Origin of the sequence: Laspinema sp. D2d, assembly GCF_025370755.1 — a bacterium.
GTDB lineage: Bacteria > Cyanobacteriota > Cyanobacteriia > Cyanobacteriales > Laspinemataceae > Laspinema.
Map to the genome: position 1 here is coordinate 1 of NZ_JAMXFC010000025.1, position 55,629 is coordinate 55,629.

A 55,629-nucleotide genomic window follows, 5' to 3' on the forward strand; every position below is an offset into this window, starting at 1 on the left:
CTGTTGTTTTCTAGTCATAAGGAGAGGATTGAATTGCCATCTTTTTTACTTTTTTTAAAATGAGCGAACCGTAAGTTGTTAAAGCCAGAATATACCCATTTTGGGTATGGAATTATGACCGAACCTTTCAGCAGAAGAGTGTTTGCCGTCCAGACTTTTTCATCCTCGAAACCGTAAGCGAGTTATCAAGTTTTCCCCTAGAATTTGCAGAAACTCGAAGTCTTGGTTGTAGCAGGAGCGGTTGTCACCAACGAGGGATGAGCGCGGTTGTTGCGGTGGGTGCGTTGTTAATGCTGCTTGACTGATGCGATCGCATTGCATGAGGAGCCGATCGCATCGGTCAAGCAGGTTTTCCGGCGTTCTGAGAAATCGTAGAAATCCACGGGAAACTATGCTGAATCAATCAAGCAGAGGAATCCAACCCAATCACGCGGCTTGTGTTCCCCTCCAAAACTGGGTCTTGCTCGTGTCCTGCTGCTTTCATCCCGCGCTGATATCCAGGGCGATCGCTAATCTGAGTCAGCCACGCCTTGATGTTGGGCCGGTTGTCGAAACCCAAGTCATAAAATGCCTTCATCGTGCCGAACGGGAAGTGCATCATAATGTCGGCGGCTGTAAAATCAGCACCAGCGAAGTAGTCCCCTTGGGATAGGCGAGTTTCGACCATTTCCAGATGGCGATCGAGCCGCTGCCGTAGAGCCGGGAGCAGTGGAGAATTGCTATCAGGGCCTAGGGCCATACCCGTAATCCAGCTTACAATACTCCAACTCACCAAGCTGGCATTGGCGTAGTGGAACCAGTACAAATAATCTGGATACTGAGGTGATGTGGCGGGAACTGCCAATCTTCCTTCCCCGTAGCGTCCCAAGATATATTCAACGATCGCTCCCGATTCACCCAGCACCACCTCGCCATCGACCAGCACCGGCGCAGTTCCCACGGGATGAACGTCCCGCAGTTCTGGGGGAGCAAACTGGGTCACTGGGTCACGTTGATATAAAACCAGTTCGTAAGGCAATTCCAGTTCTTCTAACAGCCAGATTATCCGCTCGGACTGGGAAACGTTGAGATGGTGGACGGTTAGCATTGTTTTGTTACAGCTTTTGATTCTGAAAATACCACGCCTAGGGACTTGAGTAAAACTTTGATGCAGTGGTAATCCAGGAAATTCTGTGGCTTGGGGTGAGCCACTGGTTTGCACGTTTCGAGGTTTATGCGATTGCTTCGGACAAACTGTCAGTCTCGACACTTATCCGACGGAGACCTGTACCGAATTTCAGGCTGCCAACCGATGATTGTTAGTCCTGGAGGTTATTGGGGCAAAATGATATCGGACTGCTCATGCGTCGTCTCGCGGGATAACTGTCGGTTCTGACACTTATCGCCGGAAAGCGCTCAGGGGAACCTATGAAGAATCTGTCTGGGACCATTTAGGCGAAACGACTAGCACCCCGTTTGAGCTAGGGAAACATAAGCAGATTGCTGTCAAGGCGAGTGATGATTTGGGTAATGAATTGTTGGTTATTAAGAGCCTTGTAATTTATAACCAGAATATGAATTATGGAAAACCAAAAATATTTATAATTGATATTTTTGGTTTTATAAATTCACCTTTTAACAAAACTAAAATTCTTAGATAGTTCAATTTTCCACTATTATTTCATGTATTTATCGGGAAAAACTTATGGTTTATCGGCATATACATATAGAAGACTTAGAAAATATCAAGGATGCTTTATCGGTAGCCGTCGTATTTGAATCATTGGGTTATGATGCTTGTTGCGAGGCTCTTGAGGTGAGTGACCTAGACTTATCGCCTACCAACATCGAAGCGATAAAAACAGCGTATCTAATTGCAAATCAGGAAAAGGGAACACTACAAGTATTTTTATTGGAACTACAACCGAAAAGTTGGAGTTCTAATGCAGGAGTAATCCTCCGACTAACAGCGATTGCCAAGAATTTATGCCAGCGTGATACTGATATTTTAATTGTTGCTACAATAAATTATCAACAATTAGTGTTGGTCAGTCCTTTTAGAACATTTGACCAACAATTAAATCTTAAATTGAGCATTGCTAAGATGTTCATCAATGTCAAAAAACCCAGCTTTTATGACTTGAATCAATTAGAGAAGATAGCTGCTCATAGCCTCAAACCTAGCCAACTTTATCAGGTGCAACACCAAACCTTGAAACAGGTGAGGGAAGAGAAACGGCAACCCATCAGTACAGATTTAGTGCAATGCTACTTCAGAGAAATTGGCTGGATTCCATTACTTAAACGCGAGGATGAGATATCTTTAGCTCAACAGGTGCAACGATGGATTCAGTTAGAACAAAATAAGAAATCCTTATATTCCAAACTTTACCGAGAACCTACAGACTTAGAGTGGGCAAATATTACGGGGTTGTCATTATCTCAATTGCAGGATTTTATTTCAAAGGGACGAGATGCCCAAAAATCTCTAGTTTGTAGTAACCTCAGATTGGTGGTATCCATTGCCAAAATTTACCAACATCGTGGCCTAGAGTTATTAGATTTAATTCAGCATGGAAACGAGGGATTGATTAAAGCTACTGAAAAATTTGACCCGACAATGGGCTATAAATTCTCCACCTGTGCAACCCATTGGATTCGGCAGCATATTACTCGTGGCTTGTGTAATGAATCCAGAATAATTCGACTCCCTGTCCATATCTATGAGAGTCTGAGTAAAATCAAAAAAGCAACCTGTCACCTTACCCTTAACCTTGAACATACTCCCAGTTTAGAAGAGATTGCGGTTGAGCTAGAGATGAGTGGAGAAAAAGTCGAATTTTTACGCGGAATCAACCAATTAAGCCGACCAAGCTCTTTGGATTCTCTACTAACCGATGACTTAACTCTAGCTGATTTACTCCCTAGCAACGACAACTCCGCTCAACGCTTAGAACAGCAGTGGTTACGCGAAGAAATTGATAAAGCCTTGTGTACTTTAACACCACGAGAGCAGGAAGTGTTAACCTTTCGCTTTGGCTTAGATGGTCAGGGAGAACGGACCCTAGAAAAAATTGGTGATTACTATGGACTGACACGAGAAAGAATCCGTCAAGTTCAGGATAAGGCACTAAGGAAATTTAAAGCGGCATACAGCCCGCGACAACACCTTAAAGATACAGAGACGCAACAAACTACTTCAGAAATAAATAAAGTTATTCTACCGCTATCCCAATTGTTTAAAGATGCCACTCGATTAAAAGCTGACACAGGTAGTAGTGATTCACTGAACTCCCCCGCTTTGCAATTTTTTTGCAATCCTTCCGTATCTGTACTCATTCAGTTCCAAGAATTGAACGCTCATCGTCGGCTCTATGCCAATGACGACTCATCCTTAAAACAACACCTATTTACCTTAATCACAAATAAATACTATGCCAAACCTACATACATTATCAAAAACATTATCTACCTCGTTTGGGGAATTGAGGCCACTCAAACTGACCTCTACTCTATTGCCCAGAACCAACTAAAACAATGGGAACTTCTTCCAACCTCTTTAACTTAATTATTCTTTATAGTTAAATCCTATGATATTACCCGACTACATTGACAATAGCCAACACACCCTCGAAGCCGTCCTCACCGACTTAATTAAGAACGATCGCCAGCTTGTCCTCGACCTTGCCACCGGCTTTTTCCGTATTGAAGCATGGTTGCGGTTAGAAGCTCCTATGAATCAGCTAACCCGGCTGCGGCTGCTCATAGGTCGTGACCCAGCTATCCGACCTGCTGAGAGCGATCGCATTGATTTGGTGAAGCATCTGCGGCGGGTGATTCAGGAGCAGTTAGAGCAGGCGTCATTCCAAATCGAGTACAAACATCAGATTGACCGTGCGATCGCCTACTTCCAGCAAGACCATATCGAGATGAGGTTGTTCGGGGCTGTGGGTGATAAGTCCCAGTTTCTCCATGCTAAGGCTTACATATTCGACAAATACAGTATTGTCGGTTCGAGCAACTTCACGCCATCGGGACTGGAGGGCAACTCTGAACTAAATGTGGTCAACAAAATTGAGGCGATCGCTCGTGATTTGCGAGAGAACTGGTTCGAGCGGTTTTGGAATGACCCCAGCGTTGACCTAGACTACAAGAGCAAATTTATTGACGCCCTCAACGCTTCCAAGTTTGGCAGCAAGGCTTACACGCCCTATCAGGTTTTCCTCAAAGCGCTGTACGAACTGTTTAAGGAAGAGTCGGTTGTTGGGGAAGGCGATCGCTCGTCGGTGGAATTAGCTAATTTCCAGCAAGAAGGATTCGCTAGGGCAGTACGGCTGATTAACAAGCACGGTGGTTGCATGGTTGCCGATGCGGTGGGCTTAGGAAAAACCTACATCGGGCTGCGGGTGCTGGAACACTATTTAATTGAAGAACGTAAACCGGGGAAAGTCCCTCGTGCTCTGGTGCTATGTCCGGCTCAGTTGCGTGATTTGGTCTGGAATAAGAAGCTAGACGACTTTGGGATTAAAGCAGATGTCCTCTCTCACGAAGAAATTAGCCGTAAGGAATTTGATATCCGTCGCTATAGCAGTCACGATATGATAGTGATTGACGAATGTCATAATTTCCGCAACTCTGCCACTAACCGTTATCAGAATCTACAAAAATTGATTAATAGTGGTAATCGCCATAAAAAATTAGTCTTGCTGACGGCAACCCCAATTAATAATAGTGTTTTTGACCTCTACCATCAAGTTTTTTTACTTGCTCGGGGCCAGACCACTTATTATCGGACCGATGGCATTAGCAACCTTCAAACTTATTTTAAAGCATTATCCAAAGGTCAAATAGAAATTACTAATCTCCTATTTGAAACGATGGTTCGGCGATCGAGGCAGGATGTGATTCGGCGGCAGCAGGCAGGGGAAGAGATTCGGATTGCGGGGAAACTCATCCGTTTCCCAACAAGAAAGTTAGAGAATTTTACTTATAATTTTGAAGCCAGCTTTTCTGGGTTGTATCTTAAAATTGCCAACTGCATTGATGAGTTAAATTTAGCCCCGTACAACATCAAGGCATTCAAAAAACGCAAAGCGAGGGAAGATGAAAACGAGGTAAAGCGGAATAAGGCACTGGTGGCATTACAAAAGGCGCTTTACCTTAAGCGGCTAGAAAGTGCGCTGGTTGCTTTTAAGAATAGCGTTGAAAGGCAGGCTAAATTTCAAGATAAATTTTATCAAATTCTTACTGAAGAAGGTAAGTTGCTCGATAGCAAGAACTTCCGCAAACTACTTCTAGCTCTTGAAGATGAAGAGGAATCCCACTCCGTCACAGAAATTATCAACAGTCTGGAAGCAGTGGATTCCAAGCAATATAGTTTAAAGACTTTGGAAGAACAAATTCAAGCCGATTTGACGATGTTACACGATATCCTCAAAATGCTTGACACCATTGAAACCAGTGTTGAAACGGGAACAGACTATGACCGCAAACTGGTTGCCTTCAAGGAATTGCTAGGGGAGAACCTGAAAGGGCAGAAAATCCTTGTTTTTAGCTACTTTAAGGACACGGCGGAATATCTGCACAAAACGCTAACTAATGATTCAAGGTGGTTGCAGCAGATGGTAGTTAGCGGGCGATCGCCAGTTATCGAACTCATCACCGGCAGTACGTCGGGTAAGCAGCGCAAGGAAATGGTAAGCCGATTTGCACCCAAGGCAAACCATGAAACTCCAGAGGATTTACAACTGCTACTGAACAACCCGATTGATATCCTGATTTGCACAGACGTACTCTCGGAAGGCCAAAACTTACAAGATGCTGGGGTGCTGGTGAATTATGACTTACACTGGAACCCGGTACGGATGATTCAACGGGCTGGACGTATCGACCGACTCGGCACAGATTATGAGCAACTCTACATTTACAACTGTTTCCCCGAAGAAGGACTAGAAGAACTGCTGGGTTTGGTGAAACGTTTACAGAAACGGATTGCTGATATTGACCGAGAAGTTGGACTCGATGCTAGTGTCCTCGGTGAAACCATCTCCGATAAATCCCTTGAGGAACTATTCCGGCTCAAGCGCGCGACCACCGAAGCCGAAAAACAAGCCATTTTGGAAGAATTGGAACAAGCCTCCGATTTAATTTCCTTAGATGAGATGCGATTGCCTTTGCTTGAATACATTCAGCGCAAAACCGCTGAGGAAGTTGAGGATATTCCCCTAGGCATTCACAGCACTCGCTATTTTAGGATCCCTCAGTCTGAATTTGCCGAAGGTGGCCTTTTTCTAGCTTTTAAGACTGAAGATAACCATTACTGGCATTTCTATCCACGCATTAATAATGCAATTTCTACTGATTTTAATACGGCTATCACAGATAAGCGCAAAATATTTAATTGGATAAAATGCCAAGAATCCGAATTTCCACCGCCTGAGCAACTGCCACCAACACCGTTCAATCCAACAATTTTTCCGGTAGTGGAAAGTGCGCTCAATAATCTAATGCTCATGTTTGAGAAACAGCAATCAGGTTCTAAAGTTAAACCAGTGCTGACAAAAGTTCTTAACAATGTTTTGCAAGCCTTTAGGCAACCAGACTTATTCCAGGATTCGGTCAATTCGGAAATGATTGAACGAATTATTTCTGTCATCAGTACAGAGAAACTCAGCGTGTTTGAGCGAGAAATTAGACGAATGTGGGATAAATTCAAGGACTCAAAAAGTTTGTCTGAACTGGCCGCCGACCTAGATGAGTTTTTTGCTGACAATGAGTTGTATCCAGAAATGGAGGAGGACCCACAACTAAAAACTTTCAAAATGGTCAAACGAGAAGATATTCAACTCGTTTGCTATGAATGGTTTTATCCAACCCAATCAAGCTCCTAACCGCTACTATGACCTACTGGCTATTCCAAGGCAATCCCAAATATTATCGACTCCGTGCTGGCATCCAAGACTTTGACCGGATGCCTTGGCTAGTCACGCGCTACCACAAAGAAATCGCCGTGGGTGATGGGGTCCTGATTTGGATATCGGGGACAGATGCCGGAATCTATGCGATCGCCGAGGTCATCGAACCCGCTACGATTTTGACTGAAGTGCCTGATATCGGCTACTGGCTGGACAAGAGCAAAATCTACACTCACCCCCACGCTCGAATCCGGTTTACCACGAAGCTGCTGGATAAGCCGTTGTTGCGATCGCATCTGAAGAACGACGAAATTCTCAAAGACCTGGGAGTGATTCGCCAGCCGAACGCGACCAACTTTAAAGTCACTCCCATTCAGTGGCAGCGGGTTCATGAATTGAAGGAGTAAACGAGATGAAAACTTTGAAATCTGCTAAGACTAAGATGCGATCGCCTCCTTCCACCCCGACCCAAATAGGCCCCACCAGTACGCACCGGCTTCCAGGGGTTCCGGTTTCCCAAACTCTCAGCACTGAGAGTTTAGCCAACCGCTATCGGACCGGCGGGCACTCGCGAAGGGGTTTGGAACTAGCGGATAACTGTCAGAGGTGACAGTTATCTGGGTGGGACCGATGGTGGATGCGATCGCCCGCTCAGAAAAACCGCCAACCCGTTGCGGACCGACCGACTGAGGCAGTTGAATTAAGTCGCCATCTTGGGGGCGATCGAGATTTTTCCCTTAAACCAGTGAGAATAAGGTTATGACGCAATCAGACCCAACACCAGAAGAAGAAGCGAAAATTTCTTTGATTAAACGGATTAAAGCAGGTGAAAAAAATCTGAGTGGGGCTAATCTGAGTGGGGCTGACCTGAGCGAGGCCGAACTATATGATGCTGACCTGAGCGGTGCTAATTTGAGTGGAGCTAATTTGAGTGGAGCTGACCTGGGTGAGGCTAATTTGACGGGAGCCAACCTTTGTAAAGCGAATCTAAGAAAGGCTGACATGAGAGAGGCTGACCTGTGTAATGCTGACCTAAATGGAGCTGACCTGAGTGAGGCTTACCTGAGTGGCATTATGTTGTATAAAGCTAACCTCAAAGAGGCTAACTTAAACAACGCCTATTTAAGTGGGTCGGACCTGGGTGGCGCTGACTTGAGAGAGGCTGACCTAGGTGGGGCTTATTTAAGAAGGGTTAGTTTAGATGGGGCTAATCTATATAAGGCTAATCTGAGAGAGGCTGACCTGGGAGAGGTTGAGATGAATGGGGCTAACCTGAGTTTGGCTAATTTGAATCTAGCTATCCTGAGTCTGGCTGAGATGAATGGGGTTTATTTGATTGGAACTAACCTAATTAAGACTGACTTGCTAGGGGCTCAATTAATTAAAGCTGATTTAAGAGGGGCTGACCTGAGAGGGGCTAACTTGAGTGGGGCTGACCTGACTGGGGCTAATCTGACTGAGGCTGACCTAAGTTTGGCTAACCTGAGTAGGACTAAATTTGAAAATGCCACAGTTGTCAAAACCCGATTTGGACAAAATCAAGGCATTGATGAAGCTCTAAAAGCGGACCTCATCAAGAGAGGGGCAAAATTTTGAAGATTCTCCAGGCGATCGCTCCCGCGTCCTAACCCCCGTCTAACCCAGCACCTTCCCACGGTTAGAGCAAATCGCCTCCCCGATAACTGTCAGACCCGGCACTTATTGGAGCAATCGGATATCGGACTGTCGATGCGCCTCCCGATAACTCTCAGAGTTGACAGTTATCCCGCGAACCTGGACTAGATGCGATCGCCAACTGTTAGCCGTGGCAGTTATTGGGGCAATTGGATGGCGGCATCTAGGAGTTGGGGGATGCAAGAAGGCGATCGGGAATTTGTTACTTTCGCGCTTCAGCTTCAATAAACCCTTTGACGGTTTCAATAGGAACATTTATGAAAGGATGGTTGAATATTGCTTTAACAGCTTCTATTCCACCTTCTTTGAAAGCATTGATGAGACGGTCTTTAAAAGTGACATCATATTTTATTTTAGCTTGAATTTTTTCAATGACTTGGCTCTCCTTAGCGTTTTCTTTATTTAGCTCATCAAGTAACTGCCTAACCTCATTTTTAAGCTCCTGAAAATAAGCTGGATTCGACTGAATAAAAGTATTGTAATCTGACTTTGACTCTTTTCCTACCGCACCCGCTTGGCCGTACACATTATAGATATCGCCTTCATTCATGACATTTCTCCTGATTTGGCTGTTGACAAAAATGTTAGTTCCATTAATTTGATAGTCCCTTGTAGTTTGCGTGATGACACGCTGAGAATTTTCCTCCAAATATTGAACAATATTTTCAAATTTTATTTTAATGGATTCATATTTGTTGGCTTCTTGGGAGGTTTTTACAATATCTTCTAATAGGCTAAACAGTTTTCTAAAGTATTGAGTAGAAACTTCTTGAATGGGAATAATTAACTTGTCATCGCCGGAAATCTTGGTTAAAGGAGGTAATAAAACCAAGCAAGGAAACTGGTCGGCATATACATTTAAAGCTCTCCCAATTTCATAGCATTCCGCTTTATTAAATGGTTTGTTTGTAAACCACCTAAATAGAGGAAATTTTTTATATAAGTTAGAATGTAAAATAAATCTCCAATACTGGTTTAACAATTGCAAATCATGGGCAATATTTTCTAAAATGTAAATTTCAGACCATTTTCCAGTTAATATATCTAATTCATTAATATGTTTGTTAATATAATTTACTAATTCTACATCTTCATTCGTATATAAAAGGATACCTTTGATAATTTGTGAAGAAGAATTGTTGAAAAAATGCTGTTTTATCCCTAAGATATCTTCAAATATTAACTTTTTATTTGGCTTCGGACTAATTCCCGGCCATGAGATTGGTATTTGAACCACCACGGGCAGTTGAGTTAATCCAACGGCTTTGGCTGCTTTATACCGGCGTTCTCCAGTGACCAATTCATACTGGTTGTCTCCTAGGGGTCGGACAATAATCGGTTGAAGAATGCCATGTTGTTGAATGCTGGCTGTGAGTTCCGCCATCGCCTCTTCATCAAAATATCTCCGAGATTGAAACCCTGGAGGAGAAATTTGGTCCAGCCTGATGTTCTTAACGGGTGAGTTGTCAGGGTTTTGACTATTTGGGTTATCCATTGGGCTGTTAGAAGTTCAGTGGGTATCGGTAAGCAACGGTTAATACTGCGCGATGCTTCTGGGTGCATCCTGCCAATGGTTGGAAGAGTTGGATGGGTTGGTTGGGCAGCCACTCCCGGAACTCTGTTGAGATGAATTTGGGTTTGCGTTGTAAGTACATAGAGGAAATATCTTACGATTCTACCTCTATTTCTAGGAGTAGGCTGCGGTTTTTATGGGTTTTTGAAGGTTTAATCGCAAAACTTTACAATGCCCTCCCCCTACTCCATGCTTCCCAACTGGAATCAAATGAGTGAGGCCATCACCTCCCCCAATAACTATCGGCTCCGACACTTATCCAGCGAACTCGGACTAGATGCGATAAGCCCGGGGGCATGGCTTCGCTTACCGCCTCTCCCCCGCTCGTTCTCCACCAACTCCCCAGCCCCAGAGGTGACCTCGGTTCCCACCGGCGCGATTCCGGCCAACTTCACCCGCTGCCAATCCGTTGGGAATAGAGACTATCCCGCTCAAGTTACCTCCCCGGATGGATTCGCAGACCCGAGCAGTCCAATAGATTAAGAACATAAGAAAAACAAAAACCCGTTAACACAGACCGCGCAGGTCTTTTTAAAAACTGATATAACAGACAAACCCGCCAGAGCTAGTCTAGCGGGTTTGTTGCGTTGGGGGTCACTCTCTGGCAACTGCCCCCTAAAATCAAATAAGTCTCAGCCCTAACAGTTTCCATGACCGAACCCAATCGCCTCGACCTTTTAGACACGGACTATGCAGCCCTCATCGCCACTGACTACGACCCCAACCTAGAACGGCTGATAAGAGCGGCGGGGGAATCGTCCAGGGATGCAGTGCTGCTGACCCGGTTAGTGGGACTGGCTCAGAAGCCATTGGAAACCGAGCGGGACTGGCAGCAGTTTGAGGCGGTTTGGGGGAAACTGGAATCAGATGAGTGAGCCGATCGCATCTCCCGATAAGTGTCGGGGCTGACAGTTATCCAGCGAAACCCAACTTTCAGGCGATCGGCTCACTCCCGCTTGTTTTCCACCAACTCCCAAGCCCCCCGGGTGACTTCGTTTTCTACCGGCACGATTCCGGACAATTTCACCCGCCGCTAATCCCCATAAGCACCCAAGTAATCATTCTTCGTCAGTATCAAGTTCTTCAATAGCAACTATCAAGGGACCCAGTAAAGATTTGACCAAATGTAAAGCCTCTACATCTTTCATTAATAGAGTCTTTACATATTTTTGATACATTTTCTGATCTGCAAATCCTAATTCTTTACTAATTGTGTGTAAAATTGATGTTTTTTTAACAGGATATTCTAAAACAATTTCTCGGAAATCTTTTTGTGTAATTAACTCGTCTAAGCGTTGAATTTCTTCCTCTATAATAAGGGAGGTAGGAAAGTGAATATCCACCGGAGCTTTAGTATTAATCACCTCTTTTATAGGTTTTTCTTGAGAATATTTTTGTAGTATTTTTCGATAAGCCCTCTCGTTAATAATCTTTTTTTTAGCATCATACTGGGAAGAAAAAGCCTTAATTGCCTCCTCTTTCGCTTTTTTTATTCGCTGGTTTTTATCATCTTCATTTAATGGTGATGGCTCATAATTGTCCCAATGTTTTTTGTAAGCTAATTCAATAACGTCTGGATGATAATAAATAGATTCTACCGATGAAAATGGTAGTACATATATCCGATGTTCGCTTTCAAGTTTTTGTATGTCTTCATCTGAGCGATTATCCTTATCAATAATACCAAAAGCCTCTACCCAGGCAATATCTTGAGAAGACTGGATGCCTTTAACAGCTTTTTCTACTTCTCCACAGCCCGATTTAGGAATAACAGAAACATTGGGAAACAGTAAACTATAAAGGGGTTTGTCTAGGCTTGTCTCCTGCCCTTCAATAAATAAAATCTTTCTACGCGCTCCAAGGATATCTTTTTTGATTTCATCATCGATTTGAGTTCCTGGCAGCATCAAATCTAAATCCCAGGCACTTACCGAAGATTCAGTATAGGTGCAGCCTCGAAGTAAAAGTGTCTTTGACTCAGGATTATCTAAGGGAAGCATCACTTCATGTGTTGATATGACAAATGTACAGTCCCTACGCTTAGAGAATAAATTTGTCAACAATGGTGAAATTATAGAACGATGAAGGTGACGCTCTGGTTCATCGATTAGTAGTAATGTACCTTCCTTAGCTGTAAGCACTTCTGCTGCAATTAATAAAGCATTTCGCTCACCGTCTGAAAGTTCTGCAACACTATATTCTGAATCTCCGCCATTTTTTGCTTTGGCAACTATCTCCCTCTTTGTAGTTAACCGAATTTTAATATTTATATTAGAAAACTGGAAAATTTCATTAATAATTTCAATAAGATTATCTTGTTCATAATGTTCTACTGCTTTTTCAAAATCCCGATTCCCGACTGTTTCAAAAACTACCTGATGTAAAGTGGTTTGATAATCGATAAAATTATTAATTCCCAAATTTGGTAAACGATGTAGATCGAGATTTGTGAATTTATAACGTGCAGATTCAGAAAGATTCATTGATTGGAGAGTTTGTTCTATAAATTTCTTCTCATCAGGTGAAAAACTGCTTGAATTAGAAGTAAACCAATTTGGGCGATGAGCATATATCCATTGTGCATTTGAAGCATTATCTCTATATAAGCGTTGCATCAAACTAGATTTTCCGGTTCCATTAGCACCAAGAACAAACAAAATATCTCCTAAATCAGCGGGGACAATAAGTGGATCGTCGCTCGCTCGGTCAATTTTAAATTCAAAAGATGTCATAGTAGTGTTACCGTTTAAACTGGTCTCATTATAATAATATTTTAAATTGTGGACGAGCGACAGCTAAATTTATTCGACCACTCCCCAGAACCCACCCGGAAGCAGCAGAAACTAGAGATGACCCGGGACCAGTTCATCCAGTGGAAACGGCAAATCGCCAGCCATCAGCAAGCCACCCGGGAGAATCACCCGCAGCAACCGACCCTATTCGATACCGGAGTAAACCAGTTCGACCCCCAGGGGATAGACCCGTTCGGGCTTCGGCAATACGCCACCCGGTTTTACGACCTGGCTGAGATGCGCTTGGGCCAGGAAGGGGACCCCTGCCTCTACTTTTTGATTGATAATTGTTTTCCCCTAATTTTATACATCGGGGAGACAGTCCACTCGAACCAACGCTGGAAAGGGGGTCACCATGTCGAAGAATACTTGGCAAAATACATCCAACTCAACCGCAAACACGGGTTGGAAGTGCTGCCCGCTTTAGCTTTCGAGTGGGGAGCACCGCACGAAACCAGGCTGAGGCAAAAGATGGAATTCGAGCTTATCAAGAAGTGGCGATCGCCTTTTAACAAGGAAAACCGAGTGCAGTGGGGTCACCCGTTCGGAGAGTAAAGAGACATCAAAAAGCCCCGGGTTAGGGGGCTGTGTTACTTAGAAATTACCGAAACAAAATAGGGAGTTCTTGGAAGAACCACTTCCAGGTTTTAAAAGAACCTCCCACACTGAGTCCAGTAGATATAGCGAGTAGGACAGCAGCTATTTGGGGCATCCCTGCTGAATGAATATAGCCTGACAAAAGCCCGTACAAAAGAAATAAACCCGCGAAAGTCAACACAGCCAACAAGTCACGGCTTTTAAAGCTAACAATAAAGGCTCCCAGAAGAGTTGCTATTATTGCAACCACAAATAGTCCCTCAAGTAAAATGTTACTTAGCTCAGTAATCTGGTTCATAAACTCGTAAATTTGGTACATTTCAATACCTACATTTTTTAGACCACCTATTATTTTAGCGTGGGGTTTTCCTGCATGATTGGTAATGAATATTGGCTGCAATCACGTCGATAATTAGGTCCCAGTCTAGCCCCATCAAGATATCAAAAACTCAGTAACTCACTGTCCCAGCCGCTTGCGAGTTCCCTTGATTTGGCCCAATTGCTTCAGGCCCATGAAAGCCATGAAAGCCAAGCCCCCAAAGATTTGTACATCCTTTTGCCCGGTAGACATCCCGATATATCGCATAGCGCCAAACCCAAGGAGGAACGCGAACCAGAGCGCAGTAACATTTATATACTGTGTATGCTCTGCCTTCTCATCATGAATCCCGAGGGAGTGGCGCTTAATCACCTGCTTTGCCATCAGGGGGGACCGTCCGGCTTGGGGTGCAAGGTCAGCGAGTTCGGATTCACTGAGATTTAATCCCCTGGCTTGAGCTTCCGATCGCATCACTTCCCGGATATGTTTTTCGCTGGGGGGTTCGAGTTCAATCTCCACCATGTCTAAAAAAATGTCCCTGCGCGGATTCACCACGGCAAAGCAACAAATCCTCACCCCGTTAGAGATGGCATCTTCCAACCAATACCGAACGCCGGTGGTTAACCGCTTCGCCTCTGGGAAAATCAGCAAAGTGTCCGAGTTCATCCGGTCGAGTAACGCCTCTTTCAATTCATCCATTGTGAGAGACCGTTCCCCGACTGGTTCACCCTCGCGATTAAGTTTGGGTTCGGTGATATCCACATCCAACTGTTCAGCCAGCCGGTGAAAGAAATTTTTCCCGCTGCCTTTGTAAGTTGCGATCGCCACATCCAACTCACCCGTAAACTCATCCACAACGCGAGTAACGAATTCAGACCCGCCGACCCCAGACTCAGCCAACACCAAAACGGACTCCCCGCGACGGAGAGCCTCAGAGACTAATTGAAATTCCTTGTGATTTAACTGCGTTTCTTCTGCGCCTTGATAGCTTCCGCCAGATGAGCCGCCGCCCATTCCCGGTTGATTAACTCCGGGGACTCCTCGAAAAAAAGTTGCTCTTTTAAATCCTCGTCCAAGTCATCAGGATTAGAGATATATCCAGCCGTCAGCCGGTTACTCGCCTCGACCAAAACAGCCGCCGCCCGACTCTGAGCCGCACGGTCAAACCGCCGCATTGAGTCTTGGTTGCGATCGCCTGAAACTGCCTCATTGATTTCCTGCTGAGTTGACTTCCGCTGGATTCCATTTCCCTTGGTCGCGGTCACCAACTCGCCCGCTTCCTCATGGGATTCCTGGGATTGCTGGTTCAACTCTTCCTCATGCTCAATAAAACCATCCTTTTTACCAGTTTTTTGAATCCAGGCATGGAGGTTATCCAACCGTTGAACCTCTGGCAGTTCGAGATAAGCCTCTTTGGTGTCCGGGTCTATATTTGCTTTAATCTGCAAGTATTGAAGCCGCTTGTAGTAGGCATCCTTCTTAATTCTCCAGCGTTCCATCAATTCGGTTGGGGTGAAGCGATTCGGGTCGGTGGTTTGCATAAATTTTTTCCTCAAGCCGTTGCATATTATGGATTTGTGAATTGAGAAAAATTTTAACCACTCCCACCCGAATCGGCAACCTTCGCCTCCGACTCACCCGAAACTCGCCCACCGACTCATCACTACAACTGAGGCGACAGTCTAAGGGGCTAGAATCCTTGCATGACTGAGTAAAAGTTCTCAGCCCAAATAACTCTCAGAAGTGACAGTTATCTGAAGGGGTCGAATTCATCCACTCGAAAATAACTCTCAGGTCCGACAGTTATCTGAAAAGTTGCCGAACAAATCAACCCGATAACTATCAGGTCTGAGAGTTTGGAGAATGCCGATCGCCGGTGGAATCAACCAAGACCCAACCGGATTGATTCAGTTGATAGGCGATCGCATCACCGGGATGAAACGAGCTTGGCGTCCGTTCCCAACCTGGCGATTGCCCACCAAACACCCCAGCCAATTTATCTCGAAAATCACCGGCGGGGGAAAACACTCGAATGGATTCGGTTCCCCTGGGGGCGAGTCCTCGGCAATAACTATCAGGGCTGAGAGTTTGGGGATTGAGTTGCGATCGCCGGTGAGAGAACCCCATCGGATTGGTTTAGTTCGATAGGCGATCGCATCCTTCACACGAACCAGGCAGGTTAAATTTGACAGTGACCCCGGACTTTTGGCATCGAAGATACTTCCCGCATCCTTAGTAAACTCAAAGCAAGGTTCTTAGCAGCAAATGCACTCGAAGCATTTCTGTGGGCCAAATCATTCTTGTTTAGGTGAAACGATTGGCAGTAAAGTTAAGAAATTTCTATTGGGCGAGTGTCCAAAAATTATGTCAGACGATGCAGATGCTCAAGTGAGTTTAACCGCTCGATTTATGGCAGCGAGTCGAGCCTTTGAGAGCCAGCAAGCCAATCCTTTGTTCCGTGACCCATTTGCCGAACGGTTGGCGGGAACAGAAACGATGAAACTTATCATCCCCCGGGCTGAAGAATACGAAGCCCAAGGCCGACCCTATGCTGCCGTGCGGACTCGCTTTTTCGATGACTTTTTGTTGCAGTGCAACGCGACCATCCGCCAAGTGGTGCTGCTCGGTGCTGGAATGGATACCCGCGCCTACCGACTCGACTGGCAACCGGAAACTCATCTATACGAACTTGACCGCTCATCAGTCTTGGATTACAAAGAAACCGAACTGGAAACGTTCGCGCCCCAATGCAATCGGCACGTCGTAAGAGCAGACTTGCGCGAAGATTGGGTACCACTCCTCATTGAAAATGGCTATCAACCGGACCAACCCTCGGTATGGCTGCTGGAAGGACTGCTCTACTATTTAAGTGACAGCGAAGTAAGTGCCTTGATGAAAGCAATTGATAATTTGACCGCACCGGGAAGCCATTTCGCCGCCGATGTTATCAATGATATAATTTGCAACGGTTCGGACGCACTTGCGGCATATTGGCAGTCGAGTTGCAACGAGCCGGAAACGTTTTTTGCCGAGTTTGGCTGGAGCGCTCAAGCCATCCAACCGAGTGACGAGGGCGCTTCATTCGGACGTTTCACCTATCAGTTTCCCCCGCGCTCGGTTACGGATGGACCCCACATCTTTTTCGTCACCGCAACTAAAACGTGATGCTTCAGTCTTTTGGGCTGGGTTGACAACGGGGCAGGCATCCACACAATGCGATCTCATCATCAACGCAACCCATCGCATTCGGCTCCACCCGCCATACTGCACTTGCCAGTGCTAGGAGTCTGTTACATTATCACCGAGGGAGTACCTGGGTAGATTGAGTTACCGCTGGTCAACAACTGCCCTCCGTAACAGCCAATGATTCTTGGCCGCCTCGCACTCGGGGCAAACATCCACGGTATCGCCCCCATACCCGCGACAAATCAGGTAGAACGAGAGTTGACGCGCATGGAGCCGACAGATGGGCCGATCGCAGTTTTTGCCATCGCACAATAAGGGTGCAGGGTTATCACAAAAATCGCACTTCATTGAGATTCCTCCAGTTGTCAGCATCAAAATAACGATAGAGCCTTGGGGTTTGGAAGTTGACCGATGGCAATCGCACCCGTGCAGAGTCTCGTTAGATTGAGTCGGTTGTGATCAGTTCCCTGATTCACCTAGGCTATCCCGGACAAGACCTCGCTGGATGGTTGCCGATCGCACCGCACGGAGACTGACCCGGTTCTATCGGTGGCAAGGCTCACTCGGACTAGAACAGTGGCAGCCCAGGACAAGGTAACCGGACTCACCCGGTTTTATCGGACCCAAGGCGTTCATCTCATGAGACGATCGCATCGTTAGTCCGATTAACCTAGCACTGGCGGCCAAACACAAGCTCGATTACTTCGGTTTCTCCCGTGGGTGATCGCATTGAGTTCCAAGCAACCACCAACAGCGAAACCCAAACTCGATGACTTCGGTTCCTCCCGTGGGCGATCGCATTGAGTTCTAAGCGAGAACCTGGGACCAAGCTCAAACTTAATGATTCGGTTCCTCTCTGGGGCGATTCCCTACGGGATAGCTCCGCTTACCGCATTATCAGTCAGATTCACCTAGCACCGGCGGCGAAATCCAAGCTGGATGATTCGGTCCTTCCCGTGGCGATCGCATCAAATCAACTTGCACGGATCAACTACTTCCGCCCAAACTTTTTCCGTAGCGAGTCAAAGAATCCCGTGGGTGGCTCAGAGGGTTCGACCTGAGTTCCCGGGGCAGTCTCAACGCTATAAACTGGCAGGCGCGTCCCTAACTGCTCCACCGGCTGTTTTGACAGTTGGAACAAGAACACACCACGCGGGTTATCAATTGATTCCCAAGTCGCTTCCACATGAGCCAAAGCCCCACGCACCTGGCTGAGATGGTGCTTTTCGATATCTCCCACTACTTTCTTATCCAGCGGAATCTGACAGGCCGCCAGCCTGTCCTTGACCTCCTGAGTGAGGTTGTTTGACGCAGGTCGCGCTACCACACTCACCGTCACCGTTTGCCCCGATGCTGGCGAGTTCGTTTCATTACTTGCAACCTGCGGAACATTTGTCTCAGTCGGAGTATGTTGCGAAGCCAGGGTTTTTGTTTTAACTGCCGGGGTTACCCGAGATGTTTGGGGGGCCTCTTCTTCTTGAGCGTTAGCGGGCCAGCCCTCTTTGGTGGGATGACTCTTTTGTAATGAGGTCTTTTGTTTCGATGTGTGACTATCCCGCACGTCGATATGAGGACTAGCACTCTCATGGATATGTGGAGACTCACACATCGAGTCTGGCAAGGGTTTCAGCCGTTGGAGTGCCTCGTAGTCCAGGCTGTACCAACCTCGGTGCCACCAGTGTTGCTTCTTGCGTTTCTCGAACAAAACAAGGCCCAACTCGCGTAGTTTTTCCAGGGCCTGCCGGACCCCCCAGATACTCATCCAGGGGAATTGCTCTTGCCACGTTTGTAAAGAATTGTGAATCCAGCGACGCCCTTGAGAGTCGGTCTCGCCGGAGTGGCCCTTCATCCAAAAGTCTAGTTGTTGCAGGACTAGCGCCATATCCACGGCCCAAGTTTTGTACTGGGCATCGTCGATTTGGGCGAGGGTTGCGGCAAGTTCGGGGCATAAAACTAGCCGTGCGGATCCAAAAAGGTCCGCAAAAACGGTATTATTCATGATGTCAGCTCCTGGTCTCATCAGGGGTTGGTAGGGTTTGGGGTGGTGCTAACATCCCAAGCCTGTTCCTTTTATTTTACTACAGCCGCCTGAAAATCTTGCACAGATTTGGCAAAGTTTTGATACAACAGATAATCAGTCTCAATGCAGCTTGAGCGTTAGAATCGGGTTGGTTTCATTCGTTTGCCTTCACTGCCATGAACAAGACATTAGCCGAAGCGAAAGCCATCCATCGCCAGGGCTTAGAAATTGCCAAGCGCTCGGATTGGTTCCAAAAGCTGGACCGTCGCTATCGCAAGGTGGATGGTTACGAGCCGTTCTCCACTGCTGCGAAAAACCTCGCCTACAATTTGGTGGCAGCGGAGTCCGGTTTCGTGGGAGGGTTGCTCGAACCGCAACGAATGTTAGACGATTTTGCGTGGAGTGCGGTAATTTCTTCGGCCTGGACTCTAGCTTACAACCCGTTCCCAGTCTGGTGGCTGCACCGAAATTTGTTTGAAGCGTTTGAGGCGTCGGACCTGCCCAAGGCGATTGCGGATTTGCAGGTGAGCGCACCGTTTGGGATGATTATGTTGCCGCGAGATAGAATCCTCAACCCGGATGGCGAACCCTGTGACTGGATTTTCTTTCAGCATCTGTCCCAAGGGTCCGTGCCACCCACGTTGCGCTTTGGGCGGCATACGATTCAATTCCAGCCCGTAGAATGCGAAAAGTTGCGCTGGGTTACGGTACTCAGAAATGGCACATCTTACGCCAGCCTTGTCGAAATCAACGGCGATGAACTCGTTCGGGGCAACTTTTCGATGGGGACTCAGTGTTTGACTGACAGCAACCAAGACCTGACCCTCGAACAACAATTCCAGTTAACTCTCGAAAAAATTGTCTTGCAAACGCTCCTTTACCTCCAAATCCGCCCCGATGATTTGCTGGCTCCCACGAACGCGGTCCGCATCTCTAACAAGGGCCAAGGGTTTGCTGGCAAGAAATCTGACAAGGACCGGCTCAATCCGCTTATCCTCGGGCAACAGTTTCAGCCTCAGACTGAACGCATCTCACGTTCTGCTCACTCAACCCATGCCACCCCCCGGACTCACTGGCGGCGAGGTCACTGGCGGAGGGTGGCAGTCGGCGAGGGACGGCAAGAACGGAAATGGCGATGGATTCAGCCGGTCTTGGTCAATGGGTGAGGGGTTGCACTGAGCCGATAACTGGAGGCGATAGTGCTTACCTGAACTGGCATTCTAACGGTCGGGGGTGATACTTGCTGGTAAACGAGCCTCTATGCAAGAACTGTGACAATTTGGGACCGAGTTGGATGCGATAAGCCTACACCCGGGCTGGTGCTTACCGCAACCGGGAATAAGCCTTGCAAATAGGGAACTTTCATCTTAACTTGGCTGAGTCTGGTTCCATCTTTTGTACCAATCGCCTTGACCGGCCTCAGTTGTACTTGGCAGTCATAGTCAGTGCTACAATCCGTAATATTATCGCCTCGCCTGCTTCAAACGTTATTTGCGGAATAAATACCAGACTATGCAAAAAATTGGATGGGTTACGCTTGCTTTAATTTCCACCGCCCTTCCCGCCACGGCGACCGAACTCCGTTGTGGCTGGCTGCGAAATCCAACGCCAGCCAACTGGTTGTTAACCGATAGAGACACAACCTGGACGATTGGAGCGCAGGGTGGCTATCAAGCTCAAGGCATGGAAAATATTCCTGACCTTGGCGAGGAATATGTCCGAACGAATGTCAATTACGGATATGGTTGCGCCTGTTTGGAAGTCGTCACCGATAGCGAACGAGACCGAATTGTTCGGATTGAAGGCGGGGAAGCCCTAGAGTTGAGCGTGTGTCGCACTGACCCAGATTTGCCTCCGATGCGGCGGTGAGTCCCTTGCATTGAGCGTTTGCCGCACCGGCGGGAGGAATAATCATGACACTTTCCAAGTTTCAGCAAGACTGGTGGGATACTCTAGCTCCCGATGAGCAGACTCAAGCTGATTTGATAGTGCGGCAGGATGTGCTCGGGGCATTCATTGCTTTGATTCCAACCAGTGCGGGCTATGGGAATTTTTGGCAAGCTCGGGGGTTCGACTCGGAAAGAGCCAAGGCGTTTCTATGCAAAGAACTCAGGATGCAACGGTTGCTCGGGAATCTGGAGAAACCTGGCAATCCGGTTGAGTTTCTGGAAGTCTGGTTTGAACTGGATGAGCGATGCGATCGCAAGTAGGCATAGCTGATGCTTACCGCCTGGAATGAAACCTCACATTGAATTGAGTTGGGAGAGGCGTCGCAACTGGCTGAATCCTCAAACTGTTAGCGCTGAGAGTTTTGGTGGAAGTCATCGCAACTAACACCCCAAGACCGACCGGAGTGACTTAGCCGGTCCCCAGTTGAAACCCTTGCAGATAAGGAGTTTTTGCCTCGGATGGGCCTACCCGATCCCGTTGGGTTTCGCTGGATTCTGATGGATTGGCACAAGCGATCGCCATGACCGAATTCAACAATTGCTGGACCCAGGGACCCGCCACCGGCTATGTTCTGAGCGATCGCCTCTTAAAACTACACTTTTGCTTGATGGTGTCCGGTTCTCCTGTGCAGACTTTAAATTTAGAGAGTTATGACACTAAAACTGCCTCGAATCTATTCCTTAAGATAGAGACGAATTGTCAAACTTAGTGAATATAAAGAGAAAGCGTTGCTACAAAAAAACAGTTTTTTGACTTGGGAATCAGGGGATTTGCCAGGTATATCACATTTTAATGATGGAAGTATAACGCAAAATAGTTTGAATTTAAACTTAAAACAATGACTAAGAAATTCATCTCGCGTCAGACGGACTTACCCCGGCAACCCGCAAAAAGCCCTTTTTCTCCCCGTCCGTTTTCGCCTGCTGTGCAAGCAAAAGCGCAAGACAATCCCACTGCTGCTCCTTTAGTGGAGCATTCGCCCCAAAATAGTAATCTACTTTCTCGCCTGACCCATTCCGAACCCGTATCTGAATCGCAACAAATCGGGTCGGAAGTTGGCAGGGAAGGCCCAGGCAATCAGCATAAGATTCAACGGAAACGTCAAGATAATCTCGCTCAAGTCTCAGCGGTTCCACCCACGCCTCCATCTACTTCACGTTTTCCTATCCAAGCCAAGCTGACTGTCGGCGATGTGGGGGATAAACACGAGCAGGAAACCCACCGGGTGGCGCGGCAAATGGCCAATCGCATCCAGGCTCCTCAAGCCAATCTCCAAAGCAGTGATTCCAATCCCATTCAGCGGAAAATCTCCAGTGAAAAGACGGCTGAACCGATACAAGCCAAAGGAGATAAACCCGCCAATCAAACGGGATTACCGGATAACCTCAAAGCCGAAATCGAAAATCTATCAGGATATTCCCTAGATGATGTCAGGGTCCATTACAACTCGCCAAAACCCGCCCAATTACAGGCATTAGCTTACACCCAAGGCACTGAGATTCATGTAGCGCCTGGACAAGAGAAGCATTTACCCCATGAAGCATGGCACGTTGTCCAGCAGAAGCAAGGAAGGGTGAAGCCGACCATACAAATGAAGGGGACACAGATTAACGATGATCAGGGTTTGGAGAGAGAAGCAGATCTGATGGGCCAGAAAGCAAAAATATCAGGAGACAGCAAAGACAGGCAAACTCAGGTGCAATCCGAAAATAAAAGAGGACCAATAGGATTGCCAGATAATCTCAAAAGCTGTCAGTTAATGGGAAATTATTTTAAGAACAATCTTCCTATTCAATTGGTTAAAGAGTATAAGCATTTAGTTATAGACAAACAAGACGTGGGATTGGATGCACTGCGTGAATCTTTGAATGAAAACGGCTTGCAAACAGCAGAAAACAGGAATATTTCTCTGTCGGAAGGCAGTGAAAAACTAGGACACCACCAGCACGTTTTTATGTGGGATAGTTCAAAGAAAGGAATTCAAGGTTCAATTGGTATTGAGTCACAGGGGGAAGTAGTAAAAGTCAGGATTAGAATGCAAGGATTAAGTGAGCCAACTTGGTATAGCAGAGGAACTTTAAAAGGTGATAATATGGGGCCATTAGGTGGAAAATCTACAACTGGAGCATGGGCTTATGAGGGAGATATTCCACGGAAATATTTATTTATTGATGGAATGGATAGTGTCAGTCAACCTGGTTTTGAAAGTTGGTATGAAGGAAAGGGCTGGCCAGACGATCATGCAGAATTAGCATTAAGAAGATATGGCTATACTGAGATACTTTGATAATTTGGTAGGATTACGGCTTTTGTAGGGCGTCAATAAAATGAAACCTACCTTCTTACCTTCAATACTATATCCTGACCCGAAAGAGGGAAATAATGGTGGATTCTGGCAGTTATTGGCTGAGTTTTTGTCGGTTGCCAACTTAAATATCGTCTTGCCAAATTAATGTCGCTAAACTTGATAGCCTGAATCCCTCTGTGCATAAAGGTTCAGGCTATTTTTACACGAGGACCCACCCCAAACTAGGCTTGACAAATTAAATGTCGTCTTTTGTAATTTTGACAAATTAGAGGTCGTTTCTTGTAAAAGGTATTGGCAAGGGATTGTAAGTAGGCTTCTTCTGCGCCATCGGTAACGGGAGAATCAGAAATCAGATAACTGCCGAAACCGTGGGAGAAGCACCGACAAACTGATTGATTGCTGGGCGACATTAATCTGTCAACGGCGACAAATAATGTGGCAACCGATAGTTTTGCTGTGATGGTATTCGCCTCTTAGGACTGAAGCGGGAAATAACTCTCAACGCTGACAGTTAGGGAACTCCAAAAAATAAAACCTCCAGAACGTTCGTTCGTAGTTCCGGATCAACGGAGTAGCCCAGTCAATGTAGGGGCGCAATGTGCAGGCTTTTTAGAGGGCTTGTACATTGCGCCCCTACATTTCCTTTCAGTTGAACGGTTGGATGATTTATTTTTTGTAATCCCCTTATTTTAAAGATGGCCGTTTAGTTTCAGAGGCGATCGCCACCCATGCCCAAACTCCCCGAATGCCACACCTGCCGATACAACGCTCAGAATTACTTGTTAGTCTGCGCCCTGCATCCATCGGGACCCACGGGCGAGACCTGCAAAGACTACGACCCAAGCACATCATTAATACATATACCCTTTCAAGACTTTCTCGGACTGGGCGAACTCGTGGACATTGAAGCCCCAATCAACAATCCCTATCACGATGAAGCCGAGGAAAATTGGGCACCAGACGGCTGGCAGTTTGTCAGTGGTGAGTTACGGCGGGTGGATTGAGGCAGTGGAATAGACGATCGCATTGTTGCGGAGCAGCTTTCCCCCTGATTCAGTTTGGCAAGCCAGACAGGGCGAAATTTTTCTCTATTCAGATAAAAAATAATAAGATAATTATGTGCATCATTTACGCAAAATGTCAATTAACTAAGGGATAGTATTTTTATTTTTCAAGGCAAATCAACCGCGACGTTCGGAGAATTTACTAAATAGATTTTAGCCAGATAAAATGAAGCTCTAAAGCAAAATCGAATAAATCAGGTCAACACTATGGCATTACGGTCCAAAATCCAACGGAATCAACCGACAAACTTTAAACCAGCTCCTAAAACTGGAATGTTTCAATCGCGTCCGTTTGCGGCACCTAAATCCGCATCCTCGCAGACTCCAGAAGTTCAGGCCAAAGCAAAAACTCAGTCTCAATCTAACCGCCTCAGCTACGTTGATTTTTCAGTACCGCCAACGATTCAACCTAAGTTAACCATTGGCGCACCGGGTGACAAGTATGAGCAAGAAGCTGACACCGTTGCCCGAAAAGTTGTGCAGCAAGTCAACTCATCTGGGTCGGGAGCAAGTGAAACCGTGCAGCGTCAGAGTCCCACGCTCTCCATTCAACCCAAGCTGTCTTTTCCCACACGATCAATACAACGTCGAAAAGAAGAAGCAACCCCTGACTTGGAATCCTCCATCAGCCGCGCTAAAGGTGGCGGGTCTCCACTAGATAATGCCACTCGTCCCAAAATGGAGAGTGCGTTTGGTGCAGATTTTGGCGGCGTGCGTGTTCATACCGATGCTAGTTCAGATATGTTAAGTCGGTCTATCAGCGCTCGTGCTTTTACGACAGGACAGCACATTTTCTTTAAGAAAGGCGAATACAATCCGAGTAGTGCTGGAGGACAAGAGTTGTTGGCTCATGAGTTGACTCATGTCGTTCAGCAAGCCGGTAATAATTCAGGGGCTGTTATGAAATCTGAATCACATATTCAGAGATTCCCTACACCAGAAAAATCTAACAAGAAAAATGAGGAAATTAAGGTAAATTCACAGGCAGAAATTAATCTCGAAAAAGAAAATTTGAAAGAACAACATCAAGAAGAAATGGCATTACTGACTCAGAAAAAAGTTTTAAGAGAATCACAACCAAACTTTAAAGCCTTGCCACCCAAAGAAAAAGAACTTTTGGAACAAGAGTTTAAGCGTGAACAAGAAGATTTAAAAATCAAGCAAAAAGAAGAAAATGAACAGCTTGAAGACAAAGAGAGTATCAACAAGAACCAGCCAAAATCCGGAAATATCCTACCAAGAAATAAATAAAAAGTAATTTTACATTAAAAGAATGAAATGCAAAAACCCACGGGAATGACCGGCAGTTGTTGGAGATGTCTATTGACACCGGCATAAAGCTGTTTCGACTCACTAGAGTCTCATTCCTCATTATCTTCAGCGGCGGAATACTCGAACGTTTCCATTGAGGATGCGATCGCACCGTGGTCCAGTTACTTTGCCATATTTTCACCGGCGCTTAATCGGACAACGGTTAGCGTTCTTGTAGTTATGGGGTATGCAAAAATTGAATCACACCAGCTTGCCGCCACCCATGCTCAAACCAGAATGCAACTCCTGCCGATATCACTCCCACCATTACGCCCTCTTTTGTACCGTTCATTCATCGGGGCCATCGCAAGAAACTTGCTTGGACCATGACCCAGACCCTAACTCAGAAACCCGACAGTTTCAAGATTTCCTCGGACTGGGGGAAACCGTGAACATTGAAGCTCCCATCACCAATCCCTATCACGATGCGCCCGAGGAAAACTGGACACCGGACGGCTGGCAATTTGTCGGTGGGCAACTGCGGCGGGTGGAGTAGGCGATCGCCTGGTTTTCAACCTGATAACTATCAATGCCCACAGTTTAGGAATCATCACCCGGCTAAACTGTCGGAGGCGACACTTTGGAGAAAAACTCTGCCGCATGACCCGCGACGATCGCCCAGTCTCTGCGAAGGAGAATCGCTTTCAACCTGGACCATTTCTGCGAAGCCATTCACATCCACGCCCGATTCTCTGGCTGTTGCCATCTAGGGATTCGACCCTGAGCGTGACATGGGCTAGAAACTAAAACGGGTTGCAGGTTGTTAGTGGCGATCGCAAGTAGGCATAGTTAAGCGCTTCGCGCAGGCTGCGCCAACGCTGTGCGGCGTTCCAGAAAACTGAAAACAGTACCCAGAGTATGAGTCCTATGAAACTAAGGATTAATGGTAAACTCTTTAATGGTAGGTTCGGAGTTTGCTACATTAGGTAGAGTAAGAATTACTTGATAGTTTCCCGGTTGCCATCCTCTCGCTGGACTAGAAATTGATGACACGACAAAGTTATCACTTCCTTTAGGCTTGATTGTTTCTTGGGTCAGCGGAATTTCTTGTCCCGCTACCGGACCAGTATTGGGCAAGTATTTCCAATCGACAGTAACTAGGGTATTACTTGAAGCATTTTTCAAATTAGCACTAACAAATAATGGCTGGTTTTTATTGTCAAACACTGGTGAGTCTTCTTGACAAAAGCCTTCGACATTTAATTGTTCACAAGTTTTAATCTCAGACAGTTGAGGTTTCCTGAATGGTCCACAACTCGTTACCCCCACTAGGCTAAAAGCCAAAGCAAGGGGAAAGAATGAAGTTCGGAAATATCGCGTTAAAATCATTTAAAATCTCCGATTAAATAGTCAAGGCTCTCTGAATCAATCGGTCTATAATAGAGGGTCTTTCCCCTGAAGTGATGTTAGTGGCAACACCTAGGAATTTTTCAGTTTCCTGCCGGAGCAAGCCATGTTCTAACCATTCTTGTGCGAAAAATTCATTTTGACCCGGTGTAGCAACTATATTGAGGAACTTCATAATAGCGGCATTTTCTTGCATTTCGTCATAAACTGCTAATCTTTCTTTAATAGTTACTTGCCCGTCTCGCTCGATTACTTGTTGTAAGTAGGCTTTTTGGAATTGGTAATAATTCCAGTCTGAAAGTTGTAGGTCCCCCACTCCTAAACCCATAATTTTTAAAGTATCTCTCCCGATTGATGAGCTAACGATAGCCACCAAGTTAGTTCGTCTTTTAAATGCTTCAGCCTTTTGGTTGACTTCACTAATCAGCTTATCTAAAACATTATTAATGTCTTTGAATAACTGTTTTTGCATTTCTTCTATCTTTTCTAAAGTTGGAGCAACTAGCTCACTTCTAATTTTGCCTGGGGTGTAATCCTCGGCTATTGTAGCTACTTTATTCAAGCTAGATGCAATAATTTCTGCAACTTGACTTATCCGAGCCTCTACATAAACGTTAGTCTCATGCAGCAACGCTTTGGCTTCTTCTAAAGCCTCATTCAGGAAAGAGCGAAGTTCAGTTAGAGTCTGATTCAGCAATTCTTTGTAAGTTTCTCCTACATTGGTGATAATATTATTCGCAACTTCTTCAAACTTATTAGCCACAGCTATTCCAGCATTCTTGAGTTGGTCTGCTGCTTTGGTAATAACATAGTCTAATTTATTGAGTACACCATCAGCCAACCCCTTGAAAACATTGGCGATTGATTCGACCACTTCTTTGATAAATTTAAAAGGATTGGGGACAGATATTTTCGGGATAAATGAACCAATTGAAGGAATTCTTCCCATATCAAAAGGGAGTATCCCATTGTTGCTGATTGTTTGAGCGAGGATATCGACGGGCAGGGCCAAACCGACCGTGCTACCTACCCCTTTTATAAAATTTTCACCTGCACCCACTGCCTTTTTCCAAGCCTTACTTAGGGACATATTATTCGTAGCTATAAAATAAATGTGATCCACTCATACAAAAGACATTTACATTATCCGGACATCGGCAAGCATATTTAAGGATGATGCCCAACGTAAAGCTCTAAGCTACTTCTAGGGACATAGGCTCCATACGATAGTGGCTCCTCAGCATTAGCCTGATCCCATGCGATAGATAGCTGATTCCCTGGACAGTTTGGTTCACAGGCGATCGCATAAATTCGGATGAGAGCGCATAAACCAATCTTAGGGAAATCTTGCCGAATCACTCCTAAATCAATACTGAGATAGAGGCATGAAAAACCGAAGGGGCATAAACTAAGAGCAACCATGAGGAGTGGCAAAATGACGAGAGAAGTTACGGACGCCAAGGGAATCACCTGGAGTTGTGTTCAGGCTTATGCGGGTCTTTCAGATGAGCCAGAAAACCGGGAGGCGGCCCAAGTGAAAGGAACTAGCGATACTTATTGGGTCGTTTGCACTCCGGATGGTGGGGCCAAGTCGGTACGGATTCAGCTAGAGGGTGAGTGGGAAAAATCTTACTCCGATGAAGAGTTGCTGGAGGCGCTCCAAGCCGAGCAGCAGGCAGATTGAGCGAGATTATTCGAGGGTAAATGGGACGCTGCAAACCAGTGCGACTCTAGTCCTCAGTGCCGATCGCCTTCCAAAACAAGACCTCCAGTTCCAGTTCCACCCAGATAAATTACTCGCCAATCAGTTCGGCTTCCTAGGGCCAATCGCCACCAAAACCAGACCCCTCCAGTTTCAGCATGGGGCTTAGGTGGGATGGAGTGGAATCATGCTCCTGCTAGAAGCGATCGCCCATTCGGCCACCAAGCCAGTCGCCTGAGCCGGAGGAAACTTTGGCCGATGTTGCGGTAAGCACCAGCTATGCCGTAGGCTATCGCTTGCCCATTCCCCTCGTCCTCCTCTAGTCAAATCGCTCTTTACCTGACTGGGTAAGACTTTGCCCAGGTGAACACAAGTCTGGTCAAATCGGGTTTTGCTATAAATAAGGTGACTTGTGTTCACCTGGGTCCAATGGAAAGACTAGCCCTTTTTTTGGGTAAGATTTTGCCATGCCTCCGCTGAAACCCGAGTTCATCCGCCCCATCACCACCATCTGAAATCACGAGCACTTTCACGGCAGGAGTACCAACCGGCTTTGACCCAAAATAGAAGGGTCCTATCCCCCGAAAAGAGTCGCTTTTTTTTCGAGGCGACTGGTCAATCCGACCGAGACTGCTCACCTACTTAGAAGGACCAATTTGGTGGCGGTTGTATTATTCGGGCATTGAGGTCGTTACAGCAGGACGTTCACTTATCAAATATTAGTTAAAGAAATACAAACCCATGAATATCTCTCTTGAATACAGATTGTCTCAAACCGAATTTAAGGAGGGGTTGATAATTGCTTACAAAGTTTTTCGCCTCATGCGTATTTACTTTTTTTATAAAATACTCGGCATAATATCGTTCATCATTGCGATAGTAAGTTTCCCGGTGGCAATCATTTATATGAAACTCGGATTATTAATCCTATCCACCTATTTGGGAATAGCGGGCTTTTTCCTAATGCCCAAGGTTCAGTTTGGAGTCGTTGCCAAGCGAATTTATAAAGAATACCCCTATTTAGCAGAACCTGTTCAACTCTTAATAAATGACGACCTTTTTATCTACACCAGTCCCGTGGGTAAAGCAGAATATGCCTGGAAAACAATCAAAAAAGTGGCTGAATCCAATTCCCTATTTGTCATGTTGCATATCACTAACGTCCATTATGTGCTTCCCAAGAGAGCATTTCCCAATGCAGAAACTATTGATTTATTTAAAACGATTTTGACGAATCATGATATAGAAATTTCCCAGTAAATGCAACTTAATCGTATCGGTTGCTAGAACTTAGAACTAGGGGTCATACGGACGCTAGAATAGCCCTGATTCTTATGGCCCCGGTTCACAAATAGAGGGGTCCTATTTGCGAGGGAAAAAATGGCTTGGTGTGTTTGAGGCGATCGGTCAACTGCCAACGAGACCTATTGCCCACTAAGGGGAACCAACTTTGTCGCTGTTGCATTCTTGGGCGATTCCACCTCATTCTGAGGCGGCTAACTTACCGAAATCGCTCCTTACCAGACAGGACAATGCTTTTGTGGGGTGAACACAAGTCCTGTGTCAAAGCTATTCCTTATAAATATGCCGACTTGTGTTCACCTAGTCCCAGGATTGACAATGGCTCCACTGAGTCCGAAAAAAATGCTGTAACGAAACTCGCCCCATTCGCCCCACTCGCCTGAGAAACTGTAAACCATTTCAGTTTGGCCCGATGGGTCCAGAGGCAACCGTGATGACGCCAAGCGAGTCAGCCTGCGATTTGACTAGACACCGCTATTCGATAACCGGCAAAATCTTTCAGTTGGGGGCAAGTCAAAAGGCGATTCGCTTGACCCAGACTAACCGGGTTCCAACGTCGCCCTCTAACTCGTATCCATAACGGCCAACAATGGCCCTTATCCAGATGAATGACATCCGAGTGGGTGGGAATCTAGCCCATGACTAAAATTTTATCACGACAACAAGACACCTTCTTTCAGCGCTCAACTTGATGGAACAACGCACCCCGTTTCTCCCAGCGAATCAAAGCCGGGTCATGGCTACGGCTCCACTTCTTGAATTCCTCGACCCCTTTGAGCACTGCTTCGTCAACTTCCTGGGCTGTCACTTTCAATCGTTGAGCGAGTTCTGCCGTAGTCAACGCTTTCGGCTTAATCGGTTCAGACATCACCGGCATGGAGCTACGTCTGCTGCCGCCTCTGCCCCCCGCACGCAAGACCGCCTCGACCACCGCCATCCGCTGTTGCAACTGGACCAGTTCGGACTTGAGTGCGTCGAGTTCGGGATTCTTCTGGGACCCGTCAAAAAACTCGCGCAGAATTTGCACTAACGCCGCACTCTCGCCTAGGTTGTGTTCTTCCATATATTGACGGAGCCGGTTATGGTATTCCACCGGCAAATAACCCACAATCCGTTTCGTTGGCGGTGTCATGCTTCGAGTGTGCTGTAGTCGTGCTTTGCTCTCCCATCATAGCCGCTGATTTGCCCTCGAATTGCGTGCCATTTCCAACCCATTTAAAGCATGACTATGAATTCGTTGGAATTGTCTATTGGACAGGTTTGCGCCGGTCAGACTTGTGGAAATACCTCTTTACCTGAGTGTGGCAGTTTCGCCAAAAGCCCCTCCTTCATGCGACCATCAGAATAGCCCCAGTCGTTCGGGAGAGCGGCTCCATGAGTTTATTAGTAGAATCTGTTGAACATCCGCACCCGTTGGCGTTACTTGAGCCATTGCCGCTCACCCGCCATCCCGCTGCGGTCTATCTCAGCCAGCTTTCGGAAAACAGCCGCCGCACCATGACCCACAACCTCAATTGGTGCGCCAGAGTTTTGAGTGCCGGTCAGTGCGATCGCCTGACGTTGGACTGGTCTAAGTTGCGCTACGAACACACGGCAGCCCTGCGCGCAATCTTGCTCGAAATTCACCCGCCATCAACGGGGAATTTAAAGTTGACAGCAATCAAGCAAGTGCTCAAAGCAGCACGGAAGTTGCGGTTGATAGATGCCGATGATTATGAGGATGCCGTTTCCATTGACCGGATTCGCGGGGACGCTCCTCTGCGGGGTCGGTTGTTGCAGCCGGACGAAATTCAAGCCCTGGTGCGGGTTTGCCTCGAATCAGAGACAACCATTGGCGTTCGGGATGCAGCCGCAGTCGCCTGCTTCTGTGCTGGATTGCGACGCGCAGAAGTGGTGGCCCTGGACTACCAGGATTGCGTTTGGGAAACGCGCGGCCTGCTGGTGCGACAAGGCAAAGGCAAAAAGTACCGCCAAACCTACCTGCGACCCGGTAGCCTAGAGTTGCTGGAAAACTGGGTGAGCTTGCGCGGACGTAGGGCCGGACCCTTGTTTTACCACTGTCAATGGTGGGGCGAGATTGTTCCCAAACGAATTACCAGTGAGGCGATCGCATTGCGGTTGCAAGAATGGGGCAAGGTGGCTGGGTTGGAACCGTTCTGTGCCCATGATTTTAGACGCACGTTTATCTCGAACCTGTTGGATAAAGGGGTGGATATCGCGACAGTCCAGCAGTTGGCCGGACATAGCAATATCGGAACCACGGCCCGCTATGACCGCAGGGGCGAGGAGACTAAGCGCGCAGCCGTACAAAAGCTGGAGTTTTAAAAGCTCGTTGCAGTGGAGTAGCCGTTGAGGTTTTTTCGGTTGCTTCCCAACGGAGGCGACTGACTCGACACCCAACCCGAACAACTTCGGGGATTCTGAACTCAACCGGGCAATTTTAGTTATCATACTAGCAAAGAAAAACCCGCCTGAACAATGAGCGATAAAGCCCAAATAGAACCCACACCAGCCAAATTAGAAACTACAAAAACAACTGAAGCGCCTGCCAAATTAGAAACTACAGAAACAATTGAAGTATCTGCCAAATTAGAAACTGCCGAAACAACTGAACCCGAACCCGAACCCGAACATAAGAGCGCATTTTTTCAAGCCGTTGGCATCCTCCCCGGCGAGGTTAGCTTTGAGGAGGGGAGTATCATGTCAAAAGTGACGGTGGGGGGTAAGGAATATCCACTCTTGTTCAAGCCCCGGTTGATGTCCGCAATGGTCGCCTTAAAACTGGAGATAAAACAGTCGGGAGTAAGCACTCAACGGTTGATTGTTTATCCAAAGGTGATGCACTTCCCGAAGCAGGACCAGCCCCATCAGCTTGCTTTTCAGTTGGTGGGATTTGAGAAAGACCCGGCATCGTCCGCCATCTCCATGCAGCTAGAAGATTTTGAGTTTAAGTTGTCTGGGTTGTGGCAGTTTATCCCAGTTTGTCGGGTTCCGGTCATTTCGGTGTTCCGCAATTTTGACGAAGCCATCCACCAGAATTTAAAGAAATTAGACGAAGCAATTGCGGCTAAAAAAAAGGTCAATTTCATGAAAGCGACCCATGTGCCTTTGATATGGAAAGATTCACCGTTCAAGCCATTCCGGTTCAACCCTAAACTCGAAAAAGAGGAGCAAGGTCGTCCACTGTTTCTGCAACTCAAAGCGAAGTTTATCCCGGAGAAAAACGGGTTTGAGTTTGTGGCATTACTCGCGCCACCGCTCGAAAAAGCACCTAAGTTTTTCAAGGCATCTAACGACGATAAAGCCACCGTCCAAAAGGAGAAAAGAAAGAACGCTACCCCTTCTAAGGCAAAGGCCACCCCCTCTAAGTCAAAGTCCAAACCTGCCCAAGCGAAGCCCAAACCCCGCCCGGTTAAAGCCCAACAAGAATCGGCGGAATAACGTGATGTGTCGAAGCTCCCAACAATTACCAACTACTCAACCGCTAGGCTACAAGCGATCGCTTCCCTCCCGTTCCGAGAATAACTAAGTATTTTTTCGGATACTCACCCGACTTTGACGTAAGTTTTGAAATTTACTTGCGTGTTTTCCCGGATAAATTTTAGCCCAACAGAATGATGCTGGCAGTAAGATACAGGAAGGAAAATTATGGCTCGAAGATTATCCGGGACAGTGATTATCAACGGAACCGACGATGAAACCTGGGGTTCAAACGAAAAGGTCCACCGTTCGCATACCGTGACGATGGTCCTGAGCGAAAACCAGCCCGCAGTCGCGTTAGATATTCCTCATGTGCGCTGGGGTGGCGAGTGTCGCGTTGAGGTCGGACTGACCGCCCGAGTTGTTGGCACAGGAGAAGTCCAAATCGAAGGCAATGCCAAGCTGTTTGAAGGAACTTCGGAGAATACTGACGATTTAGAGGATGAGAAAGTCGTCACTTTTACGGTACCTAAAGGAGGCCGTCCGGCCCATCACGGTGTCAATCTGCGTAACACAGAAAGCGGTGGCGGCGACCATGCCGAAATTAGCTTTTCTTTTACGAACTCAATTGACGAATAATCCTCGTTGAATGTTCTGCCATTTCCAAGAAGTGCCACGCCACTCAATCTCGTTTTCAAGCCCTGGTCATAAACAGCCGGGGCTTTTGGTTGGCTGGTGATTCAGTGCGATCGCCTCATAGAAACTAGCCAATTCACTCAGGTTCAGGCGCTTCCACTTGGCGGTATCCAAGGGCAACCGAGTCAAAACAGCCTCCTACCCAGCAGCCTCGAACCGCCCTGATAAAGCTGGAGTTAGCGCCGCATCTGTCGCTCATCTTGAGGAAACGGGTATAAGATAGATAAACTCTAGTGTTTGACCCATCCTTATCCTATGTCCTGGCTTGACTTTCGTTATGAGCGCTTTCGTCAGATTCAACAACTCGACCCGGTAGCCGACCATTGCCAGATTTGTCACCTTTTGATGGGGTATGAATTTCCTTGGGATGTTACCCGCGCTCTTGAACTAGCCCTGCTCAAAACCTACTGCGTCCCGAGCATTTCCCAACTCCTCGACCGCACCGGCGAGTTCTATCAGCATACCCAAAAACGCTACGATGACACGGGTTTACTGGTGGCTCTCCTGTTCAAATGGGGTCACGAGAGTGAACAGGGTCAAGCCTCCATTCGGCGGATGAATGCGATTCATGGACATTTTCCTATCAGCAACGAAGATTTTCTCTACGTTCTTTCGAGCTTTATCTACGAACCGATTCGGTGGAATGAGCGTTTTGGCTGGCGATTGTTTAGTGAAACGGAAAAGTTGGCTATTTTCTATTTTTGGCAAGCGGTGGGTCAAAAGATGCACATCCAGAACATCCCCACCAATTATGAGGAATTTGCTCAATTCAACCGCGATTACGAACAAAAACACTTTACCTACTCGGATAGTAATCGGTCGGTGGGAGAATCAACGGTCAATTTATTTCTAAGTTGGTTTCCGTCTCCAACTCGTTCCCTATTGAAGCCTTATGTTTTAGCGTTGTTTGATGAGTCAATGCTGACGGCGTTCGGTTGGTCTAGTCCTCCACAAGTTATCCGCAACTTAGTCGCAAATGGCCTAAAGTGGCGCAGTTGGGTTTCCCAGTGGCTTCCACCCAGACGCAACCCTGACTTTTTCACGGAGAGTCAAATCAGAAGTTACCCGCATGGCTATCAACTGGAAGATATTGGACCCCCTAGAATGTTGTCAGAACTTAATCGGAGTTTGAAAGTTAACGAACTGCCAACAACCAAAAAACCAAACACTCAAAATTAGAAGGTGAATTCTAACTCAAAGGCAGCCGATTCAATCAGGTTCAGGCGCTTCCACCTCGGGATAAAGCTCCCGATATTTCTGCCAGTTTTCTCGATAGAATCTGCGTCCTTCTTCGGTGATGCCGAGGCAGGATTTCCAGTTTTTGTGAAACTCCTGAACCAGCCCATTCTTGCCATAACGCTCATTCCAATTGCGTAGTCGTACCCAACAATGCCGCCAACTGTGCCCGCCGTAGTCTCCTGAGCGTTCCCCGGCTGCTGTCAACCCGTCATTCCCGCCATTCCACGCGCTCACCAACGCTTTCCACTGATAATCCCGGAGCGTCCTTGCGGGCAACTTTTTCTCCGACTGAACGCCCAATCCAGCACGAACCACGGCACGACCCAACCGAGTCAGCTTGCAATTAAACCAGTCTTTCACTGGATAGCAGTAGTCAATTTCAATCAGCTTGCTCTTGGCGAGTGCCTTGAATGTGCTGCCTGTTCCTGGGTCAACCACATCCGCCGCTTTTAGTTTCTGCCTGAGTTGGGATGAGTTTCCGAATAGCTCCAAATACTCAATCCATCGCCATTCGCTTGCGGGTCTGGGACGACAGCCGCTATTCCAAGCACCACGCTCACCGGCTTCCCGGTTCTGGTCAATCTCGAAAATCTGCTTGAGATAGGTCTGCTGCCGCTCGTTCAATTCATCCCAGATTTTTTCGTGTTTGGAGCGCGGTTGAGTGGGTTCGGGGACTGGCTCGGGTTTGGGTTCGGGTTCAGGCTCGGGTTCAGGCTCGGGTTTGGGTTCGGGTTCATTCTGCTGCTTGATGATTGCGGTAAGCGGAGCTATGCCGCAGGCAATCGCCTCGGACAGTTCCGCCAAAAACTCATCCAGCCGAATTGCCCAATCTTCCCCCGTTATCCTGATCGCCTCGAACGCCAGGGGAGCGAATTCTGCAATTAATTGCGGTAAGCGCAGCGATGCCCCCAGGGCTTTTCGCGTTCTCGACTTCAGCATCGATGGCGGTTCTTCGGGATTGCCCCCAGCTTCGATAAATTCACGGTAGCGATTGCCTGCGGCATAGCTGCGCTTACCGCATAGTTCAATCACGATTCGATTCCAGCGGCACCGGAACCCGCATCTGCTTAGTTGTGTAAGGCGCTTTCTTGCCTCTGCCTCCCTTCGGTTTTGCCATGACTCGACTCGTAAACAGGTTATAGCTCTAGTTTAAAACTCGTTGATAGGTTTTCGTTCGGGTGGGGCTAGGTTGATAAAAGTTGATTTTTTTTCGGTTATTTTCGTAGGCCAGCCCTACCCCTGCCACTGCCAAACTGCCGGGAAATATGGCAAGATAATATGGCAGAGTAATTAACGAGGAATCATGACCAAACATCCTGGAGGACGACCCCCGAGCGGACGGGGTAAGCGGTTGTATATCAAACACTCGAAAGTCAGAGCAGTGGAGCTAATCGGGGAATTGCCTGATGAAGCTATGCCCCTCGTCGAAACCCTACTAGAAGCCCTAACCCTCAAATTTCCGCTAGAGGGTTGACGCTAGATAATATGACAGTTAAACTAAAGATAATGCTCCTGCGATGCTACGAACATCCAGGAGCCGGTTAACTTTATCGAGCAGTCAACATGAATAATCTAGCAGTTTTTGCGTTCGAGGGCCATGAGGTCCGCTGTGTGGGGACGGCGGAGGAGCCTGAGTGGATTGCTCGGGATGTCTGCAAGGTGTTGGGACTTAACAATGTCAGCCATGCTTTGTCTCGTCTGGATGATGATGAAAAGGATCTAGCATTAGTGACGACAACTAGAGGAAAGCAGAAACTCCTAACTATCAACAAAAAAGGACTCAAAAGGCTAGTATCCACCTCCTACAAACCCAACGCTAAAAAACTGGCTACTATTTTAGGTATTGAGGTAATGGTTACAACACGAGAAATGGATTGTTTGAGCATAATCAAAGCAGCATTCGCTCATTTAAGCCCGATTTCGCAGTTTAGCGTCTTAGGTTACAAGATAGATTTGTACTTTCCCTCTGAAAAGATTGCCGTAGAATGCGATGAAAATGGTCACCAACATTTAAGTTTGGTCAAAGAGCAAAAACGAGAAACAGCTATTATCAATGAATTACAGTGTCAATTCATCCGGTTCAATCCAGACCTAGCCCATTTCAACATTGGCGAAGTTATCAATCGTATTATGCTGGCAATTGACGGACATTATGGAAACAATATTCTGACCCGGTGAGAAACCACCCCTATCCGCTCGACAAGTCAACGCCAAGCTCGAAGCCCTCGGACTCCAGTATCGCGATCGCTCTGGGAAAAAAGCCCATCTGGCAACTCACCGAAGCCGGTCACGAATATGGTCAGGTTTATTTGGCAACCAACGACCAATGGAGTGGCGCTCAGATTCACTGGCAATCCGCTGTTATTGAGTTGATGGCCGATCGCAACTAACGAAGTCGAGTTAATCCAGTGACCCCGCTTTATCGGCGGGGTTTTTGCGTTGGGCTTAAACCCGATAGATTGCTTTGATATCCGGGTCCACAAGTCCAAGCTCGTCAACACTGACACTCAAATCGCTCCATCCTGGCAAGTACCGGGACCGAAGAATATCCCCCGCCATAAAGTTGCAGCCCAGCGCCTCTGCCGCTTGTTCATCTTCAAAGCGATCGCCAATCATCCAGCAATCACTCAATGGGGGTTTGTCGAAATAGCGATGAATCAAGACGAGCATTCCCGGGTCCGGTTTACGGAACGACTCCTCGACCTCATCCTCGGGACGAATCTCAGCGGCTTTGTCCGGCCAAACCATGCAGCAGGTGAAGCCTTGATAAGACGGGCAGAACATCCCAAACTCAATTTGGGGAAACAACTCTAGGGCATACCGGCATTCGGCAAGTGCATCCTCAATCGTCTTGTAGCCCGCCTCAATTGCTTCTTGATTGTAAGCCATCGCCAACTGATAGCCGCGTTCATGCAGACTTTGCACGGCTTTATCCGCCCCCGCCCGAATCTTCTGGTCACGAGGATGTTGTACGTTAGCACCACTCACCGGCTCCACCAACGTCCCATCCTTGTTAAAGATTACGATACCTGTCATACGTTATACACTCCTGAAACTACACGAATATAGGGGACAAACTGCCCCCACAAACTTCAACTGGCAACGGACTGGAAATTGCCCCGTCGGCTTTCCCCATCGCCCTCTTGACTAGGACGGTGACGCCTCGTCAGTTCTGCCTTAGCTGCTTTGACGATTGCTTTGATTTCCGAATCCTCCAGCATGGGCAAATCGAGCTTGAGATTGACGATCGCATTCAACGCCCCGGACCGTCGCGCTTGTAGTTGCGCTTGGTCCAGATTACGGACTGGAACCGGACGCTCAAACACCCCTACCGCAGTGGTAGCCGGATTCTCGGGCTGTTTGCCGTAGACTCCAGCTACATCGGGCAACTCTGCATCATCACCGGCGGGGGTGACACGGCCCATCAACGCTTTGCGCTGGTGTTGCTCGTTTTGTGGCGAGTTTTTAACCTGCAACGGTTTACGGTTTAGACTAGATTCCAGGTGAGCAATCTGTTGGCGGATGATTTGCTGAGTGAGCGGATTATCCGTGGCAAACTGCCGCAGCCGGTTAAGTCGTTGTTCGAGCGAAAGTGGCTCACCTGGTCCATCGTTGTCAAAGCTCGTCAACACTTGATGCTCCCCTGACTCGAAGCAGACTAGAGGCGTGTTACGCGAAATATTATACAAGCTAGACCAAACAAAACCATCGGGTTCGATAGCGACCACTACACCCGCGCCTTGATTTGACCATAAGCGATCGCCGAGTTGGGGCAGTTTCGGTTCAAACACTGGGTCATCGACCACCAGCAAATCCTTGGGCAGATGGAATCCATCCTCGCAGCGGCACGAATCAAACCGAACGTAGAGGCCCCGCCGTTTATCGCACTTTTCGACGATGCCGAGGCGGTGTTCGCGGTTTTCGAGCAGAAAGCGTTCCTGCTGGAATTCAACGAGCAACACCCGCGTTCCTGGGGGGAAATTTTCGACTTCGCGCTCTATCTCAATTTCTTTGCGGTAGTTCGCCACACTAACCCGACTCACCCTGAACACCTCGCCAATTGCCGAATCGTTCAATTTGGGCCAGGTGTTTTTCCCGGTGATTTGCTTGGCGCGCTCCAGAAACTTGGCAATCGCATCGGCGGGCAGTTTGTCCGCAACCCGCAAGAAATTCTTGCAGGCTTGCGCCCATTCTTCTGTACTCATCTTCAGCAGTTGGCGTTGACGACCATCCCCTGCATTAGAAACGGACGACTGGAAGACGGCCTCTTCATAAGACCGCGCTTCTTGGAAGCATTCCACCCGTTCCCGTCCGGCTTTACGCAAGGCCCGAATCCGGTGATGCCCCGAGACCAAGTAATATTGCTCGTCGTTGTCCCCAGGGCATTGACCGAACCAGACCTCAAGCGGTGGAGGTTCCGAGTATTCCAGCAAATCGTAATACTGCGCCACCATATCCGCATCGATGCCTTTCTCATGTTGCTGCTGTTGTCCCCGGGGCTGGAATTCGGGTCGTTCCATAATCGCTTCTATCGGGAGCCAAAAGGTTTCAGGTTCTTCAGTGCGAGTGGGTTCTTCAGTGCGAGTGGGTTCTTCAGTGCGAGTGGGTTCTTCAGTGCGATCGCTTTGTTGGGTGCGCTCGCCTTGCTCAATGCGAACAGGTTGCCCAATGCGATCGCCTCGACGGGCTGGCTCCAACTCGGGCTCAACTGGCAAACGAGCTTTTTTCGGCTTCGACTCAACCTGCAAGGGCTTAGAGTTTTTGGACGTGGACAACTGAGCCAGAGCAATTTCAAGCGGTCCAGGTTCACTCGAATACAGTTCGAGTTCATCTAACGGAACGCCTTTGAGGATGTCCTCGGGTTCGCTGGTATTTGTCGGTTGAATCCAGCATTTTTTCTGGAATAATTTGACGATAGTTCCCGTTAATTTTGCCCTATTATAAACGACTTTTTGTTTGAGCTTAAACTTGGATTTTATCTTGGATTTATCGGGTGATTTAGCGGTTGGTATCCAGAACGGCTTGTAGGAAGATTCACCGGGTACGGGAGCCGAACCATCCGCATTCTTGGGCAGTTTGCCATAAGGAATCACCAAGGATTCCTCGGCATCTTCTAGCAGCACTAAATACTCGCGACCTTCGTCATAAATGCGGTCTTTGCGCTTCATGGGAACCCAGACCTGACAGTCATAGTTATACTCGAATGGTCCCCAACTGGTCTGGACTTGCCTGGGTTGGGCGATTTGGACAATGCTCGATTTGACTGAACGAATTCCGTCCCCTGTCATCACCTCAACCATTTCGCCCCGGACTTCGGAGACTAACGCAATGCCCCAAGGACACTCAACCCAATCGCCTGATTTGAATGGCACCATCTTAAAATTCCTCCGGTAAACAAATGTTGGCTAATTTGTAATCAATCGGCAACTGTTTCAAACGTTCGATTTGACTCCAATCAAAGTTCCGACCGATGAACGAGTTGAACTCAGCACAATCCCCTCGAAACCACACGCAACGGCTATCGACCCAGCAAGTCTCTCCTAAGCGGTTGCGGACGAGGTAAATCTTTTCGGTGTAGCTGCTGGGCAATTCCACAAATGCAATCGCCCAGCCTGGATAGCGATTTAATATTGAATTTGCCCGAGGACTGTAAAAGCAATCTTGCGGGTCCATCCGCTTGAAAACTAAGGCAAATTCATCGTTATTCGGCTGCATGGTTTCCTCCATATTCATCGGCATTTGCTATCTCCTCCTTGCTATATCCATAGGCCAACGCTGCCTCCTGCCAGACCCCTGGCGGATACCTCTGCTTGAGTGCGGCGATCGGCAACTTGAAATCGGCTGCGGTTCTCACCGGCTGAATGGGTCCACTTTTCTCAACCGGCTGTTTACGGATTTGGTACAAGAACAAGCCCCTTGGGTCAGAGCAAGACTCAAACGAACGCTCGACGTGCGCCGCTGCCCCCTGCGCTCGGCTAATGTCCCACGCTGCGATCGCCCGCAACACCCCCGCATCCCTCGCGCTACCATCCAGAATTCCTAACTCCTCTAATTGGCGTCTGAGGTCCCCGGGAATCTCTGGGGGCGGTTTGTGGATAACAGATTTCACACCCGCCACCTTCTTTAGAGTGGGTTTATTTGATTTATTTGAATTATCTGGGGAATCGCTGAACAGCTTGCTGGTGCTGGCTTTTGGCGCTCGGTTCGGAACGATTGGGCAGTCCACCTGCCCATTTGGGCAGTCCACCTGCCCATTTGGGCAGTCCTTCGGAACGATTGGGCAGTCCTTCGGAACGGTCGGGCAGGTAGGGGCCAGAACGATTGGGCAGTCAGCCTGAACAGTTGACTGGGTAGAAGCTTGAACAGTTGGGCAGGCCAGAGCATGAACGATTGGGCGCTCAGTCTGCGTTGACCGTTCGGGCAGGGGTGGACAATCTTGGACCGTGGGGCTAGATTGTGGCTCGATAGTTCCGGCGATAGGGCTGGACATCCACAACTCAACGCTGCCGGTGAGACGCTCCTCCAGCCTGCCGGTGCTGACTAATTTGGCCTTGGCTTTGTAGAACGTTCTCTCCGGCAATCCGGTGAGTTCCAGCCAGTCCTTGACCGGCATCGCCACGCGCTGGCCTCGTTTGCGCAAGACGCCGACGCAGTAGTAAAGCAAACCGGCTGCGGTGATGAGTCCGTCGGCATAGTCGCGTCGGGTCATTTCGATGGATAGCCGATAATGCTGGTTGGGGTGAGGTTGATTCATCGCCATGCCTCCGTTGAACGGGCATGACACTCCGATTCAATTTGCTCCCCAGAGGCTTTCACCCGGTGTTGGACGTAGTAAAAATGCGCGGTCTGTGTCATAATCAGGACACCAATAAATTTAGCTTTTACATCTGATAGGTGTAAATTAATGTCATGATTACATCTATCAGATTTAACTTTCATTAACTTTTGTAAAATGTATGGACCTAGCCGAAAAATTCAAAGTTACGATGGAAGTCATGAAATTGGGGGTAAGTGAGTTAGCAGAGCTGGCGAATCGGTCCGTCAATAACATAAGTGAGATTCGCTTAGGCAAGACCAACACGAGCATCCAAACCCTTGGAGAGTTGTTAGAGGTAGCGGAGCGGGCGCGTCCTGGGTTTGTGAACCGATTTTGCCAAGAAGTAAGCGGGAACGTTTTCTTTAGCAGTGACTCGCTAGACCAGATTATTTCGGAGCTATCTCAAGAGCAAAAGTCGATGTTGCTCATGTCGCTGGCTGTCAATCTTGATGCGAAAGATTTAACTCCTGCAAAAAGCCAGAAATTTAGAGCCTAATTGTAGGCATAATTAGAGGGTCGATTTAGAACTCAGGTGTCATGGACCAAAACCACCATTATGGGGTTAAACAAATTCAGGTTGAAGAGATAGTCAATCAAATTCAAGGACTTTCGTTGGAGCAACGATTAGAACTTACGCGGCAGCTAATTAGCAAAAATGCTTCGGACATAAGAAACGATAGCTTTTTCATCCACGTCAACAAGAGCGTGGACGAAATTAGCAGCCAGTTAAAAGGCTTGCCCAAGATAGTTTGGCAGAAGCTGCTCCAGGCAGTTGCAATTTGCATCATGCCCGATAACTAGCCCATACATCGCCGGTCCAACACCAACCCCTCAACCGAATTGCTTACCTTCAACCGGCGATTAGACTTTTACTAAACTGTAAAGATTTTCAGTTTTATCCCTTTGGGTTTGACTCGCTATAAACTGTAAAGGTTTGCAGTTTAAACCCAAATTGGTCGAAAAGTTTCTGTTGTGCTGAACAGATATTCAATCGTTCCCTTCGTCTCCAATATGCAGTTGGCTGGGGAGGGTGAGCGTACTGGGCTACTACGCTAGAATAGAATTGGACCGCTACAGCCCACAGTAAGGAGAATCAGATGCAAAGCAATCAAACGGCTCAATCTTGGCGTTATCAGGTCAATCCGTTAGCTGACGGACGCTATCGGTTGCTGGTCTGGGACAGTCTGGATGCGTTGGGCTGGTGTTGCTTGAGCTTTGACTCGGAAGCCGAAGCGATCGCCTACGCTAACGACCTCGAACGCGACTGCGCCGATAGCCTACGGCATGGCTCCGCTTACCGCACCTGGGAAAGTTGCCCGCCTTGGTTGCTTGCCAGTTTTGCGCTGATGGATCCGAACCGGGGCGACAAGCTCTATCGAGATTGGGCGATGGAGTGCCGTTCGTCGGAATATCTGTTGCATGACCCGCATACCAACGAAATTCAACGGTTTGAGCGCTCCGACGACCCGAGGCAGCTAGAGTCCTTGTGCGACTGGATTGACCAGGTAGAACGAGAACGGCGCAAACTTTAGGAAAAGAAAAGAAGAAAAGAGAAAAAACAAACAAAAGAGCGTTCGCAGAGGGTGAAAACATTGGAGTAACTCTCATGCTCGAATTCTCGTTCATCCTAGTCGCGTTCTGGCTTTTGCCTGCCATCGCACATTGGCAACAATCTCACTAGCTTCCGCATGGGGCAGATTCATTCGAGGTCTGTCCCATGTCTTTTGTCTATCTGCTGCATTACGACCGACCGATTGGCAACCCACAACAAGCCAACGGAATGGCCCAGCATTATCTCGGTTATACGCGCAACTTAAGCCAACGACTGCAAGACCACGCCCAAGGGAAAGGAGCCAAACTAACTGCTGCCTTTGCCGAACAAGGAATTGAGTTTGAGTGCGTGCGAGTCTGGAAAAACGGAACCCGCAGTCTGGAACGCCAACTCAAGCGGCGACATAACCATCCGCAACTGTGTCCCATCTGCAATCCAACGCTGCAAAACCACGATAAACCACACGCGCAAAAAAGCGGTCACCGGCGCAGGGTGAAGTCGTTGGAAAAAACTAGATGAATCATACACAATCGCGTTAGTTGCTGACAATTTTGTTAGGGCAATGGTTAACTGGAATTTTGGTTATCGTGATAGTCAATGCAATCGTTTAGGCTTTCGCGTCCGAGTGAAGTAATCGATAGAATATCATGCAACAACGAGCTTCTTCTCGGCTAATCCCCGGCTTTTGTGACAACGAAATACACTATTTTTGTGTCCAGTTATTGGCGCGCCAAATTAAACGTTGGCTCCGACGCGACTGTTCTCGGCAACGGATTGGTTTTACATCGCTGGACAACTACCTAAATTATGTTGCGCCCGAACGTGCCGCAGCCGCTCCCCATGTTGCCCGCGAACTCCAACGCTATCCGCAGTATGGTGATATCCAGCATATCGAACCACTGCGCCATAGTTTGCGGGTGATGTTCGGTGAGGATTTGGGTTTGGCTCCGGTGTTTCTAGCCAAATCTGACCTCTGCGCTCTAGCTGCACCTTCCCCTCGCTATTGCCAGTTTTATGAGCGCGTTATTTCCCCTCGGCTAGTCTTCTGCAACTATCGCTTAAATGGTGACAATGTGGAATGGAACTGGACCACTAACTTGGGCTTTTACTACAAGAATAACGCACAAAAATATCAAACGCAAATACGAGAAAATAAACTCGCCAGTTATGCCCAATTACGTCGGGGAAGTCGCACAACCTGTCCGTGGGAGTTGAAAGTTTGGGGACTCAAAGAGCAAGAACAAGCAAAAATTGAACAAGCATTCGCGGTTAGTGAAACAATAGAGGAACGGTTATGAACGAATTTGGTTTTAAGATTAACCTGGATGACGAATACGAATTTCCGAGCTTAGAATTTCAGGTCAGCCAGCCCGTCGCCATCCGTACCAACCAGCCTCCGACCCAATGGGATGTCGTCGAAGTCACCGGCATCAAACTCGACTATGCCCGTTGGCCGTTACCGCTGGATACGTTACGGTATCAGCCGAAATGGTACTACTGCGTCAAGGCGCGTGACTCTTTGCACGAACGCTGGCTTATGGCTGAAGATTTGTGCGATATCCCGCAACTTAAAATCCTCCAAGCTCATTATCGGGCCTTAGAACGAATCCTCGACTTGGAAGCATTAATCGTTGAGTAGGTTCCTTTGTCACTTGATTATTTGGGGGATGCCCGTATTAATTGGCATCCTTCCCATTTTACGTTAGATAAAAAGGAAAAAACAATTGAAAAATTGAAGCTATCGCGGTGGGTAAAATTATCGAAAAAAAGCGATGAAACCACAAGCAAAAACTAGCGCAAATACTCCAACTCGCAAACCCCGTTATCGCATACCCATTGGTAGCACCAAACCCAACCGAAAACTAAACGAACTAGGACGGCAAGCTCAAAACTGGGTGATGGTTGAATGTGTCCTAACCTGGGCAAAAATGGCTCAACAATACCAGTTATCGATTGAAGACCACATCCAGGCGGATTTGGGTGGCGACATCTTTATCTCGAAAGAACTCTACGACCGAGCCGATGGATTTGCCGAAGCCTATTCCTACAAGAAAAAAGTCTTGGAAGAATCGAACATGGACTACGACATCACCCAAGAATGGACGGCGGAAGAATGGGAGCGAATGCAGTGGGATCCGAATCTGCTAGAAGGACTCAATTACCTGTTTCATTCGGGCTTATCCGATGGCCTCTGGAACGAACAAAACTATCAACGAATCCAAGCAATCCAGCCTCAGATTGACCCAACTCGCCTCAACCAAACACCGCCAAAACCCGACGATTACTTGACATTTTAGGACAAATTGGGCATGAAAAATTACCCAGTTTAACTAAGAAAACTCTCGCTCAAATTGAATCAATCCAACAAACTAAAAAGGCAAATACCATGACAACTGAACGCATTCAACAGACCGAATCCTTGCTCGACACTTACGGCAAACTCCGCTGGCAAAAGTATATCCTAGAACAGCAAATCCAAGAACTTGAACCCCAGGCCATCCAACAAGCCTTTGACGTGCTCTGTAACGGAGAAACGGTCAACGGCAAACGCAAAGTCTACCAAAGCACGGGCGAGTATCCTTGCAGCATCAGCCTCCAATTTCGCACCGTCAAGCCCAAACCTAGCGATGACCAAGACCTCGAAAGCCTCGCCGAAGCGATCGCCCTCGAACAGCGCAAGGCTCAGTACCACAACGCCGATGCCCTCCAGTCCATCGAGGCGGCGATCGCTACTCTGCAAGCCAAACGTGACGAACTCTCCCAAACTGACGCAGGCCGCCAACTCCAAGCCGAGTATGCCGAGCGCGAATCGGCCCTGACCTGCAAAAAACCCAGCTTCCTAGTTCGGTTAGAATAACGAGTCAACAATTAGCAATTTAATGTATAGGCGTTCGCCCGGGGTGAAGTCATTGAGGAAAAGCAATGAAACTGATTGACGCACCCTGGGTTGAACGCGCCGGACACAAAATCTTGCAATGTCATCATCGAGGAGACCGACGCTTTTCGAGTCAACATTGCCTCGTGCGCTCGTTGGGTCGGATTGACAGCATCGCCAACCATTACCATCGCGCCAAACTGTTTGGCAACGGCAAAACCCCGCACAACGCCCTAGAGTCGAAAGACTGGGCAAATTTAGGGTTGCTGCATATTGGTTGGCGCTTGGGCGATTGGACGTTGCCAATTTGCCATGAACCGGGCCATCTCGACTGGGGAGAGCAGTACCAGATTGCCCTGTGGCTCAAGTATGTGCGAGACCATCAAGCATTAATTGAATATGCCCAGCAGTTTGACCAGTTCCAAGACGAAGAAGAGTCCCAGCTTTTGACGGCTCATATCTGGCAGACTTTAGTGAGTGATGGCCCGTTAGTCTTGCGCCGTCGTTGTCAGCCTCTGGTGCAATTGTTCGAGAATCCGCCGGTGTTGCAGATTCAAGCGCGATTGGATTGCGATATCTACACCGGCATCATTGGCGTTCCCATCGATGACCACTATCCTCGCACGATTGCCCAAGCATTCCCTAACGCCTATCACAAATATTGTCAGCACCGTGATGCATTCACCCCGGGCAAACTGCAACTGATTCAAATCCTGGAGAATCCGCCGTTGTTCCTGGCTCATCTGGCTTTGGGCGATGATGCAGGAAGTGGAGCGATCGCTGGGCGTCTCCCAAGGAGAATCGCCTTCCAAGAATGCCTGTCCAAACTGCACCAGTTCGGCACCCAACAGCATCTGAGCGTTTACCTGCCAGCGCTGCCCATCGATGCGGCAAGTGATGCGATCGCCACGAACTGCCCCGGTGCGATTCTGTGCGACTGGCCCGAAAACGCCGGAGTCAGCGAAAGTCTAGGAAAGACGATGAAAAGATAGCACAACTCAATGAATAATTCAGGGCAAGATTAAGCGAAGAAAAAGAATTATTCAGAACTAGAAAGAAACAAAAAGCAACAAAAAAGCTCTCGCGTAGGGTGGAATTAACGAGGAATTGAATCATGACTCAAGTAACTGAAAACAGCAACATTGTAAGCATCAACAAATCCGTGAAGAACAACGTGATAGACGATTCAGCACTAGGCTATGAAGTATCCGACCATGCCGAACGGTTGTATCGTCAAGTTTACTACGCAATCCGTGAAGAAGTCGGACGCATTGCCAAGGCTGGCAGCAAAGAAAAGTTTGACTGGAAAGAGTACAAACAAAACTTCGCTAAAACCTTTGGAACACCTGACAATCGCAAGTACAGCCTCAAACAACTCCTAGAATATGCCCACCTCAAACTGGGCAAAAACCTAGAACAACTCATCGAAAGCAACCGCAAATCGTGTGAGCGTTATCAACGCTACCAAAACCGTTTAGCCCAAGATGAAGACGTAAAAGACGAAATTCCCTACTAAACCGATTGAACCAGGTGGGAGCATCACCAGCTCTCGCCTGGGTTGAAACTCATGCAATCTATTAACATCAGCGAGGTCATTCTCATGGAAAACCAACCGAATCAATCTTACCAAATGCTGGCTATTTCTGACCTGTTCATCCCTAAATCTAACACAGCAGAAACACTGCCCGAATTCGAGTTACCCGACTGGCTTGAAGAATATGATGAGTCGATGCCCGTAGATGAAGCAACCAGCACAGCCGAACAACGCTGGCTGGATGAACGGGACTACTACCAAGCTTAATCAAGCTCACTTTTGGGGTATCATGGCAGCGTCGCATAGATTCTGTCATGTTTGCCCCAACCCCCGGACGTAGCGCCCCCATCCGCCGCGCTCTTAGTGTCCCGATTCGTCAATGTCTCCAATCGGGCATCATCACGCCAGACCGCACTCATTTCGATTATGGGTGCGGTTACGGATTCGATGTGGATTACCTGCAACACCAAGGCATTTGCTCGGCAGGCTATGACCCGTACCACCGACCACACGAGCGTAAACGAGCGGCAGATGTGGTGACGTTGTTGTTCGTGCTCAACGTGATTCGTGACCCGATAGAGCGCGAGGCAGTGCTGGTGGAAGCGTACCATCTCGCCCAAGAACAGTTGGTGGTGGCGATTAGCTGGGGTGAGGCGCAACCGCATTGGCGACCGGACGGGGACGGCTACCGTACCCAGTGGAACACCTTCTGCAAGTTTTATGATGCAGCCGAAATCCAAACGTTTCTATGTGCGATTCTCGGGCTATTCCCAATGCCGTTGTTGGGCGCGACAGGCGCTTACTTGGTGCCAAAACAGCATCCTGGCGATATCCTGCAACCCCACGCCCTAACTCGCCGTCAACGTCGCCAACTGCTCAAGCACTATCAAGACGAACGGGTTCACCTCCTCGCTTCCGGCTGGGTTCCATCTGAACAGGTCCGCTGGGATAGCATCCTCGCCAAAGGCTATCGGTATCCCAGACTGCGATCGCCTTTGCCTGACATCCCCAACCCTAACACGGGCAAATTCAACAAAAGTTTACACGCTGGTGCAAAGGGTTCTCCCCGTCGCCGGTGGATTGAAGCGGCTCTGGCCCGTCGCGAACGGATGCGGATTCTAGCAGCCCGAATCGAGTATCTGAGTGCGATACAATAACCGCAAACTAGATTTTATGTTAGTAGTGCAATGTCCGACTCAATCGCCTTAGAAACTGCTGAGAATGCTCGTAAACTATTGCTGTTGACTCGCCAGGAAGTCCAGACCATTTGCACCGCATTAGAGCGCGGTCATACGCGGATTGCGTTGCAACAAAGTCAACTTGTCTTGGCTAAACTTGATGCAGCCCTGGCTCATTTGCCACCGATGCTTTTGCAACCGGAAGATTGACGGATGAGCGCTCGTAATCGTCGTTGCTGTACGAGGGATAACCGCTGCTTTTCGTTGTGCAGCAACCTGATAAGTTGATAGTAATTGTCCAGTTCGATGGCCGGGTCATCCTTGAGACAGCAGGCTAAATCATCGCCCAACCGTCGCGGGAGTCGGCCTGTCACGCTTTCGAGAAGTGCATAGAATTCGTCCGTTTCAAAGGCACGATTGAAGCAGTAGCGTGAGTTGAGTCGTCCGTCCGCGTAGGCTGTCCCGGTCTGCTTGACACAACGAGGTAATGCGATTAGTAATGCTTTGGTGCAAAGCTGCCAAGAATTCGCCAACAACTCGCGTCGTTCTTGTGGATTCTCGATGACGTTCAAGACATAGTTAAGGCTGACAATATCGGGACGATGGCAACAACCACAACATAGGGGATAATAGTACAAATCCCAGCCATAAGCCCGATAACCCATCTGCCGCAACTGATTGAAGTCGGCTCCCACTCCGCAGCCGATATCGAGCAAATAATCGTCCCGCGTCAGAATTCCTTGGGCAATGGCTTGGCGGAAGAGTGGCGCTAGTTTGTTCTTGGCCCGGGCAGCCAGATGTCGGTTGATTTGCACAGGTTAGCTCACTCTCACTAAAGCTGATTTCGCATCGAATTGGGCAGCACCGAACCAAAGCGCTCGTACGTCGAATTAAAGTTACTTTGGAAGGTGTTGTCCCTCATAGAAATATCACGCATTAGCCGCATATCGCGCAAGATTTCATTCTGCAAATAACGCTCCTGTGCCGTCCCCCGATACAAATCAAGTTGATAAACTGTAAATTCAATCTTATTTTGCAGCCGATTGATGTAGCTGGTCCGATTAGCTTGCAACGCATTGGTATCCTTGTTCCCCAACGCCAAAAACTCGTTATCCCAAAAGTCACTACGCCACTCCCGGTTCAAATCTGCAAATTGCTGGAGTTGCGTTCGCAAACTCTCGCCCATCTCCCCACGTCGGACGCGCTCTCCAAAGCCCCCTTGTCCCGCGTAGGAGTCGGGAACGAAACCAAAATCTCGCGTGTTGCCACTTTGCTTAGTCGCGTTCCCCGCCCAGCCGTCGCGCACCCCTGCCGCCCGCTCAATCTGGCTCATCTCCCAGGTCCTACTCGTTAATTCTTGCTCAATCAGCTTGCCTTCGCGGGAATTGGGGCCGTACAGGTCATACTGAATCCGCAATTCTTGGATGGCTCGTTCTTGTTGGATCCAAGCATTGTCCAGATATTGCTGACGTTGTTGGGGATCTGCTGGCATCTTGCTAAACAACTCGCTGTTACGCTCTCGGGAAGCGGCACGCAAACTTTCGCGGGTTCCATTAATGGTGACATAGTTGACCTCTCGCCGGTTCGTGCGCTCTCCATAACGACCCACCACGGTCTCCCCCGATTTGGTTGTGCCGGAAGGTACTTCCCCAAAGCGTTGATTGCCCGTCTTTTGCAAGGTGGATTCCACGCCAATTTTGGCCGCCCCTTCCGCTTTGCATTCGATAAAGGATTCGATAGCTTGCGAGAGCGCCCCACTGGGGTTGATGCCCCCGCTAACGACTGCACTCGTGACCGCACTCGTTGCCAGCGCATTCATGAAGTTAACTAAGCACCCAAACGATTTACCCTTTGCTACCATCTGCTCGATATCGCCCCTTATAGACCAACGGACCTCGGTAAGTATCGCAGTACAGCCACCGATTCGCTTGGGCCAACGCTCTGACTTGTTCGCCCCCAGCGTACACCCAGAACAGCGGATTAGACCGGCCCGAATGCTCCTGCGCCAACCCATACTGATGGAGCAACTTTTCTAGGTCCCAACTGCCTCGGGTCGCGTACGCACTCCAGCCACGCGGCACTCCTAGCAAATTCAAGCGCTCAAACCGCTGCGGCACGTTCAAGTCCACGATGATATTGATACCCCGGCTCTGCCAGTACCGACTTAGCCAGCGTTTCCGGTAAATCTGATATAAGGCCACCGCTGCCGGTCCATCCGGGTCGATGCTGAAGTTTACCTCCACGCAACCGAACGGCTCACCCTCTGGCACTTTGTCCGGCTTCTTCCAAAGTCCCTCAAACTTGTCATCCCAAGTATAAAAATGCCAGGTCCCACCCCGGACTACCTGCACGTTCTTCGTTCCCCAAGGCGTTACTGGCATCGCCATCATCCCGGCGCACCGCTCCTCATCCAGTACCGGAATGTCCCACTCGTTATCCACTGGTAATCCACCCCCGCCATACACTCTCATCCGTAGCCTCTCTCTTCCCTAATTACACTGGGGAAATTATGCTTCCTTTTGGACTCGCAACGGTTGAACTGTTAGCACATCAGATGTAATTTTGTCTAGTCCGTTGGCGGTCGAGTGGGCTAGTTTGGCATTGTCTGGGGTTAGTGTCAGCGAGAGTTGGAGGCAAGTCATCGGCTCAAGAAAAGGCTGAAAGTGAATAGGTTGGTTCTCATTTTACCGGATAAAGTGCGTCATAGTTTGAGCAATTGGAAACAAACTAGACGTTGAGGATAATCGAGAATAGTTCACCGAAATTCACCGAAATTCGATGGAGTCAAATTCGATAACGATAGTTTTCTTTAGCCCGGTTTTGGCTATACTAAAAAAGCGAGAAACAGTTGGGTAATGGTCAATATAAAACTCGTTCCATAGTTCGGTGACGTAGTTTCTTCCTCGATAATCTCCCTGAATTTTGTTAACTCTAAGCCCTTATGAATATTGCAGCTTAATGTTCCGAAATATCGACCACAAACTTAAATAATTTGTAGGTGAGTTGCCAGACATGAGTCTGGTCTTGATTCAGTTAGGATTCTTCAGGGTGAACGAGTGAGTCCGAGTACGACCCAATGGAGTGCCAGCCGTTCATCCAGACTTGGCGATCGCAACAAAAATAAAGTGCTCATTCGGTCGGGGGAGGGGCCAACGCGACAAACCTCGATTGCGGCCCGTCCCGTCAGCCCCTCCCCGCTCCCTCACTCGCGCCCCCCGACCCCCAGGGGAGGTTCAGTCAAATCTTGCCGATCGCATCAACATAGAGTGCTCATTCGGTCGGGGGAGGGGGTACCCTCCCCACTCCCTCACTCGCGCCCCCCCCGCCCCCAGGGGAGCGCTCATGGCCGCTGGGCCAGCCCCCCCAGCAACCCTAGTATATAGGGGTGGTCGGGACCGGTAAAGGCCTCGGAGTCAGTAAGAATCTCTAACCAAATAGGCTACCTGACGAATTTCTAAGCTCCTATCGTCGCTAAGAAATTCTACCAGGTACCGTATTTGGTAAGAGCTTCTAACTGACTCCGAGCAAGTAAGTTCGACTAAGCGATCCCCGTCGGGCTTTGCGAAACACTTAGTGAGAGTCATAAACTCTTGCAGCCCGACGGGGATCGCTAAGTCTCTCTAAGCCTTGACCTAGCCAAGAATTCGTAAGGCGGGGGAGGTTGACTGTTTGTTGCGTACACTCTCTGCGGCAACCCCCGCCTAACGACTTCTAGGCCCCCCTCGCGCCCCTATAACCCCACAAGGGGCGGGGGAAGAAGAGCCTCGCGTAGTTGAACTTAGGAGGACAAAATCATGAATACAGCAATCAACATCTCGGTGGTGAACGGCAAGGTCGGTGGATTCCGGGGAGTAAACCGGCAATACATTGGGCGTTCAAATGCACGTTACGGATTAGCACAATCGGCATTGGCGAATCCGTTCCATATTGGCAAAGATGGCAACCGCGAAATGGTCATTGAGAAATATCGTCATTGGCTCTGGGTTCAGATTAAAGCGGGTCTGCGGGGCGAGTCGAATGCGGCATTTGAGGAGCTAATCTCGATAGCAAAACGTGCAGTTCGCGGAGAAAAGCTAGAGTTGGCTTGTTATTGCGCTCCGTTAGGTTGTCATGGCGATGTGATTCTCAAAGCGATTAATTGGTTGGTTCAAGAAAATCTGGTGGAAGGTAAAAAGAAAATGAAGAAACAAGAAAAAGAAAAGAAAAATAAAGAGAAAGAAAAGGAAGTAAGCAAAAACAATGAAATGCAAGATAAAAAGCTATCGCGGCGAGTGAAAAATAATCAGAACTTGGAGTCAACTATGCAGCTCAATTCAATCTCTAGCATCTTCAATCCGGCACATATAAAGCAAGCAAAACTTAATCGTGAGGCTGAGTACGAGATTAATAATTTGCAGTATTTGTTCAAGCAGCTTTATTATGGGTTGCGGCATTTTTGGTGGAAATCGCTGAGTAAGTCCGAAATCTGGCGGAATGCGTATGAAATGGGTCAGCTTGAAGTTTATCAGATAGCTCCAGGGCGGCGTAATGAGGATGGGAGTTACAGTCAAGCAGAATATGATTGGGACCGGATTAATGATTGGCGAGATGGCTTGTGGGCAACTTATCGGAATCAATTCTATGAAGAGTTTGAAGCGGAGTTCTTCTTGAGCGAGATTGATAAGGCGAATACGGTCAAGTCAATCAATCATCGTATTTCAATGTTGCTCTCGACAGCGAAAGTGTACTTTGGCGATAAGCTCATCAATCAAAACAGCGATGTGCCAGAGCTAGACCAGATTAAGGCAGCATTGTTAGAGATTAACAAAGCACAGCTAGAAAAGCGCAAATCCTATCAAAATCAACCTCAACAATTGCGAGGACAAGTTGCGAATAGTCAGCCAATTGAAGCCGTCAAAAAACCTGTGCAGAAGTCGCAACCGAAAGCTACTCAACCGGCCAAATCGAACAAACTAGAAATTGTGGCGATTCGCAAACGTAAGGAAGCCGAAGCACAGGCGTGGTTAGCTCAGAATCCAGAGTTTGCGGATAACGTGGATGCGAGTCTAGGAGTCAATGCAGTCAATGCAGTCAATGCAGAGAAAGTCGAAAAAGCAGCAACAGAACCCATTGAAATCTAACTAATCTTTCGAGAGGGTGGCGGAAACGTCACTCTCTTTTTTTGCATATTTATTCTGGAGGAAAATTATGGAACTAATTCAAGCTAAAACAGTCGCATTCACAGGTCATCGTCAATTTGTAGCCACTGATATATTTCCCGTTCAAGTTGCATTACAACGGATGATTTCCCGAGCCAAAGAACGAGGTTATAATAGTTTCATCTCGGGCATGGCGATTGGCGTAGACCAGTGGGCAGCCGGTATCGTTGCTGATGACCCAGATTTGCGTTTGATAGCCGCTATTCCCTGTAAAGAACAATATAAGAAATGGCCCAAATCTAGTCAACGCTACTATTTTCACTTGCTCGAAAAAGCCGATAATGTTTGTTATCTTTCCCATCGAACTTATTATCACGGTTGTATGAACGACCGGAACAAATGGATGATAGACCGATGCAGTTTGGTGTTAGCAGTGTGGGACGGACGAAGTGGCGGAACCTGTCATGCCGTCGATTATGCGCTGAATCAGGGCATTACGGTACTCAACTTTGACCCGACAACCGCATCTTACAAGCGACTCCAGCCTGTCCGTACCCGATAGGTCACAGCAGCATGAGCGGGGCCTTTCCTCGCTTGTTCGTGTCGCGCTCTTAGGCAGAATGATAAAATCAAGTCACACTAGAAAACCAAGTTACATGAATAAAACCGAGTAAAAACGAGCCAGCTATCGCGATGGGTGAAGTTATCGGAATAAAACGATGCAAACCCAGAAAGGAATTACGCTTGTGGAATTGTTAGTCACTGTTTTAATTGTTGCCATTATCGCAGCGATTGTTATCCCATCTTGGCTATCATTTCTGCAAGATTATCGTACTCGTTCAGCGCGAGATAATGCCTATCAAGTGCTGCTCAACGCCAAATCTACAGCACGACATACTAAGGAAACTCATGAAGCTTGTTTCCGCGAACATCAAGGCAATATCGAATATTCTGTGCATCATCGTCGATGGGGCGGAACCTGCACCAACGCAAACTGGCAGAGTCTAGGGATACCCCAGGTCAAGATTGATGCGGCAAATACTAGCTTTTATCATCGCAACAATATTTATCGAGTTCAATTCAACTATTTGGGCGTAACGAATGGACGACTAGGACGGATTACGTTCCGTTCAGGAAAACAC

Annotated in this window: 66 protein-coding genes (1 of these 66 only partly in view); 40 read left to right on the forward strand and 26 right to left on the reverse strand. The window is 47.9% G+C overall.

What is annotated here, in order from left to right; genetic code table 11:
* Positions 1-403 precede the first annotated feature (403 nt).
* On the reverse strand, positions 404-1,087 hold the full coding sequence (locus tag NG796_RS16655) for a glutathione S-transferase family protein (RefSeq protein WP_261207971.1): 684 nt from the start codon (positions 1,085-1,087) through the stop codon (positions 404-406).
* A gap of 597 nt (positions 1,088-1,684) precedes the next feature.
* On the opposite strand from NG796_RS16655, the gene NG796_RS16660 reads away from it, so the two are divergent.
* From NG796_RS16660 to NG796_RS16675, 4 genes are all read left to right on the forward strand, one after another.
* A complete protein-coding gene (locus NG796_RS16660) occupies positions 1,685-3,547 on the forward strand; it encodes a sigma-70 family RNA polymerase sigma factor (protein WP_261207972.1) in 1,863 nt (620 codons plus the stop codon).
* Between the two features lie 22 nt (positions 3,548-3,569).
* Positions 3,570-6,869 carry a helicase-related protein gene (locus NG796_RS16665; RefSeq protein WP_261207973.1) on the forward strand — a complete coding sequence of 1,100 codons (3,300 nt, stop codon included), beginning with the start codon at positions 3,570-3,572 and terminating at the stop codon, positions 6,867-6,869.
* 8 nt (positions 6,870-6,877) lie between these two features.
* Complete coding sequence (locus NG796_RS16670) at positions 6,878-7,300, forward strand: EVE domain-containing protein (protein ID WP_261207974.1); 423 nt, start codon at positions 6,878-6,880, stop codon at positions 7,298-7,300.
* A 352-nt stretch (positions 7,301-7,652) separates the two neighbouring features.
* Complete coding sequence (locus NG796_RS16675) at positions 7,653-8,489, forward strand: pentapeptide repeat-containing protein (RefSeq protein WP_261207975.1); 837 nt, start codon at positions 7,653-7,655, stop codon at positions 8,487-8,489.
* 280 nt (positions 8,490-8,769) lie between these two features.
* Here the strand turns inward: NG796_RS16675 and NG796_RS16680 are convergent, their stop codons facing one another.
* Positions 8,770-10,062: a ParB/RepB/Spo0J family partition protein gene (locus tag NG796_RS16680; protein ID WP_261207976.1), complete on the reverse strand. Its 1,293-nt coding sequence runs from the start codon at positions 10,060-10,062 to the stop codon at positions 8,770-8,772.
* A 249-nt stretch (positions 10,063-10,311) separates the two neighbouring features.
* On the opposite strand from NG796_RS16680, the gene NG796_RS16685 reads away from it, so the two are divergent.
* Positions 10,312-10,623, forward strand: a complete 312-nt coding sequence (locus NG796_RS16685; protein ID WP_261207977.1) for a hypothetical protein — start codon at positions 10,312-10,314, stop codon at positions 10,621-10,623.
* A gap of 167 nt (positions 10,624-10,790) precedes the next feature.
* Positions 10,791-11,015, forward strand: a complete 225-nt coding sequence (locus NG796_RS16690) for a hypothetical protein (RefSeq protein ID WP_261207978.1) — start codon at positions 10,791-10,793, stop codon at positions 11,013-11,015.
* A gap of 183 nt (positions 11,016-11,198) precedes the next feature.
* Here the strand turns inward: NG796_RS16690 and NG796_RS16695 are convergent, their stop codons facing one another.
* Positions 11,199-12,872 carry an ATP-binding protein gene (locus NG796_RS16695; protein WP_261207979.1) on the reverse strand — a complete coding sequence of 558 codons (1,674 nt, stop codon included), beginning with the start codon at positions 12,870-12,872 and terminating at the stop codon, positions 11,199-11,201.
* 48 nt (positions 12,873-12,920) lie between these two features.
* Here NG796_RS16695 and NG796_RS16700 point away from each other — a divergent pair, with 48 nt between their 5' ends.
* Positions 12,921-13,487 (forward strand): GIY-YIG nuclease family protein, encoded by a 567-nt coding sequence (locus NG796_RS16700; RefSeq protein ID WP_261207980.1) that lies wholly within the window; start codon positions 12,921-12,923, stop codon positions 13,485-13,487.
* 46 nt (positions 13,488-13,533) lie between these two features.
* Here the strand turns inward: NG796_RS16700 and NG796_RS16705 are convergent, their stop codons facing one another.
* The 4 genes from NG796_RS16705 to NG796_RS16720 form a co-directional block, all read right to left on the reverse strand.
* Entirely contained in the window at positions 13,534-13,827 is a 294-nt protein-coding gene (locus NG796_RS16705) for a hypothetical protein (protein ID WP_261207981.1), read from the reverse strand.
* A 159-nt stretch (positions 13,828-13,986) separates the two neighbouring features.
* Positions 13,987-14,862, reverse strand: coding sequence for a hypothetical protein (locus NG796_RS16710; protein WP_261207982.1), 876 nt, complete (start codon positions 14,860-14,862; stop codon positions 13,987-13,989).
* Complete coding sequence (locus NG796_RS16715) at positions 14,808-15,389, reverse strand: hypothetical protein (RefSeq protein WP_261207983.1); 582 nt, start codon at positions 15,387-15,389, stop codon at positions 14,808-14,810. Before NG796_RS16715 ends, NG796_RS16710 begins: the two co-directional genes overlap by 55 nt.
* A 301-nt stretch (positions 15,390-15,690) precedes the next feature.
* Positions 15,691-15,975: a hypothetical protein gene (locus tag NG796_RS16720; RefSeq protein WP_261207984.1), complete on the reverse strand. Its 285-nt coding sequence runs from the start codon at positions 15,973-15,975 to the stop codon at positions 15,691-15,693.
* Positions 15,976-16,212: 237 nt separating this feature from the next.
* On the opposite strand from NG796_RS16720, the gene NG796_RS16725 reads away from it, so the two are divergent.
* Positions 16,213-17,013, forward strand: coding sequence for an SAM-dependent methyltransferase (locus NG796_RS16725; RefSeq protein WP_261207985.1), 801 nt, complete (start codon positions 16,213-16,215; stop codon positions 17,011-17,013).
* A 162-nt stretch (positions 17,014-17,175) separates the two neighbouring features.
* Here NG796_RS16725 and NG796_RS16730 read toward each other — a convergent pair whose 3' ends face one another.
* The 3 genes from NG796_RS16730 to NG796_RS16740 form a co-directional block, all read right to left on the reverse strand.
* Positions 17,176-17,382: a hypothetical protein gene (locus NG796_RS16730; protein ID WP_261207986.1), complete on the reverse strand. Its 207-nt coding sequence runs from the start codon at positions 17,380-17,382 to the stop codon at positions 17,176-17,178.
* A 322-nt stretch (positions 17,383-17,704) separates the two neighbouring features.
* Complete coding sequence (locus tag NG796_RS16735; RefSeq protein WP_261207987.1) at positions 17,705-17,869, reverse strand: hypothetical protein; 165 nt, start codon at positions 17,867-17,869, stop codon at positions 17,705-17,707.
* A gap of 156 nt (positions 17,870-18,025) precedes the next feature.
* Positions 18,026-19,033 (reverse strand): hypothetical protein, encoded by a 1,008-nt coding sequence (locus NG796_RS16740; protein ID WP_261207988.1) that lies wholly within the window; start codon positions 19,031-19,033, stop codon positions 18,026-18,028.
* A 197-nt stretch (positions 19,034-19,230) separates the two neighbouring features.
* Here NG796_RS16740 and NG796_RS16745 point away from each other — a divergent pair, with 197 nt between their 5' ends.
* From NG796_RS16745 to NG796_RS16755, 3 genes are all read left to right on the forward strand, one after another.
* The gene (locus NG796_RS16745) at positions 19,231-20,220 is read left to right on the forward strand and encodes a hypothetical protein (protein ID WP_261207989.1); all 990 of its coding nucleotides are present in this window, start codon (positions 19,231-19,233) and stop codon (positions 20,218-20,220) included.
* A gap of 346 nt (positions 20,221-20,566) precedes the next feature.
* Positions 20,567-20,923, forward strand: coding sequence for a DUF4087 domain-containing protein (locus NG796_RS16750; RefSeq protein ID WP_261207990.1), 357 nt, complete (start codon positions 20,567-20,569; stop codon positions 20,921-20,923).
* Between the two features lie 44 nt (positions 20,924-20,967).
* Positions 20,968-21,264, forward strand: a complete 297-nt coding sequence (locus NG796_RS16755) for a hypothetical protein (RefSeq protein ID WP_261207991.1) — start codon at positions 20,968-20,970, stop codon at positions 21,262-21,264.
* A gap of 148 nt (positions 21,265-21,412) precedes the next feature.
* On the opposite strand, the gene NG796_RS16760 is transcribed toward NG796_RS16755, so the two are convergent.
* Entirely contained in the window at positions 21,413-21,565 is a 153-nt protein-coding gene (locus NG796_RS16760) for a hypothetical protein (protein WP_261207992.1), read from the reverse strand.
* A 277-nt stretch (positions 21,566-21,842) separates the two neighbouring features.
* Here NG796_RS16760 and NG796_RS16765 point away from each other — a divergent pair, with 277 nt between their 5' ends.
* The gene (locus tag NG796_RS16765; RefSeq protein WP_261207993.1) at positions 21,843-23,291 is read left to right on the forward strand and encodes a DUF4157 domain-containing protein; all 1,449 of its coding nucleotides are present in this window, start codon (positions 21,843-21,845) and stop codon (positions 23,289-23,291) included.
* Positions 23,292-23,533: 242 nt separating this feature from the next.
* On the opposite strand, the gene NG796_RS16770 is transcribed toward NG796_RS16765, so the two are convergent.
* A complete protein-coding gene (locus NG796_RS16770) occupies positions 23,534-23,722 on the reverse strand; it encodes a hypothetical protein (protein WP_261207994.1) in 189 nt (62 codons plus the stop codon).
* 318 nt (positions 23,723-24,040) lie between these two features.
* Between NG796_RS16770 and NG796_RS16775 the strand changes: the two genes are divergently transcribed.
* The 3 genes from NG796_RS16775 to NG796_RS16785 all read left to right on the forward strand — a co-directional run bounded on the left by NG796_RS16775 (position 24,041) and on the right by NG796_RS16785 (position 26,183).
* The gene (locus NG796_RS16775) at positions 24,041-24,316 is read left to right on the forward strand and encodes a DUF6464 family protein (RefSeq protein ID WP_261207995.1); all 276 of its coding nucleotides are present in this window, start codon (positions 24,041-24,043) and stop codon (positions 24,314-24,316) included.
* Between the two features lie 267 nt (positions 24,317-24,583).
* Positions 24,584-25,627 (forward strand): DUF4157 domain-containing protein, encoded by a 1,044-nt coding sequence (locus tag NG796_RS16780; protein WP_261207996.1) that lies wholly within the window; start codon positions 24,584-24,586, stop codon positions 25,625-25,627.
* A 247-nt stretch (positions 25,628-25,874) separates the two neighbouring features.
* The gene (locus NG796_RS16785) at positions 25,875-26,183 is read left to right on the forward strand and encodes a hypothetical protein (protein WP_261207997.1); all 309 of its coding nucleotides are present in this window, start codon (positions 25,875-25,877) and stop codon (positions 26,181-26,183) included.
* Between the two features lie 54 nt (positions 26,184-26,237).
* On the opposite strand, the gene NG796_RS16790 is transcribed toward NG796_RS16785, so the two are convergent.
* The 3 genes from NG796_RS16790 to NG796_RS16800 all read right to left on the reverse strand — a co-directional run bounded on the left by NG796_RS16790 (position 26,238) and on the right by NG796_RS16800 (position 28,094).
* Positions 26,238-26,393 carry a hypothetical protein gene (locus NG796_RS16790; protein ID WP_261207998.1) on the reverse strand — a complete coding sequence of 52 codons (156 nt, stop codon included), beginning with the start codon at positions 26,391-26,393 and terminating at the stop codon, positions 26,238-26,240.
* A 167-nt stretch (positions 26,394-26,560) separates the two neighbouring features.
* Complete coding sequence (locus tag NG796_RS16795) at positions 26,561-27,016, reverse strand: hypothetical protein (RefSeq protein WP_261207999.1); 456 nt, start codon at positions 27,014-27,016, stop codon at positions 26,561-26,563.
* A gap of 13 nt (positions 27,017-27,029) precedes the next feature.
* On the reverse strand, positions 27,030-28,094 hold the full coding sequence (locus tag NG796_RS16800; RefSeq protein WP_261208000.1) for a hypothetical protein: 1,065 nt from the start codon (positions 28,092-28,094) through the stop codon (positions 27,030-27,032).
* Positions 28,095-28,469: 375 nt separating this feature from the next.
* Here NG796_RS16800 and NG796_RS16805 point away from each other — a divergent pair, with 375 nt between their 5' ends.
* Positions 28,470-28,718, forward strand: a complete 249-nt coding sequence (locus tag NG796_RS16805; RefSeq protein ID WP_261208001.1) for a hypothetical protein — start codon at positions 28,470-28,472, stop codon at positions 28,716-28,718.
* A gap of 183 nt (positions 28,719-28,901) precedes the next feature.
* Here the strand turns inward: NG796_RS16805 and NG796_RS16810 are convergent, their stop codons facing one another.
* Complete coding sequence (locus NG796_RS16810; protein WP_261208002.1) at positions 28,902-29,156, reverse strand: hypothetical protein; 255 nt, start codon at positions 29,154-29,156, stop codon at positions 28,902-28,904.
* A gap of 471 nt (positions 29,157-29,627) precedes the next feature.
* Here NG796_RS16810 and NG796_RS16815 point away from each other — a divergent pair, with 471 nt between their 5' ends.
* Complete coding sequence (locus NG796_RS16815) at positions 29,628-29,996, forward strand: YcxB family protein (RefSeq protein ID WP_261208003.1); 369 nt, start codon at positions 29,628-29,630, stop codon at positions 29,994-29,996.
* A 718-nt stretch (positions 29,997-30,714) separates the two neighbouring features.
* On the opposite strand, the gene NG796_RS16820 is transcribed toward NG796_RS16815, so the two are convergent.
* Entirely contained in the window at positions 30,715-31,170 is a 456-nt protein-coding gene (locus tag NG796_RS16820; protein ID WP_261208004.1) for a hypothetical protein, read from the reverse strand.
* 242 nt (positions 31,171-31,412) lie between these two features.
* Between NG796_RS16820 and NG796_RS16825 the strand changes: the two genes are divergently transcribed.
* The 4 genes from NG796_RS16825 (at position 31,413) to NG796_RS16840 (ending at position 35,333) form a co-directional block, all read left to right on the forward strand.
* Entirely contained in the window at positions 31,413-32,363 is a 951-nt protein-coding gene (locus NG796_RS16825; RefSeq protein WP_261208005.1) for a tyrosine-type recombinase/integrase, read from the forward strand.
* A gap of 153 nt (positions 32,364-32,516) precedes the next feature.
* On the forward strand, positions 32,517-33,479 hold the full coding sequence (locus NG796_RS16830) for a hypothetical protein (RefSeq protein ID WP_261208006.1): 963 nt from the start codon (positions 32,517-32,519) through the stop codon (positions 33,477-33,479).
* Positions 33,480-33,686: 207 nt separating this feature from the next.
* On the forward strand, positions 33,687-34,097 hold the full coding sequence (locus NG796_RS16835) for a hypothetical protein (protein ID WP_261208007.1): 411 nt from the start codon (positions 33,687-33,689) through the stop codon (positions 34,095-34,097).
* A 312-nt stretch (positions 34,098-34,409) separates the two neighbouring features.
* Positions 34,410-35,333 (forward strand): oxygenase MpaB family protein, encoded by a 924-nt coding sequence (locus NG796_RS16840; RefSeq protein ID WP_261208008.1) that lies wholly within the window; start codon positions 34,410-34,412, stop codon positions 35,331-35,333.
* A 30-nt stretch (positions 35,334-35,363) separates the two neighbouring features.
* On the opposite strand, the gene NG796_RS16845 is transcribed toward NG796_RS16840, so the two are convergent.
* Positions 35,364-36,425, reverse strand: coding sequence for a hypothetical protein (locus NG796_RS16845; RefSeq protein WP_261208010.1), 1,062 nt, complete (start codon positions 36,423-36,425; stop codon positions 35,364-35,366).
* Between the two features lie 271 nt (positions 36,426-36,696).
* Between NG796_RS16845 and NG796_RS16850 the strand changes: the two genes are divergently transcribed.
* The 3 genes from NG796_RS16850 to NG796_RS16860 all read left to right on the forward strand — a co-directional run bounded on the left by NG796_RS16850 (position 36,697) and on the right by NG796_RS16860 (position 37,783).
* Positions 36,697-36,867, forward strand: a complete 171-nt coding sequence (locus NG796_RS16850; RefSeq protein WP_261208012.1) for a hypothetical protein — start codon at positions 36,697-36,699, stop codon at positions 36,865-36,867.
* 89 nt (positions 36,868-36,956) lie between these two features.
* Positions 36,957-37,571, forward strand: coding sequence for a Bro-N domain-containing protein (locus tag NG796_RS16855; RefSeq protein ID WP_261208013.1), 615 nt, complete (start codon positions 36,957-36,959; stop codon positions 37,569-37,571).
* Positions 37,568-37,783 (forward strand): hypothetical protein, encoded by a 216-nt coding sequence (locus tag NG796_RS16860; RefSeq protein ID WP_261208014.1) that lies wholly within the window; start codon positions 37,568-37,570, stop codon positions 37,781-37,783. Before NG796_RS16855 ends, NG796_RS16860 begins: the two co-directional genes overlap by 4 nt.
* A gap of 55 nt (positions 37,784-37,838) precedes the next feature.
* Here the strand turns inward: NG796_RS16860 and NG796_RS16865 are convergent, their stop codons facing one another.
* The 5 genes from NG796_RS16865 to NG796_RS16885 form a co-directional block, all read right to left on the reverse strand.
* Complete coding sequence (locus NG796_RS16865) at positions 37,839-38,429, reverse strand: HAD-IIIA family hydrolase (RefSeq protein WP_261208015.1); 591 nt, start codon at positions 38,427-38,429, stop codon at positions 37,839-37,841.
* Positions 38,430-38,485: 56 nt separating this feature from the next.
* On the reverse strand, positions 38,486-40,768 hold the full coding sequence (locus NG796_RS16870; RefSeq protein WP_261208016.1) for a ParB/Srx family N-terminal domain-containing protein: 2,283 nt from the start codon (positions 40,766-40,768) through the stop codon (positions 38,486-38,488).
* A 1-nt stretch (position 40,769) separates the two neighbouring features.
* On the reverse strand, positions 40,770-41,132 hold the full coding sequence (locus tag NG796_RS16875) for a hypothetical protein (RefSeq protein ID WP_261208017.1): 363 nt from the start codon (positions 41,130-41,132) through the stop codon (positions 40,770-40,772).
* Entirely contained in the window at positions 41,095-41,502 is a 408-nt protein-coding gene (locus NG796_RS16880) for a hypothetical protein (protein WP_261208018.1), read from the reverse strand. The genes NG796_RS16875 and NG796_RS16880 overlap by 38 nt, the downstream gene beginning before the upstream one ends.
* 388 nt (positions 41,503-41,890) lie before the next feature.
* Complete coding sequence (locus NG796_RS16885; RefSeq protein WP_261208019.1) at positions 41,891-42,172, reverse strand: hypothetical protein; 282 nt, start codon at positions 42,170-42,172, stop codon at positions 41,891-41,893.
* Positions 42,173-42,349: 177 nt separating this feature from the next.
* On the opposite strand from NG796_RS16885, the gene NG796_RS16890 reads away from it, so the two are divergent.
* The 13 genes from NG796_RS16890 (at position 42,350) to NG796_RS16950 (ending at position 49,559) form a co-directional block, all read left to right on the forward strand.
* Positions 42,350-42,706, forward strand: a complete 357-nt coding sequence (locus NG796_RS16890) for a hypothetical protein (RefSeq protein ID WP_261208020.1) — start codon at positions 42,350-42,352, stop codon at positions 42,704-42,706.
* Between the two features lie 41 nt (positions 42,707-42,747).
* The gene (locus NG796_RS16895) at positions 42,748-43,011 is read left to right on the forward strand and encodes a hypothetical protein (protein ID WP_261208021.1); all 264 of its coding nucleotides are present in this window, start codon (positions 42,748-42,750) and stop codon (positions 43,009-43,011) included.
* Between the two features lie 296 nt (positions 43,012-43,307).
* Entirely contained in the window at positions 43,308-43,742 is a 435-nt protein-coding gene (locus NG796_RS16900; RefSeq protein WP_261208023.1) for a hypothetical protein, read from the forward strand.
* Positions 43,743-43,927: 185 nt separating this feature from the next.
* Positions 43,928-44,281 (forward strand): GIY-YIG nuclease family protein, encoded by a 354-nt coding sequence (locus NG796_RS16905; protein WP_261208024.1) that lies wholly within the window; start codon positions 43,928-43,930, stop codon positions 44,279-44,281.
* A gap of 128 nt (positions 44,282-44,409) precedes the next feature.
* Positions 44,410-45,060: a hypothetical protein gene (locus tag NG796_RS16910; protein ID WP_261208025.1), complete on the forward strand. Its 651-nt coding sequence runs from the start codon at positions 44,410-44,412 to the stop codon at positions 45,058-45,060.
* A complete protein-coding gene (locus NG796_RS16915; protein WP_261208026.1) occupies positions 45,057-45,401 on the forward strand; it encodes a hypothetical protein in 345 nt (114 codons plus the stop codon). Before NG796_RS16910 ends, NG796_RS16915 begins: the two co-directional genes overlap by 4 nt.
* A gap of 133 nt (positions 45,402-45,534) precedes the next feature.
* Positions 45,535-46,059: a hypothetical protein gene (locus NG796_RS16920; protein WP_261208027.1), complete on the forward strand. Its 525-nt coding sequence runs from the start codon at positions 45,535-45,537 to the stop codon at positions 46,057-46,059.
* An 89-nt stretch (positions 46,060-46,148) separates the two neighbouring features.
* A complete protein-coding gene (locus tag NG796_RS16925; RefSeq protein ID WP_261208028.1) occupies positions 46,149-46,619 on the forward strand; it encodes a hypothetical protein in 471 nt (156 codons plus the stop codon).
* 65 nt (positions 46,620-46,684) lie between these two features.
* Positions 46,685-47,629: a hypothetical protein gene (locus NG796_RS16930; protein WP_261208029.1), complete on the forward strand. Its 945-nt coding sequence runs from the start codon at positions 46,685-46,687 to the stop codon at positions 47,627-47,629.
* Positions 47,630-47,811: 182 nt separating this feature from the next.
* A complete protein-coding gene (locus NG796_RS16935; RefSeq protein ID WP_261208030.1) occupies positions 47,812-48,153 on the forward strand; it encodes a hypothetical protein in 342 nt (113 codons plus the stop codon).
* A 51-nt stretch (positions 48,154-48,204) separates the two neighbouring features.
* Positions 48,205-48,438, forward strand: a complete 234-nt coding sequence (locus tag NG796_RS16940) for a hypothetical protein (protein ID WP_261208031.1) — start codon at positions 48,205-48,207, stop codon at positions 48,436-48,438.
* A 47-nt stretch (positions 48,439-48,485) separates the two neighbouring features.
* Positions 48,486-49,328 (forward strand): hypothetical protein, encoded by an 843-nt coding sequence (locus tag NG796_RS16945; RefSeq protein ID WP_261208032.1) that lies wholly within the window; start codon positions 48,486-48,488, stop codon positions 49,326-49,328.
* A 30-nt stretch (positions 49,329-49,358) separates the two neighbouring features.
* Complete coding sequence (locus tag NG796_RS16950) at positions 49,359-49,559, forward strand: hypothetical protein (protein WP_261208033.1); 201 nt, start codon at positions 49,359-49,361, stop codon at positions 49,557-49,559.
* On the opposite strand, the gene NG796_RS16955 is transcribed toward NG796_RS16950, so the two are convergent.
* From NG796_RS16955 to NG796_RS16965, 3 genes are read right to left on the reverse strand one after another with little or no spacing between them, the layout of a single operon-like run.
* Positions 49,523-50,164 carry a hypothetical protein gene (locus NG796_RS16955; protein WP_261208034.1) on the reverse strand — a complete coding sequence of 214 codons (642 nt, stop codon included), beginning with the start codon at positions 50,162-50,164 and terminating at the stop codon, positions 49,523-49,525. The two genes, NG796_RS16950 and NG796_RS16955, sit on opposite strands and share 37 nt — an antisense overlap.
* A 17-nt stretch (positions 50,165-50,181) precedes the next feature.
* Positions 50,182-51,210, reverse strand: a complete 1,029-nt coding sequence (locus NG796_RS16960; protein ID WP_261208036.1) for a hypothetical protein — start codon at positions 51,208-51,210, stop codon at positions 50,182-50,184.
* A complete protein-coding gene (locus NG796_RS16965) occupies positions 51,194-51,820 on the reverse strand; it encodes a DUF4417 domain-containing protein (RefSeq protein ID WP_261208038.1) in 627 nt (208 codons plus the stop codon). Before NG796_RS16965 ends, NG796_RS16960 begins: the two co-directional genes overlap by 17 nt.
* A 1,323-nt stretch (positions 51,821-53,143) precedes the next feature.
* Here NG796_RS16965 and NG796_RS16970 point away from each other — a divergent pair.
* The 3 genes from NG796_RS16970 to NG796_RS16980 form a co-directional block, all read left to right on the forward strand.
* On the forward strand, positions 53,144-54,469 hold the full coding sequence (locus NG796_RS16970) for a DUF4326 domain-containing protein (protein WP_261208039.1): 1,326 nt from the start codon (positions 53,144-53,146) through the stop codon (positions 54,467-54,469).
* 67 nt (positions 54,470-54,536) lie between these two features.
* Positions 54,537-55,049 carry a DUF1273 domain-containing protein gene (locus NG796_RS16975; protein ID WP_261208040.1) on the forward strand — a complete coding sequence of 171 codons (513 nt, stop codon included), beginning with the start codon at positions 54,537-54,539 and terminating at the stop codon, positions 55,047-55,049.
* A gap of 157 nt (positions 55,050-55,206) precedes the next feature.
* Positions 55,207-55,629, forward strand: partial view of a Tfp pilus assembly protein FimT/FimU gene (locus NG796_RS16980; RefSeq protein ID WP_261208041.1) — the 5' portion only. Its footprint extends 72 nt past the window's final position; 423 of the gene's 495 nt are visible here — the first part of the coding sequence; the start codon lies at positions 55,207-55,209; its stop codon lies beyond the right edge, outside the window.

Coding starts and splice junctions, on each gene's coding strand:
- NG796_RS16655 (WP_261207971.1), bottom strand. CDS start 1,087: ATGCTAACCGTCCACCATCTCAACGTTTCCCAGTCCGAGCGGATAATC.
- NG796_RS16660 (WP_261207972.1), top strand. CDS start 1,685: ATGGTTTATCGGCATATACATATAGAAGACTTAGAAAATATCAAGGAT.
- NG796_RS16665 (WP_261207973.1), top strand. CDS start 3,570: ATGATATTACCCGACTACATTGACAATAGCCAACACACCCTCGAAGCC.
- NG796_RS16670 (WP_261207974.1), top strand. CDS start 6,878: ATGACCTACTGGCTATTCCAAGGCAATCCCAAATATTATCGACTCCGT.
- NG796_RS16675 (WP_261207975.1), top strand. CDS start 7,653: ATGACGCAATCAGACCCAACACCAGAAGAAGAAGCGAAAATTTCTTTG.
- NG796_RS16680 (WP_261207976.1), bottom strand. CDS start 10,062: ATGGATAACCCAAATAGTCAAAACCCTGACAACTCACCCGTTAAGAAC.
- NG796_RS16685 (WP_261207977.1), top strand. CDS start 10,312: ATGCCCTCCCCCTACTCCATGCTTCCCAACTGGAATCAAATGAGTGAG.
- NG796_RS16690 (WP_261207978.1), top strand. CDS start 10,791: ATGACCGAACCCAATCGCCTCGACCTTTTAGACACGGACTATGCAGCC.
- NG796_RS16695 (WP_261207979.1), bottom strand. CDS start 12,872: ATGACATCTTTTGAATTTAAAATTGACCGAGCGAGCGACGATCCACTT.
- NG796_RS16705 (WP_261207981.1), bottom strand. CDS start 13,827: ATGAACCAGATTACTGAGCTAAGTAACATTTTACTTGAGGGACTATTT.
- NG796_RS16710 (WP_261207982.1), bottom strand. CDS start 14,862: ATGGGCGGCGGCTCATCTGGCGGAAGCTATCAAGGCGCAGAAGAAACG.
- NG796_RS16715 (WP_261207983.1), bottom strand. CDS start 15,389: ATGCAAACCACCGACCCGAATCGCTTCACCCCAACCGAATTGATGGAA.
- NG796_RS16720 (WP_261207984.1), bottom strand. CDS start 15,975: ATGGGGTTCTCTCACCGGCGATCGCAACTCAATCCCCAAACTCTCAGC.
- NG796_RS16725 (WP_261207985.1), top strand. CDS start 16,213: ATGTCAGACGATGCAGATGCTCAAGTGAGTTTAACCGCTCGATTTATG.
- NG796_RS16730 (WP_261207986.1), bottom strand. CDS start 17,382: ATGAAGTGCGATTTTTGTGATAACCCTGCACCCTTATTGTGCGATGGC.
- NG796_RS16740 (WP_261207988.1), bottom strand. CDS start 19,033: ATGAATAATACCGTTTTTGCGGACCTTTTTGGATCCGCACGGCTAGTT.
- NG796_RS16745 (WP_261207989.1), top strand. CDS start 19,231: ATGAACAAGACATTAGCCGAAGCGAAAGCCATCCATCGCCAGGGCTTA.
- NG796_RS16750 (WP_261207990.1), top strand. CDS start 20,567: ATGCAAAAAATTGGATGGGTTACGCTTGCTTTAATTTCCACCGCCCTT.
- NG796_RS16755 (WP_261207991.1), top strand. CDS start 20,968: ATGACACTTTCCAAGTTTCAGCAAGACTGGTGGGATACTCTAGCTCCC.
- NG796_RS16765 (WP_261207993.1), top strand. CDS start 21,843: ATGACTAAGAAATTCATCTCGCGTCAGACGGACTTACCCCGGCAACCC.
- NG796_RS16770 (WP_261207994.1), bottom strand. CDS start 23,722: ATGTCGCCCAGCAATCAATCAGTTTGTCGGTGCTTCTCCCACGGTTTC.
- NG796_RS16775 (WP_261207995.1), top strand. CDS start 24,041: ATGCCCAAACTCCCCGAATGCCACACCTGCCGATACAACGCTCAGAAT.
- NG796_RS16780 (WP_261207996.1), top strand. CDS start 24,584: ATGGCATTACGGTCCAAAATCCAACGGAATCAACCGACAAACTTTAAA.
- NG796_RS16785 (WP_261207997.1), top strand. CDS start 25,875: ATGCAAAAATTGAATCACACCAGCTTGCCGCCACCCATGCTCAAACCA.
- NG796_RS16790 (WP_261207998.1), bottom strand. CDS start 26,393: ATGGCAACAGCCAGAGAATCGGGCGTGGATGTGAATGGCTTCGCAGAA.
- NG796_RS16795 (WP_261207999.1), bottom strand. CDS start 27,016: ATGATTTTAACGCGATATTTCCGAACTTCATTCTTTCCCCTTGCTTTG.
- NG796_RS16805 (WP_261208001.1), top strand. CDS start 28,470: ATGACGAGAGAAGTTACGGACGCCAAGGGAATCACCTGGAGTTGTGTT.
- NG796_RS16820 (WP_261208004.1), bottom strand. CDS start 31,170: ATGACACCGCCAACGAAACGGATTGTGGGTTATTTGCCGGTGGAATAC.
- NG796_RS16825 (WP_261208005.1), top strand. CDS start 31,413: ATGAGTTTATTAGTAGAATCTGTTGAACATCCGCACCCGTTGGCGTTA.
- NG796_RS16830 (WP_261208006.1), top strand. CDS start 32,517: ATGAGCGATAAAGCCCAAATAGAACCCACACCAGCCAAATTAGAAACT.
- NG796_RS16835 (WP_261208007.1), top strand. CDS start 33,687: ATGGCTCGAAGATTATCCGGGACAGTGATTATCAACGGAACCGACGAT.
- NG796_RS16840 (WP_261208008.1), top strand. CDS start 34,410: ATGTCCTGGCTTGACTTTCGTTATGAGCGCTTTCGTCAGATTCAACAA.
- NG796_RS16850 (WP_261208012.1), top strand. CDS start 36,697: ATGACCAAACATCCTGGAGGACGACCCCCGAGCGGACGGGGTAAGCGG.
- NG796_RS16855 (WP_261208013.1), top strand. CDS start 36,957: ATGAATAATCTAGCAGTTTTTGCGTTCGAGGGCCATGAGGTCCGCTGT.
- NG796_RS16865 (WP_261208015.1), bottom strand. CDS start 38,429: ATGACAGGTATCGTAATCTTTAACAAGGATGGGACGTTGGTGGAGCCG.
- NG796_RS16870 (WP_261208016.1), bottom strand. CDS start 40,768: ATGGTGCCATTCAAATCAGGCGATTGGGTTGAGTGTCCTTGGGGCATT.
- NG796_RS16875 (WP_261208017.1), bottom strand. CDS start 41,132: ATGCCGATGAATATGGAGGAAACCATGCAGCCGAATAACGATGAATTT.
- NG796_RS16885 (WP_261208019.1), bottom strand. CDS start 42,172: ATGCCCGTTCAACGGAGGCATGGCGATGAATCAACCTCACCCCAACCA.
- NG796_RS16890 (WP_261208020.1), top strand. CDS start 42,350: ATGGACCTAGCCGAAAAATTCAAAGTTACGATGGAAGTCATGAAATTG.
- NG796_RS16895 (WP_261208021.1), top strand. CDS start 42,748: ATGGACCAAAACCACCATTATGGGGTTAAACAAATTCAGGTTGAAGAG.
- NG796_RS16900 (WP_261208023.1), top strand. CDS start 43,308: ATGCAAAGCAATCAAACGGCTCAATCTTGGCGTTATCAGGTCAATCCG.
- NG796_RS16905 (WP_261208024.1), top strand. CDS start 43,928: ATGTCTTTTGTCTATCTGCTGCATTACGACCGACCGATTGGCAACCCA.
- NG796_RS16910 (WP_261208025.1), top strand. CDS start 44,410: ATGCAACAACGAGCTTCTTCTCGGCTAATCCCCGGCTTTTGTGACAAC.
- NG796_RS16915 (WP_261208026.1), top strand. CDS start 45,057: ATGAACGAATTTGGTTTTAAGATTAACCTGGATGACGAATACGAATTT.
- NG796_RS16920 (WP_261208027.1), top strand. CDS start 45,535: ATGAAACCACAAGCAAAAACTAGCGCAAATACTCCAACTCGCAAACCC.
- NG796_RS16925 (WP_261208028.1), top strand. CDS start 46,149: ATGACAACTGAACGCATTCAACAGACCGAATCCTTGCTCGACACTTAC.
- NG796_RS16930 (WP_261208029.1), top strand. CDS start 46,685: ATGAAACTGATTGACGCACCCTGGGTTGAACGCGCCGGACACAAAATC.
- NG796_RS16940 (WP_261208031.1), top strand. CDS start 48,205: ATGCAATCTATTAACATCAGCGAGGTCATTCTCATGGAAAACCAACCG.
- NG796_RS16945 (WP_261208032.1), top strand. CDS start 48,486: ATGTTTGCCCCAACCCCCGGACGTAGCGCCCCCATCCGCCGCGCTCTT.
- NG796_RS16950 (WP_261208033.1), top strand. CDS start 49,359: ATGTCCGACTCAATCGCCTTAGAAACTGCTGAGAATGCTCGTAAACTA.
- NG796_RS16960 (WP_261208036.1), bottom strand. CDS start 51,210: ATGGTAGCAAAGGGTAAATCGTTTGGGTGCTTAGTTAACTTCATGAAT.
- NG796_RS16965 (WP_261208038.1), bottom strand. CDS start 51,820: ATGAGAGTGTATGGCGGGGGTGGATTACCAGTGGATAACGAGTGGGAC.
- NG796_RS16970 (WP_261208039.1), top strand. CDS start 53,144: ATGAATACAGCAATCAACATCTCGGTGGTGAACGGCAAGGTCGGTGGA.
- NG796_RS16975 (WP_261208040.1), top strand. CDS start 54,537: ATGGAACTAATTCAAGCTAAAACAGTCGCATTCACAGGTCATCGTCAA.